Genomic DNA, 57,671 nt, shown 5'->3' on the forward strand with positions numbered 1-57,671 from the left:
ACTCCGCTCGACTTGCATGTATTAGGCACGCCGCCAGCGTTCGTCCTGAGCCAGGATCAAACTCTCCATTAAGGTGTTTGACTTGCTCAATTTGTTTCGCTTTTATCGAATCACTTCACGGGGTGAAATGATTCGATGACAGTTCTTTACTCGTTAAACGAGTTATATTTGACGTGTTCCATTTGTTCAGTTTTCAAAGAACTTTCTGTTACCATTGCGGTAACAAGATATTATGTTATCATCTTCTTCAAAGTAAGTCAAGCGCTTTTCAATTTTAGTTTTCAAAGCGTTTTTGACACGCAGTCCGAAGCGACAAGAAATAATATACCATGCGCTCCAACACATTACAACAAGTATTTTTTACTATTTCGTATTTTTTATATGGTCTTATTACTAGCTATACACAAGCAACAGTATAAGATGCTATTAATATGAATAACAATTCCCTACATCTTGATTTAATTATATTTGAATTTGTTTTGTAAAATAGCTTGTATGGTGTTGTGATGAGCTTTTATATAGAAAGAGCCAGTGAGAATAGAGCATATTATCTCCGTTCCCCACTGGCTTCCCTATTCATTATTACTCGTGACTACTACATTAACATCTCTAATACTACTGCTTCATCGTCAATAATTTGAATACCTAGATCTTGCGCCTTCGTAAGTTTACTACCCGCTTTTTCTCCAGCAATAACGATATCGGTCTTTTTGGAGACACTACCTGTCACCTTAGCACCACATGCTTCAAGACGCTTAGATAGTTCATCACGACTTAACGTTGGAAAAGCACCTGTAATGACGACCGTCTTGCCGAAGAATGGGTTATCCTCTGAAGCTACCGTAACAGATTCCTCCATCTCAGCTTTTACGCCCGCTGCAATCATGGATAGAATGCTTTGCCTTGCTGTTTCATCTTGAAAGAAGCTAACGATACTTTCAGCTACGATTGCACCGACGTCTTGCAATTGGATTAACTCATCTACAGTGGCGTTCATGACTGCTTCAAGATTGCGATAATGCTCAGCCAATGTTTTGGCAGTTGCTTTCCCTGTATTGGATATACCAAGTGCGTACAAAAATGACGCTAGCTCTCGCTCTTTCGATTTTTCAATCGCTTCAAGTAGATTATTCGCCTTCTTCTCGCCAAAACGTTCTAATGAGATAAGATCATCGAATGCTAATCGATACAGATCAGCAGGATCTTTCACATTGCAATCTATATATAACTGCTCCGCAGTCATAATACTGAGCGATTCGATATCCATTGCATCACGCGAGGCAAAATGAGTAATGCGACCGATTAATTGTGGCGGACACCCTAATTTATTATTACAAAATAGATGGGCACCGCGCTGCTCTAGCAAAGATTCACATGCAGGGCAAGCTGTTGGGAAGATGATCTCCTCACCTTGCTCCTCACCTACTTTACCTAGTATTTCAGGAATCACGTCATTAGAGCGGCGTATAGCTACAAGCGTACCTAATGCATGCTTGAGATTTTTCCGCTCGATATCGCCCATATTGTTCAATGTACAGTTTTGTACCGTTACGCCAGCCAGTTCAACTGCTTCTACTTTAGCAACGGGTGTTATTTTACCGGTACGTCCAACTTCCCATGAAACAGATAGTAGAGAGGTTTCCGCTTCCTCTGCTTCAAATTTGAAAGCTACTGCCCAGCGTGGAAATTTATCCGTATAACCAAGAGCTTCACGGGTACGCATATCCGTCAGTTTAATAACAGCACCATCAATTAAGAAATCTAGTGTGTTCCGACGCTCTGCAAGATCAACTAACTCTTGCTCTAATTCACGCAGTTCGGATGCATAGTATACATAAGGATTAACTTTGAAATGATTCTCTTGCATAAACTGCTGTAATTGACGATGGTTCTCAAAGGAAACCCCTTCTGCATAGCCAATATTATATATGTATGCATCTAGGTTACGCTCAGCCGTAACAGCCGGGTTCAAATTACGCAATGCACCCGCAGCCGCATTACGCGCATTTTTCAATGGTTCAATCGCCGTTTCATTGTATTTCTCCAAGCTTGATAATGCCATAATCCCTTCACCCTGTACTTCAATAATGCCGTTAGTGAAAGGTATCGATAGCGGAATCGAGCGAATTGTTTTCACCTGCGCAAGAATCACTTCACCTACCGCTCCATTACCACGCGTAGAAGCTTGAACAAGCATTCCTTCATCATAAGTAAGGTTCAGTGAGAGCCCATCGAATTTTAATTCCATGACATAGGATGGCTCGGGTAACTGTTGTTCCGGATTTTTGGCATTATAATCAGCAATAGCCCGCTTCATTTTCGTCTCCCATGCATGAAGTTGCTCAAGATTTTGCGCTTTATCTAAACTCCATAATTTCGCTAAATGCTTATGCTGTTCAAATCCAGACAAAATTTCTCCACCCACGCGCTGTGTCGGCGAATGCGGCAGCTTCTCTCCTGCCTGTTGCTCCAATGCAACTAATTCATCATATAGCTTATCGTACTCCGCATCACTTACTGTCGGTGCATCCAACGTATAATAACTATAATTGAGCTTATTCAATGTCTCAATTATAAGCTCCATTCGCTTCTGAGCTTGTATCATCGACATATATACCCCTCCAAATTCGCAATCAGAATGCTTCCTTATCGTAAGAAGATGGTTATCGCGCATAGGCAATACCATCTCCTTACTATATGAATATGATGCTGCTTTATACTTTCTTAATGGGCGCAAAGCTGGCTAGCAACTTCTTAATACCTACCGGTGCAGGAAAAGCGATTTGCAGCTCCATATCGTTATCTTTCCCCTTCACCGACACAACCGTACCTTCGCCCCATTTACCATGAGCAACTCGATCACCAGACTTATAGCTAACTGGACCACCCTCACTAGACTGCGATGAAGCCGCCTTTTTCGCTGCTTCTAGCCCAGACGTTACCGTTACAGTGCTTCTACCGCCAGTCGAACTACTTATACCTTGGCTACGAGAGCTACCATAACCAAAGCCCGATTGCTGTGAACCTGCGCTCGTACGAGCTCCACTATTATATCCGCCGCCAATACTACGAGTATTCCCACCATTAGGTGATACAATCTCACGTACCTCTTCGGGAATTTCCTTCAAAAATCGCGAAGGCATATTAAATGCTGTTCGACCAAACAATGTTCTCATCTTAGCTGAAGACAGGTATAACTGCTCTTCCGCACGAGTAATACCTACATAAGCAAGTCTACGTTCTTCCTCTAACTCCTCATTATCTGTTAAGGCGCGAGAATGCGGAAATACCGTTTCTTCCATACCTACAATAAATACGACAGGGAACTCCAATCCTTTGGCGCTATGCATCGTCATTAGAATAACGGTATCTTGTGACTTCTCTTTCTCTTCTTCATCATCGTTCATCGAATCAATATCTGCAATCAAAGCAAGATCGGTAAGAAACGAGACCAGTGTACGATCATCATTACGTTGTTCAAAATCCATCGTTACAGATAAGAACTCTTCAATGTTTTCGACTCGGGTCGTAGACTCAATTGTATTTTCACGTTGCAGCTCTAATTTATACTCGGACATTTCGAGAACTTTTTCCGTTAATTCCGTTACAGTGAGCTCATCAACAGCAGCACTTAGCTTAGATATCATATTATAGAAGGAAATAAGCTGTTCTCTCGTTTTCCCTTTAACATCGACAAGATCAACATTACTTAACACTTTATAAATGGATGTCCCTTGGGCAGCTGCTGCAGCGGCAAGCTTAGCAACCGTTGTATCACCAATACCACGCTTCGGTACATTAATGATACGCACAAGACTAATATCATCATCCGGATTAGAAATTAGACGGAGATATCCCAAGATGTCTTTAATTTCTTTACGATCGTAGAACTTAACGCCGCCTACGATTTCATAAGGAATTTCCGACTTAATTAATGTTTCCTCTATTAAACGCGATTGCGCATTCGTACGATAAAGAATCGCATGATCACTATATTTACGAGCGCTAGCCATATTTTTCTGAATGACTCCGGTGACGAAGTACCCTTCCTCACGATCACTTTCGGCAAAATAGACGGAGATTTTATTACCTTCACCTTGATCCGTCCATAGGTTTTTCGCTTTACGTCCACTATTGAGTGCAATAACAGCATTGGCTGCATTAAGAATATTGGCAGAAGAACGATAATTTTGCTCTAGCATAATCGTTTTAGCTTCGGGGTAATCATCTTCAAAGTTCAAAATATTCGAAATATCAGCACCGCGCCAACGATAGATCGACTGATCGCTATCACCTACAACGCAAATATTATGATGCTGATCCGCAAGCATACGACATAACATATATTGTGCGCGGTTCGTATCTTGATACTCATCGACATGAATATAGCGGAATTTATTCTGGTAGAACTTCAATGCTTCAGGCTCTTCCTTAAATAACGTAATAGTTTTCATGATAAGATCATCGAAATCTAACGAGTTATTGCTCTTTAACCGCTTCTGATACATCTTATATATTTTGGAAACGATGTTTTGGAAGTAATCTCCTGCCTTGTTTTCATAGGCTTCAGTAGAAATAAGTTCATTTTTCGCTGAGCTTATTGCCGCTTGTACAGACTTCGGCTCAACCTTCTTCACATCGATATTTTCTTCCTTCATACAGCTACGAATAACAGATAATTGATCGGCGGAATCGAGAATCGAGAAGTTCGAAGAAAATCCAATTCGATCAATATCCTTTCGCAAAATACGGACGCACATCGAGTGGAAGGTGGATACCCAAATATCACGTCCCGATGCTCCAACTAATGAGCTAACCCGCTCCTGCATTTCTCTTGCCGCTTTATTCGTAAATGTAATGGCTAATATACTCCAAGGAGCAACTCTATTCTTCTCAATGAGATAGGCGATACGATGCGTTAAAACTCTAGTCTTCCCACTACCTGCTCCTGCCATAATAAGCAATGGACCTTCTGTCGCTTTCACTGCTTCTCGTTGCGGAGCATTCAGCTTCTGCACCGCATCTTCGATACTAAACGAACTAAACATCTATCCCACTCCTTTAAACTTTTAATTTATAATAATTGCGCCGACTTTATCGATTTAACTGCTTGTACCGTTGTTAATGCTGCTTCTATATTACTATATACAATATTGCCTACAACTACAGTATGCGCATATTGGGCTGCCTTACTAGCACGCTCCGCACCATCTATCCCGCCACCATAGAACAATCGCGCTTGTTCTACTTCCGAAGCAATCCGTCTTAATAAGCTCATTTCGCCAAATGTACCGCTATATTCGATGTAAAGGAGAGGCAAACGTAACAAGCGATCAGCCATCCAAACATAAGGAAGTACCTCTTGCGTGGATAAGGATGCGTCTGCACCAGATACTTGAGCGGCAGTACTATCTTCATTGAGCACAATATATCCAGAAGCAGCTGTCATCTGCCAAGGTACAAAATGTCCGTACGTCTGCAAACCTTCCAATTGATTCAACATCAAATAGTCCGCTCGCTTCGTATTGAGCACAAACGGCACAAAATAGCCGTCAAAGCCAGGAACAGCTCCATCCATCGTCGACACTTCTAGTACGCAATCCACACTGTAACGCCGTATGCGAGATAATAAGTCTACCGTATTTTCGTAAGTAACACCACTTGAGCCACCAACAATAATCGCATCTGTGCCCGACATACAAATAAGCTCCAACTGTTCATCGCTTAATGCACGATCAGGGTCAAGCTTAAAAACATGCTCCCACTGTGAAAACCATTCAATATCCACATTTCCCCTCCTAAAACTTTTTGTCGACTTCATGTAAAGCTTCCTAGTAAAAAAGTTACTTCGTAAGCATACACCTAACTTTTCATTATCTACTTGGTACTCTACTCGTAAATGAAAAGTAGCTTCGAAAGCATTAGTATAACCTTTGTTAACTTTACGAAAAGCTGCCTAGTAGCAAACAGTTACTTTGAAAGTATAAGCTAAGCATGCTACAGAAAAGGTCAAGTCCTCACACACGACTTGACCATATCCCTAAGTTGATTATATATGTCACTACTATGAATGTTACTTCGGGATCACAAGCGATCCGTTACTTCACAAGTGAGCCACGAGTTACCCCCAGCTGATTCGTCGCCTTCAAACCTCTCCATACTTGCGTGCCCGTAATCTTGCCATCAAGTGCATCGCGATACAATTGTATTACCTCTTGCACCTTATCCGCATCTTCTTCCAAGAACTCTACGCGATATTGCTCTACGCCCAGTTCAATAAAGTTTTTCAAATATTCTGCACCAGATTGTTCAACTGCATTGTATACCGTATTACGACAGCCTTCATCCACTCGAACAGGATGACTCATACCAATACGATCTTGTAGTGATGCTCTTGATGTTTCACAAGGGCGACCACAGTTCGTAAAGTCTGTTCCTTCACTTAAGAACGTACAATATACACAGTGCTCCGTATGGAACATCGGCAAATGCTGATGGATAACGACTTCAATCTGACTCGTATTGGAACGCTCCAACAGATCAACCATTTGTTGAATATTCAAATCATACGACGGCGTTACTGCATCTAGTCCACTTTCAAGGAATAGATTAACTGCTTTATGATTGGCAATATTTAACGAGAAGTCACCGATCAATTTCGGGAAAGGTACATCTGGATTGGCCATTTTAGCGCGCAAATAATAATATAGCGCACCTGTATTACGGACAAGCACCGCATCTGGCTTTAGCTTCAATATATTCGCATGATAGCCGTTCTCGTTCGGCATATGAATACGAGGCGTTGCTAATGCGATTTTCTTGCCAGCATTGCGAGCTAACTCTATCGCTGCTGGGAACTGCTTAATAAATTCAAAATCAGCATAAATGAAATCTACATCAGCAGCAATTGCACCTTCGACCTGCTCCAATGTGCGGCATAATGCAGTTAGCTTCGCATCACGACCATTACTCATTGGTTTAGACTGATTTTTATTATCGAATGCATCATCTTGCGCATTCACTTCACGTTTAATATAGATAGGCGGCTTCGGACGTTCTCCTGCCAATTGCTCTACAGCTTCACGACGCAAACGATTCAGTTCACGCATCGGAATAATAAGATCACCTTGCAGTAACACTTCTAATTGATCGAGCTGATATACCGTACCACCTAGACGCCCTAGCTGTTCCTCTAGTAGTGCAGCATCCATCGGACGTTTCATTGCTTCCTCAAGCAATAGCTCAGAAGCAATTTCTACAGTCGTTCCTTTTTCTACATCTGTCCACCACGTGCGTAGTGGTTCGCCGACTGCCCCCGTTACTTTAACATGAAGCGGGAATACACGATAAGGCTTATCCGTTTCAAATGAAGCACGTAGCGCTCTATCAAGTGCAGGGTCATTCGTTTTCCAAACGCGATCGCCTACATGAACCTTGCGTAAATCTACATCATTACGACCAGGTACAAGCTCAATAAGAATACCTTCCGGCGCTTCTTCTTCTAACTTCACACCTTGACGACGGACATCATATACACGTCCGCCTTCTTCTTTCTGCGTCGGATCTCCAGCATCAAATACTACACCATCGCCACGCTTAAGTGGAGCTTCAAGACGAAGGGTTACTGCATCACGCATGACGCGTTCTACTTTACCAAGGTATACACCACGACTTTTCGGGAAAGTACCATCAACTAGTTCCTTATTATTCGTACCATCTAGGAAACCATGCGTAAATCCACGAGAGAAACTTTGTTGTAACTCACGAACTTCTTCTTTGGATGGTTTGGAGGAATCTCCATCGAAATATTTATCAATCGCTTTGCGATATTTACTTACTACGTTTGCTACATACTCAGGTGTTTTCAAACGACCTTCTATTTTGAAAGAAGTTACTCCTGCTTCAATTAACTCAGGGACAATTTCGATCGCTGCCAAATCTTTCGGAGATAATAGGTAAGCTACAGCTCCCATTGGTTTTTGTTCGCCATCAACGATAAGATCATAGGGCAAACGACAAGCTTGCGCACATTCACCACGATTGGCAGAACGACCGCCCCACATTTCAGATGTTAAGCATTGTCCCGAATAAGATACACATAGTGCGCCATGGACGAATACTTCCATTGGTAGCTTCGCTTGTTGACCGATTGTTTTAATTTGTTTCAAATTATTTTCGCGACCAAGTACAACACGTTCCAAATCGAATGGTTTCGTAAATTCCACTGCTTCAGGTGATGTAATGGTCATCTGTGTTGAACCATGAATTGGGAAATCAGGTGAAAGCTCACGAATGAGCTTAACAAGACCTAGATCTTGTACAATAACAGCATCTACACCTGCATCGATACACATTTCGATTAAGCTTTGAGCATCTCTTAATTCATCTTCAAATACAAGTATATTGAAAGTCAAAAAGCCCTTCACCCCGTACGTATGCAAGAAGGACATAATTTCTGGAAGTTCTTCACTTCTAAAGTTGTTGGCACGTGCACGTGCATTAAATTTCTCCACCCCGAAAAAAATCGCATCTGCGCCGTTAGCAACGGCAGCACGCATACAATCCCAATCTCCAGCAGGCGCTAATAGTTCAATATCCGATCGTGTTAAAGTCATATTTATAGTCCTCTCATTATCGTAATCTCATGGATTACGATGATCTTTGATGCGATATATGATAAAAGTGGCATTAGTCCAATCTATCTTTTTTCTAGTTAATAGTGTAACAAAGCTTAGCCATTTATTCCACAAGACATTACTGGCATATTCACTTTAATAGATAATTCAAAAAGTAAGCTTTATAACGTATTTGTCTACTTATTATGTGATTTTGTCATTACACTTGAAGTTACCTTCTATTAAAGGCATTATAGTAGTATAGTCTTTATGATTCACATCATAAAAAATTTCAACCATAATTAGTTAATACTTCCGAAGTGATTGTTCATTTACGAGAAGTACAACAAGATGCCCACGAAAAATTTTAGGAGGTTATTTTAGATGAAATTAGGCGTATTCGCGGTATTATTCTCGCAAAAACCATTTGAAGAAGCTTTAGATTATATTGCAGCAAAAGGGCTTGATGCTATTGAAATTGGTACAGGCGGTTATCCTGGCAACGCACATTGTGATCCAGATGTATTGCTTGCTGATGCTGGAAAATTGAAAGCGTTTAAACAAGCGGTGGAATCTCGCGGACTAATGATTAGTGCACTTAGCTGTCATTCCAATCCACTTCACCCGCAAAAACATCTTGCGCAAGCAGATGATGCGGTCATTCGTAAAACAATCGAGCTTGCTAATCGTCTTGAAGTTCCCGTTGTAAATACGTTCTCTGGCTGCCCTGGTGACCATGAAGATGCAAAATATCCAAACTGGCCTGTAGCTCCTTGGCCAAATGACTTCCAAGAGATATTAACATGGCAATGGGAGCAAAAGGTTATTCCTTATTGGTCTGACATTAACAATGTAGCTACTGACGCTGGTGTTAATATCGGTCTTGAATTACATGGCGGCTTCTCTGTTCATAGCCCTGCAACAATGCTTCGTCTACGTGAAGCAACTGGTAAAGCAATCGGCGCTAACCTTGATCCAAGCCATATGTGGTGGCAAGGTATTGACCCTGTTCAAGCGATTCATATTCTTGGACGTGAAGGTGCCATTCATCACTTCCATGCCAAAGATACAACTATTGATCCTGTTAACGTTAACCGTTATGGTCTAACTGATATGCAAAGCTATGCCAATATGCTAGATCGCGCTTGGCAATTCCGCAGCGTAGGTTTCGGACATGATCTGAAAACTTGGGCTGACATTATGAGTGCTCTACGTCTAGTAGGTTATGACTACGTTGTTAGTATCGAGCATGAAGATGGCTTGATGTCCGTTGAAGAAGGATTCTCAAAAGCAGTAGAAAATCTACAGCAAGTACTTATCCGCGAGCCGCTAGGCGACATGTGGTGGGTATAATTCTTACATCTATAGATCATGAAAAAAAGTTCCACCGATAACGGTGGAACTTTTTTTCATCAAACCTTAGCTATCCATTGAGAAATCATAATAACATCAATCAATAGGAATACCGCTAAAGCAACAACTGCAAAACCTAAGGCAAATTTATTCTTTTTCTTCTCTTTAAGCAAACGAATAAACCCAATTCCAATAACTATTGTAAATGCTAGCATGAACCAATCAAATGGATCAATTATCGCTACTTTTGTTACCTCTTCTGTTACTTCTGTTGCCAAAAACATGAAGAATACCCCCTTTATTCACAGCTGTCCTATTATTTATATATCGTATCTCGTATGCCGCCAACAAGCAAGTGTGAATAGTAAATGTTGGGGGCATTGTCACGTAATGTTCACAATTAGAGCTGAATTATGTAAGCTATGATGGATTAATCTTATTTAGCGCATCCCATCATAGCTGATCTTACATATCTTATCCCTGCATAGCACTTTCTATTACTTTTGACTAACAAGCCTTTGCTGTGAGCGAAGTCGGTCACGTTCAAGAATTGGTGCAAGATATTTGCCTGTGTAGGATTCTTTCACCTGCACAACTTTTTCAGGTGTGCCTGTTGCAACGATCATACCACCGCCATTACCACCCTCAGGACCAAGATCAATAATATAATCTGCCGTCTTAATGACATCAAGATTATGCTCAATAACTAGCACAGATTCTCCTGAATCAACTAGACGATGCAATACATCCAATAATCGCGCAATATCATGTGCATGTAATCCCGTTGTCGGCTCATCAAGAATATATAATGTTTTGCCTGTACTTCTACGATACAATTCAGCGGCTAGCTTCACACGCTGTGCTTCACCACCAGAAAGTGTTGTCGCAGGTTGACCAAGCTTCATATATCCCAATCCAACATCAAACAAAGTAACTAATTTACGTTGAATTCGCGGAATGTTTTCAAAGAACGCACAACCATCCTCGATCGTCATACCAAGTACTTCAGCAATACTTTTCCCTTTATACTTCACTTCAAGCGTTTCACGATTATAACGTTTACCTTTACAAATCTCGCACGGAACGTATACATCTGGCAAGAAATGCATTTCGATTTTGATAATACCATCGCCACGACAAGCTTCACAGCGACCGCCCTTCACATTGAAACTGAACCGACCCTTCTTATAGCCACGCACTTTCGCTTCATTCGTCGATGCATATAAATCCCGAATATCATCAAAAACTCCTGTATAAGTTGCAGGATTAGAGCGTGGTGTTCGCCCAATTGGCGATTGATCTATTTCAACAACTTTTTCGATATGCTCTAGACCACGAACCTCTTTATGTTCGCCTGGCCGCGTTTTCGCGCGATTCAGATCACGGGCAAGTACTTTATAAAGAATTTCATTCACAAACGTTGATTTACCTGAGCCTGATACTCCCGTAACCGCCGCAAATATTCCTAATGGAATTTTAACCGTAATATTACGCAAATTATTTTGCTTTGCTCCGACAACTTCAATCCAGCGATCACTTGTTGCTCTGCGCTCCATTGGTACTTCTATAAAATCTTTACCACTTAAATAACGGCCCGTAATAGAATTATCGTCAGCCATAATTTCAGCTGGTGTACCTTGAGCAATAATTTGCCCACCATGAATACCCGCTCCTGGACCAATATCAATAATATAATCTGCCGCCAGCATCGTATCTTCATCATGCTCAACAACGATCAACGTATTACCTAGATCTCTCATATGAATTAATGTTTCAATGAGGCGATCATTATCTCGTTGATGTAGACCAATACTTGGCTCATCGAGAATATATAATACACCCATGAGACTAGAGCCGATTTGCGTCGCCAAACGAATACGCTGTGCTTCGCCACCAGATAATGTACCTGCTGCACGGCCAAGTGAAAGATAATTAAGCCCGACATTAACGAGGAAACCTAATCTATTCGTTAACTCCTTCAATATTAGACTAGCTATTATAAATTCCTTATCTGTTAATTGTAGCTGTGCGAAGTATTGCTCCGCATCTCCAATCGATAAGCTCGTTACATGGGCGATATTGACATTATCAATCGTTACAGCTAATGTCTCCTTGCGCAGACGCTGTCCTTTACAGGAATTACACGGCTTAGCACTCATATACCCCGCAATATGTTCACGCATCATCTCCGATGCCGTATCACGATAGCGACGTTCAAGGTTATGAACGACTCCTTCAAAGGGAACAAATGCTTCTTTTCTAGCTCCGAAATCATTTTCATATAGAAAACGAACTTTTTCTCCATTCGTTCCATAAAGTAATTTCTTCATCTGTTCACTATTGAGCTCACTTACCGGTACATCCTGTGGAATATTATAATGTTCTGAAACTGACTTCAAAAATTGTGGGTAGTAATTAGAAGTACTCCCCGCCCATGCTAGAAATGCTCCTTCTGCGATTGACTTTGAAAAATCAGGTATGAGTAGCTCAGGATCCACAATCATTTTTGAGCCTAGTCCGTCACATTCAGGACAAGCTCCATAAGGACTGTTGAAGGAGAACATACGTGGAGCAAGCTCTTCAATGCTAAAGCCACATTCAGGACAAGCTAAGTTAGAACTAAATAGCAATTCCTCTTGATCCATCACATCTACTAGCACTCTACCTTCGCCAAGATTAAGTGCTGTTTCTAATGAATCAGCAAGTCTTGATTCGACATCTGCTTTGACGACAATCCGATCAATAACAACTTCGATACTATGCTTCTTATTTTTATCAAGCTCAATTGTTTCAGTAAGCTCTCTAATTTCACCATCTACTCTTACGCGTACATAACCTTGCTTTTGCATATCAGCCAGCAGCTTCGTATGCTCGCCCTTTCTACCTGAAACGATAGGCGCCAATATTTGCAAGCGAGTACGTTCCTCAAACTCCATAATACGATCGACCATTTGCTCAACCGTCTGAGCAGTAATTTCAATACCATGCGTTGGACAATGCGGTTTGCCGATGCGAGCAAATAATAGTCGCAAATAATCATAAATTTCAGTTACCGTTCCAACTGTAGAACGTGGGTTGCGACTAGTTGTCTTCTGATCGATCGAAATTGCAGGAGATAAACCTTCAATCGAGTCAACATCGGGCTTATCCATCTGTCCAAGAAATTGTCTTGCGTAGGAACTTAATGACTCAACATAGCGACGTTGGCCTTCTGCATAGATCGTATCGAATGCGAGTGAAGATTTCCCTGATCCACTTAGACCAGTCAATACTACAAACTTATCTCGAGGAATCGTTACATCAATGTTCTTCAAATTATGTGCGCGAGCACCTTTTACGACGATTTTGTCAATTGCCACATCATTTCCCCCTAAAACTTTTCATACTATATGAAAATTTGCATCGTGATCACAGTTGGATAACTAGAGTTCCCTATCCTAGTTGTTCTGCTTTTAGTTCCAACAACGCATCCCTCAGCTCTGCCGCACGTTCGAACTGCAGGTTTTTCGCTGCATCTTTCATTTCCACTTCCAGCCTTTGAATAACTGTTGCCAATTCCTTCTTCGTAAGTTTCTTATTCGCTGCATCTGTTAAATAATCCGCCTTAGATTCTGCAACTTTCGTCGCTTCAATAACACCTTGAATATCTTTTTGGATCGTCTGAGGCACTATACCATTCGCTTCATTATGTGCAATCTGTATATCGCGACGACGAGATGTCTCATTCAATGCAAGATCCATAGAATTCGTAATCTTATCTCCATACATAATAACAAAGCCCTCACTATTACGTGCTGCTCTACCAATCGTCTGAATAAGTGAGCGCTCAGAACGTAAAAATCCTTCTTTGTCAGCATCGAGAATAGCTACTAAGCTTACTTCGGGTAGATCAAGCCCTTCTCTTAGTAAGTTAATTCCAATTAACACATCGAATACGCCAAGCCGTAGATCACGAAGAATTGCGATTCTCTCTAATGTTTTGATCTCAGAATGCAGATAACGAACTTTAAGACCTATATCCTTCATATAATCCGTTAAATCCTCTGACATTTTCTTCGTTAATGTCGTAACGAGCACACGCTCATTTCTAGCAATACGCAAATGAATTTCATGAAGTAGATCATCGATCTGACCTTTTGACGGTCTCACTTCAATGACTGGATCAAGCAAACCTGTTGGACGAATAATTTGTTCAACCATTGTCGGACAATGTTCCATCTCATATGGACCAGGCGTTGCTGAAACATAAACTAATTGATTCGTTTTCCCTTCAAACTCCTCAAAGCGCAGTGGACGGTTATCCAATGCTGAAGGTAAGCGGAAGCCATGATTAATCAACATTTCTTTCCTTGCTTTATCGCCATTAAACATCGCCCTAATCTGTGGTAGCGATACATGCGATTCATCAATAACAACGAGCATATCATCTGGAAAATAATCGAATAGTGTATAGGGCGTTGCCCCCCGCTCGCGAAATGTCAGTGGACCTGAATAGTTCTCAATACCGGAGCAAAAACCCATTTCAGCCATCATTTCAAGATCATAGCGAGTTCGTTGCTCTAATCTTTGCGCTTCCAGTAATTTTCCTTGTTCTCGGAAATTAGCTAGTTGCTCTTCAAGCTCTTGCTCAATATTGACAATCGCTCGCTTCATTGTCTCTTCTTGTGTGACGAAGTGGGAAGCAGGGAATATCGCAATATGCTCACGTTCTCCTAACACTTCACCCGTAAGAACATCCATCTCACATATCCGTTCAATCTCATCACCAAACAATTCAATGCGCATTGCGCGTTCATTATTAGCAACTGGGAAAATCTCAACCACATCACCACGAACACGAAACGTACCACGAGTAAAACTGATATCATTACGTTGATATTGAATGTCAACAAGAGCACGAAGAATATCATTACGTGATTTTTCCATACCAACACGCAATGACACAACCATACTGCCATACTCTATTGGTGAACCTAAGCCGTATATACAAGAAACACTGGCTACAACAATGACATCGCGACGTTCGAATAACGAACTTGTTGCTGAATGTCGTAGCTTATCTATCTCATCATTAATGCTAGAATCTTTTTCAATAAATGTATCTGTAGATGGAATATAGGCTTCTGGTTGAAAATAATCGTAATAACTTACGAAATATTCAACCGCATTGTTAGGGAAGAAAGTTTTGAACTCACTGCATAATTGCGCAGCAAGTGTTTTATTATGGGCAATAACGAGTGTTGGACGATTGACACGTTCAATAACATTAGCCATCGTGTACGTTTTACCGGTACCTGTTGCTCCTAGTAATGTCTGATGTCGCTTACCTTCCTGCAAACCCTCAATTAATTGTTCAATTGCTCGCGGTTGATCTCCTCTAGGGCTATAGTTCGATACTATTTCAAATTGTGACATGATTTCCTCCCACCACATTTAGCGGTCGTTCAAAAAGCGGGCTTTGATAACGATGAGTATACTAACGTAGCATACTCGACATCGAATATGAAGCGAACTTGTTGAACTTTCATTTGAATAGGTCGTTCAAAATTAAGCTTGTTGAACTTATATTATTAGTATAGTCAAAATGTAAGTAGTTCAACTACTGATTAAAGTTATAATTTCTAAATTTTTCTATCATCGTTAATGATGTAGATTATGAAATAAGCGAACCATTGTGATCATAGTCGGATATTTAGAGCATCCTCTACAGGGGAATGTATGTTCCCTTTCTTATTATATCCCCCAAACAGCCACAGCCGCAAGTACTAAACCAATATTGGTTTAACACTTGCGGCTATTCGTCCAATCTTCATACCATTTCACCATTTTATCAGGTAACGGCATATCTAATTCATCCCACATTTCTTGCGCTTGTTTCTCATAATATTGCTTAAGCTTATCATACTGACCTAGTCGATGATATGCTTCAAGCACATAGACACCATATTCGAATTCATACGGACTAAACTGATTGAAACGATCTCCTAGCTTCAATACTTTTGCCCATTCGCTCTCGTTATATAAATACGGAAGTAATTGCCTCGCATGATGGACCCATAACTGCCGTAGCCGTTCACGTTCGCTTTCAGCCCATAAATAATCATAATCTTCCATATAATCACCATCATATTTCACCAGACAATATTCTAGCTTCTCATAATAGTGTGGATCCGTTTCGTCTAATTCGTTAACTAATGATTCCCATACTTCAACATCCAAATCAATATTGTCTATGCGCAAACAGTAGCCTTCCTGAATACTATCGTTATCGATTTTCACATCGATCCCCGAATCCTTCAAGCATTTTCTTATTTGATAGACAACGGTATATAGTTGCGTCATCGCGCGTTTCTTATCTAGCTCAGGAGAAAACATATTCATAATTTTATATTTAGGTACAAATTCACCACGACGGTGTAGCAAATAGGCAAATAACTCTTGTGCTTTTGCCGTTCTCCATTTGGGATAGACGATATCACCATGTGCCGCTTGAAATCGAATTTTCTTCATGCAGTAGATGCTTTGTCGATATGTTGTATTTGTAATATCCCGTTGTGGTACAGTAATTTCCTTCTTACTATATAATCGCTCCATTGTTTTCTCTAGACGTTGCATCGATAACGGCTTTAACAAATAATCCATCACATTTAATTCGAATGCTTGTACAGCATATTCATCATATGCAGTTACAAATATAATTTCAATGCTTGGTCTTATTTGTTGCAGTAAATCAGCTGCCTCAAGCCCTGACATCTCTGGCATATTAATATCAAGAAAAACAACATCAAACTTATTCGATTTGGCATATTGGATAGCTTCGCTTACTAACTGAAAGCTATGAATGACAATGTCTTGTTCATCGCGCTCAGCGAATGCCCTTTTTACCATCCGTTCTAACTGCATTAAAGCTAATTTTTCATCATCAACTAATAGTAGCTGCAAGCTAAGCACCCCCAGTTCTAATACTTTCAGAGTTATTGCATGCCCTTATGTTATAGATGGTGCTATTGATTCAGCTTTATTCATACTACTCTGTCGTTGTAGCTTCGTTCTACTTAACCAAGTGAACAGAGATGGTTCCATATATTTGGCTAAATATTTGGCTTGTTCATCTGGTGCCAAAATAATACCAAGTTGATGATGTTCATCGGCATAGCGCGTCCGATGAGCAAACTTCAAATCTCTATTGTGGTTAAGTAACGCTAATTTACAAAAGGCAGGGTTAATAGACATAGCATCATACAGTTGTTCCAAGGAATTTACATCCTGCCCATTCGCCTTAACAATAATATCGCCTATTTCAATATTCATCTGCTGGGCAGGGGAATCTTTCACGACAGCTAATACTTTCAAGCCATTGTCATCCTGAGCGTACAAAGGAGCTTGCTTCGATTCCTGCGAGCGATTATACCAACTTAATAATTCTGTAGCTAGCACGGTTAGTATTGCAGCTACCCATATAAGGGCATTGAACCACCATGCTCCAACAGCTAATAGTAATAAGATAATAGAAACTACTAAGCCTTGTCGAGACACTCGCTGTGCAAGCTGCTTGGGCGTCATCACTTTCGTTAATTGGGTTACCCCAATCATTAGTGGACAGGCAAGCAATAACCACGCTTCGCCCGACATAGCCATAAAAAATGGTTGTCCATACGCCGTATTAAATAAAAACGCTCCAGATTGTTCTGCTGATACTGGCATAAATAATAGTAATGGGACAGGCCAGTAGCCTTGCAAAACATAACCACCAATGACTTTACCGCGTTTGCCTGACATATAGACAGGACTGACCATATATTTATGTTGAATACGTACTAATATACTTTGTGCTACTCCAAGTAATGCGCTTATAACAAGTACACTGATGACGTTAATATCGAGCAACGTTTCATAGATGAATGCTATATCCTTCTGTAAAGAAAGCGGACCTATAGCTGAAGCAATAAGATGAAGTATGACCACAATTCCTGCGCTGTATGATATTGTCAAAAAGCGAACTTTGAACATCATCAGTATAATCATGGTAGACCATAGCCAATAAACGGTTGAGACAGTTAATGTAAAGCCCAATACTGCAGCAATAATAGAAACAATGATTGCAGCAATGATCCCACCTAATATCATAAAAAACATGGGAAGCTTCCATTCCTTCAATTTCACTGAAAACATCGAACGTTCCATACGTACACGATACAAGAACATCGCAAGTAATAATAAAACTGAAATATAAAAAAACGGTTGTATCAATAAGGAAACCAGGGCTTTCCCTAATACTTGAAGCCAAAGTTCTATATCGCCCACCGCTCATACACCCCTTCGAATGTTCATAGTAACAAAATAAGAAAAAGGCTAGCCTCTCACGGAAGAGAAACCAACCTTTAAATAATTCGACGAAAATCAGCTATTTCCTGCCTACATGATCTAATGCTTTTTGAAGCTGTACATCATGCTGAGCATCACGGATATATTCAATCACCTTTGTTTCTAGCTTTGTTGCCGTTTCACTGTCAACGATGCCTGTATCCAGAAGTTGTTGCTCTTTCTGGAACACTTCAACAGCCGCTTTCGTTTGCTCGCTGAAATAACCATCGGTGCGATCAACTTTGTAGCCTAACGCTTCTAGCATCACTTGCAAACTGCGAACCTGTTCGCTCCATTGGTCAGCTTTCAAATCATCGGTTAAGTTCAACCGAGCGACACTGTACACAGCTTGAGGTTCAACGACAATGTCTGGAGTGACTCCCTTTTGATTAATCCAATTCCCTTTAGGAGTCAGCCACTTGGCTATCGTTAACTTAATTAATCCTCCGTCGGATAGTGCTTCATTAAAGCTAACCTGAACTGTACCTTTTCCATAGGTTTGCTGTCCTAAAACCGTTGCGCCCGCCGCTTCTTGTAGCGCACCTGCTAATATCTCAGAGGCACTAGCACTACCGCCATTCGTTAACACAACAATTGGATAGTCCTTCTGCTTGCCACCTTGAGCATAAGTTTTCTCCTTCTTACCAGCACGGTCTTCCACTTGAACGACAACGTTGCCTTCTTTCATCATTAGCTGCGCAATTTCCACTACACCTTGTAGCACACCGCCAGGATTGTTACGAACATCGATAACTAATCCTTTCAACCCTTTTTGTTCTAGTGCAGTTAATTCTACAGCAAAGCGTTCTGCCGTGTGCATGGAGAACTGTGTAATTTCAATGGTACCAATACCTTGTTTATCGATCGTAGAATATACCGTTTCAATATCAATATCATCACGGATAAGTACAACAGTTATTGGCTCTGAATTACCTGTCCGAAGCACTTCTAGCTTAGCTTTACTTCCTTTTTCGCCACGAATTAGATTAACCGCTTCTTGTAATGTCAAGCCAGCAAGACTATCGCCATTAACAGAGATAATAATATCTTTCGCTAATAAACCACCACGCTCAGCAGGAGAACCTTTGATCGGTGACACTACGACCGTTTGACCATTCTCACTACTTACCTCTGCCCCGATTCCTGAGAAAGAACCTTCAATAGATTGTGAGAACTGACTCGCTATACTTTTTTCCATGTATACGGAGTAAGGATCATCCAAAGCATTCATAATGCCTGATATTGCGCCATTAACAAGCTCATCACGTTCTATGTCTGACACATATTTTGTTTCTACTAACTTAATCACCGTATTAATTCGTTCTAGCTCATCAGCTGTTAATTGACTCTTTGCATCAGTAGCAGCTGATACGTAAGATGTAGAAGCAACTACTGGATTTCCATCCAACTTGTCCGTAACGATCATCGTGACGAATACTGAAGCTACAATCGTCATCACAACGAATGCAAAAACTGTACGTCCCTTAAATTGCATCAACTTACACCACCTATCCTAGTTTGCTTAAGCTCGTCTACTATAGTATATGACATTTGTTGTGAAATTATTTACTTTAGAGAGGTTGTTCCAAAAATAGAACTTGAACTTAGAATAGCAATAGGCTATCTATTTTGCAATAGAGAGCCCATTGAAGATGATTATATATTATTTTAAGTAACTTGATGGATTAACTGGAACCTCATTTTTACGTACTTCGAAATGTAAATGCGGTCCTGTAGAGTTTCCGGTACTACCAACTAGCGCAATCTTATCGCCACGTTTGACAGAGTCCCCTGCACTTACAAGCAGTCCGCCATTTTTGATATGACCGTACAATGTCCAAATACCGTTACCGTGGTCAATAATGATACAGTTACCATATCCGCTCCAATATTTAGATATAAGAACAATTCCATCCTCAGCTGCATAAATAGATGTTCCTGATGCTGCAGCAAAGTCTATTCCGTTATGTGCTTTCTTCACTCCTGTAATCGGATGAATACGAACACCGAAGTTAGATGAAAGGCGATATCCCTCTGCAATTGGAATACCAAGTTTCCCGCCACTATATGGATTAGAAATACGTTTCTTCTCGGCATTCAGTTTTGAAATTTCCGAAGCTAATCCGACAAGCAATTGTTCTTGCTCTTCACTAATGACCTCTAATTCTTCAATATGCTCCTCTAACTGATTAGCCTGCGCGTTATAAGCAGCAACTAGTGTTTCCTTTTCAGCTTCCTTCTGAATGAGAGAAGCTTGCTCTGCTTCTAGCTTTGCATACAATGTTTGAAGCTCATCTAGCTGCTCTTCAACTTCTATCTTTTTCTGTTCAACTAATTCTTGATCAACCCTATACTGATCCAATGCTTCGCGATCTGATTGTAAAATGATTTGCAACGCATCGAAACGATCCAAGAAATCTGTAAAGCTTGTTGAGCTTAATAGCACATCAAGATAAGATACTGCACCATTGGAGTACATAAGTCTAGTGCGCTTCTGCAGCAATTCATCACGTTTTTCTACTTGGGCAATTGCAGCATCAAGCTCCTGGCCCGTCACATAGACTTCTTCTTCTTTATCACTTTTTTCTTGCTCTGTTTTATGTTTATCCTGTGCAACTTTTTCGATTTCGGACATTAGGTTTTGAAGTTCTAATTCAAGGTTTACAACTTTATTCGAAATCGTAGCTTTTTCTTCCTCAGCCTGCTGTGCTTCAACAGCAGCCGCAGCTGCTATTTTCTCAGCCGCTCTAATTTGCTCATTGGCAGCCTTAATATCTTGCTCAATTTTAGAAAGCTTTGAAGCACTACTGCTACTAGAACCGACACCAACAATGATCGTTGCCAGTAAAGCAAATGAAGTTAGATATAATACCATTCTTTTCATTACAGCACTCACCTACACTTTCAAATACTTACGTACCGACATGACACTACCCCAAATACCAATAAGTGAGCCTAGCGTTATCATTATCGTCGCAGTTAAAGTAATTACCTGTTCCAGTGGCAATAATTGGATCAACATAAGAGAAAGATCATACTGGAAAATATGAATAACTTGATCATAACCAATTAATATGATTACCGTTGTTACGATTGAACTTATAATACCAATTAATGCACCTTCAATAAAGAAAGGCCATCTAATAAATGCATTGGTCGCACCTACTAGCTTCATAATGCCAATTTCTCTTTTTCTTGCTACAATTGTCATTTTGATAGTATTAGAAATAAGCAACATTGCTGTCACAGCTAATGCTATAACGATGGCAAAACCAGCATTACGAATAGCATTCGTAATTTTGAATAACATTTCCACCGTCTCATTACCATACTTCACTTCTTTTATTGGCTTAGGATCAATTTTGCTATTAATGATATCGATTTGCTGCGCTACAGAATCTACTAGCTTTGTATTAAATAATTCTATCGTAAAGGAGATTGGCAGCGGATTGTTTTCATTATCATAGCCTTCTAGCCAATCGCTATTGTCTTCCCCCATTTTATCTCGCAAAAATGTAAGTCCATCTTCCTTGGATACATATGTAAGCTTGCTAACTTCGCTAATATTTCCAATTTTATTTTGCACATCTGTAATAATTTCATCAGTTGCATCCGTTTCAAAGTATACGCGAATCTGTACCTGGCTCTCCATTTGAGAAGCCATATAGTTCATGTTCAAAGCTAATAAAATAAATACACCTAATATAAATAAAGAAATAAAAATAGAACTAATAGACGCGAAAGACATCCAGCCATTACGAATAATGCTTTTGAATCCTTCACGGATATGTCGAGCCATTGTACTAAATTTCATAACCGTACTCCCCTCTTTGCTCATCACGTACAATACTGCCATTTTCAATAGCAATGACGCGTTTTCGCATAGAGTTCACAATATCTTTATTGTGAGTTGCCATAACAATTGTCGTACCACGGAAATTAATTTCTTCGAGCAAATTCATAATATCTAGTGATGTATCTGGATCTAAGTTTCCTGTGGGCTCATCTGCTATAATAACCGACGGATTATTCACTATTGCCCGGGCAATCGACACCCTTTGCTGTTCTCCTCCCGACAGTTGAGACGGAAAGTTTTTATACTTATGCTTCAATCCGACAAGTTCTAACACTTCCATCGTACGTTTCTTAATCACTTTACGCGGTGCTTCAATGGCTTCCATCGCAAAGGCAATATTTTCGAATACCGTTAGCTTGGGAAGCAATCTAAAGTCTTGAAAAATAACCCCAATATTACGACGCACATACGGAATTTTACGTTGCTTTAACTTACCAATATTAAAGCCATTTACAAAAATCTCGCCTGTTGTAGGGATTTCTTCGCGATATATCAGCTTCATAAATGTAGATTTACCCGCTCCTGATGGACCAACCAAATAGACAAATTCATTGCGATCTATTTTTACGGATACGCTATCGAGCGCTATAGTGCCATCGGCATACGTTTTTCTTATCTTTTCCATTTCAATCACGTTATCACATCCTGTAGAAAGTTCAATATTACAAATTCGACAGTTTACAGCTAATTCCTTCAATGTATCGCTATTATGAGTCAATTTTCACTTTTCTCATTTTTCAATAACGTTGTATGCTGTCGGATGCTGCCATAATAGTTTAGCTGCTTTACTATATTCTCTCATCATATTCTCCAGCATAAATGGACACGATGCTTGACTGAAGATAATGCTACATATAAAAAAACGCCTCTCTAAAGCAAGATGTGCAGCAGCACATCTTGCTTTAGAGAGGCGAAATAGCCATATTTCACAGCCGATATGCATTACGACTGTCATTCACTGATTTATCGCAAGCAGCAAATGATTGCAAGAAATTATTGGCTACGCTCCATATATTCAGCAACCCACACAGATGTCGTTGACATCGCTTCTTCAGCACGGCCGATGGCAGCTTCAACCTGTGGCTTAGCTGTTCCGCCATATACATTACGTGCATTAACAACCTGTTCAGGCTGAAGCACTTCATATATACGTTCGTCGAACAAATCTGAGAATCGGATAAATTCTTCCATACTAAGATCAAGCAAATATTTATTGTTTTCGATACAATATAATACGGTTTTACCGATAACTTCATGTGCTTGACGGAATGGTAGACCTTTATTAACTAAGAAGTCAGCAATATCCGTAGCATTAGAAAAGTCTTGATTAACCGCTTGACGCATACGAGCTTTATTAACTGTCATCGTCGCGATCATCGGTGTAAACAATTGAAGTGCGCCCTGCATCGTTGTTACCGTATCAAACATACCTTCTTTATCCTCTTGCATATCTTTGTTATACGCTAGCGGTAAAGATTTCAATACAGTTAGCAAGCCCATCAAATTACCGTAGACACGTCCTGTTTTACCACGAACAAGTTCTGGTACGTCAGGATTTTTCTTCTGCGGCATAATACTGCTGCCTGTGCAGAAAGCATCATCAAGCTCGACAAAGTTAAATTCTGTGCTAGACCACAAAATTAATTCTTCACTTAGACGGGATAAATGCATCATAATGATTGATGCATCTGCTAGAAACTCAAGAATAAAGTCGCGATCGCTTACTGCATCAAGACTATTCTCATATACACGATCAAAATTCAATTGACTAGCCACGAAATGACGATCAATCGGGAATGTCGTACCTGCAAGTGCACCAGCGCCAAGCGGAAGGACATTAATACGTTTGTAGCTATCTTGTAGACGCTCAATATCGCGACCGAACATCGATACATAAGCCATCATATGATGTGCAAATAGAATCGGTTGCGCACGCTGCAAATGCGTATAGCCTGGCACGATTGTATCAATATTGGCTTTAGCTTGTCCGATCAATGCTTCTTGTAGCTTGCGAAGCAGTTCAACGAACTCTACGACACGTTTACGAAGCCATAGATGCATATCTGTAGCCACTTGGTCATTACGACTACGACCCGTATGCAGCTTACCACCAACAGCGCCAACGTCATCAATTAATGCTTTTTCAATATTCATATGAATATCTTCATCACCAATAGTAAACTGTTGCTCACCATTTTTAATACGTTCTAATACTCGTAATAGACCCGCTTTGATCGTATCAACATCTTCTTGCGGCACGATGTTTTGCTTACCAAGCATCGTTATATGCGCTAAACTACCTTGAATATCCTCTTCAGCAAGCGCCTTATCAAATGTAATAGACGCTGTATATTCTTCAACTAATTGATCCGTTTTTTTCGTGAAACGGCCACCCCAAAGCTTACTCACTTCTTCAGCACTCCCTACTTATTCTGAGTTACGCCAGCAGAAACTTTCAAACGCAATGCATTCAAATTGATAAATCCAGTTGCATCACCTTGATCATATGCTTGTGATGGATCAGCTTCCATTGTAGCAATATCAGGATTGTATAAGCTTACTGGGCTTTGTACGCCAGCGCCGATTACATTACCTTTATACAATTTCAGACGAACGACACCAGATACATTTTTCTGAGACTCTGTTACTAGTGCTTGCAATGCAAGACGTTCAGGAGCGAACCAGAAACCATTGTATACTAGCTCACTATATTTTGAGATCAGAGAGTCACGCAGATGCATAACTTCACGATCCATTGTTAATGATTCCATTTTACGATGTGCTACAAATAGAATTGTTCCACCTGGTGTCTCATATACGCCTCGACTCTTCATGCCTACGAAGCGGTTTTCGACCATATCAACACGACCGATACCATGTTTGCCACCCAGCTCATTCAATTTCTCCATAATAAGAAGTGGAGACATTGCTTCACCATTAATAGCCGTACAGTTACCTTGCTCGAATGATAGTTCAACGTATTCAGCTTGGTCTGGAGCGCGCTCAGGAGACACACTTAGTACATACATTGGTTCATTCTCCTCGGAGCTTGGATCGAACCAAGGATCTTCCAACACACCGCTCTCAAAGCTAATATGTAGCAAGTTACGGTCTGTAGAATAAGGTTTTGCCGCAGATGCTGATACAGGAATATCATGTTTCTCTGCAAAAGCGATCATCTCAGCACGGCCTGGGAAATCGTTACGGAATTGCTCAGAACGCCAAGGAGCAATAATTTCGATTTCTGGTGCTAATGCAGCTACGCCTAGTTCAAAACGAACTTGGTCGTTACCTTTACCTGTTGCGCCGTGAGCAATATACTTCGCGCCTTCAGCACGAGCGATTTCTACCATACGTTTTGCTATTAGCGGACGTGCAATAGAAGTACCTAGTAAGTATTGACCTTCATACATTGTTCCAGCTTGGAACATTGGGAAGATGAAATCTTGGGCAAATTCTTCAGTAAGATCATCGATGTATACTTTAGAAGCGCCTGTTTTCAAAGCTTTTTCTTCTAATCCATCTAATTCTTCCTTTTGACCGATATCCGCAGTAAATGCGATGATTTCCGCGTCATATGTTTCTTTAAGCCATTTCAAGATGATTGAAGTATCCAAACCACCTGAGTAAGCCAATACAATTTTATCTTTAGCCATGTTATTGATTCCCTTCATCGTTCATTTATTAGGACATGATTGCAGCCATAATCGCCTTTTGAGCATGTAGACGATTTTCAGCCTGATCAAAAATAATAGAGTGTTCGCCATCAATTACGCTCTCTGTTACTTCCTCACCGCGATGTGCCGGTAGGCAGTGCATGAACTTAAATTCTGGCTTAGCAAATTGAACAAGATTATCATCGATCTGATAATTAGCAAATGCAAGTTCACGTTCTTTTTGCTCTTGTTCCTGGCCCATACTCGCCCATACATCAGTATACACGAAGTCTGCGCCTTCCATTGCTTCTTTGGGATCATGACAAACAATAATTTTTGCGCCTGTATCTTCTGCGACAGCCATCGTTTGTGCAACAATATCTGCATCTGGTTCATAGCCTTCTGGTGTTGCGATTGACATATGAACACCTAGCTTGGCAGCACCCATCATTAGAGAGTGTACCATATTGTTACCATCACCGATATATGCAAGTTTCACATTTTCAAACGTACCTTTTTGCTCATAAATCGTTTGGAAGTCTGCAAGTGCTTGGCAAGGGTGCGATAGGTCGGTCAAGCCGTTAATAACAGGAATCGTTGCGCCACGAGCTAACTCAACTACTTTACGATGCTCGAATGTACGGATCATAATTCCATCTAAGTAGCGAGATAATGTTTGAGCGGTATCGAGAATCGTCTCGCCGCGACCGATCTGTAGATCATTGCCGCTTAAGAACAGACCTTGACCACCTAGTTGATAAATACCCACTTCAAAAGAAACACGCGTACGCGTAGAAGATTTTTCAAAAATCAAACCTATCGTTTTTCCTTGCAACACTTTATGTTCAATGCCAGCTTTTTGTTTTTGCTTCAAATCAATAGCTAGATCGATCAAATACATAATTTCTTCCTGTGAAAAATCAACCATCATTAGAAAATCGCGGCCCTTCATACTTTGCGCGATTTCTTCCTTTGTTCTTACTAACATATATTCAAACCTCCTACAAACTTTTCGTTAACTTCCTGATGTAACTTCCTATAAATGAAAAGTTACATCGAGAGCATTATAACTTGAACTTTAGCTCGAATAGAACGGTTGTAGTGCCTTTTTGCTTTATTAAGTTGGTGAATGACCTAAGTAGTAACCGTTTTTCACTCTTTGGCCATACAATAACTTTTTCTAGCGTTTACTAATCAGCTTTACCAGTATTTGTACCGCCTGATCTATCTCCGCTGTTGTAACCAGCAAATTCGGAAGTAGACGAATGACGTTCGGTCCTGCTGAAATGACAAGCAAGCCTTCGCTTTGTGCTTCCGTAACTAGACTAGCTATCGACTCCTTACATTCAATCCCTACAATTAAGCCTAAGCCACGCACTTCATTGACGAAAGAACAAGCACTTAGCTGCTCACGCAGCTGTTCCATTAAGTATTGACCTTGTTTGGCTGCATGCTCAACTGCCTTCTCTTCAACGATCGTTTCAATTGTTGCTTTCACTGCAGCTGTTGCAATAGGTGTGCCGCCGAATGTAGAGCCATGACTACCAGCTGTGAAGCCTTCTCTTAATGCTTCCTTCGCTACCATAGCACCAACAGGGAAGCCACTACCTAGACCTTTAGCAAGTGTGAAAATATCAGGCTCAATGCCAAAATGCTCATACGCGAACATTTTACCCGTTCTGCCCATACCCGTCTGAATCTCATCTACAATTAACAAAATACCTTCTGCCTTACACAGCTCAGCAACTTGTTTGATATATGTTGGATCAACCAGGAGGATACCGCCCTCAGCTTGCACCATTTCTAGCATCACTGCCGCTGTTTTATCACTGATAGTCGCCTTCAACGAATCAAAATCATTAAGTTCAATATGAGTAAAGCCACCAGGTAGTGGTAAAAAGCCTTCCTTCACCTTATCCTGTCCCGTTGCTGTTAATGTTGCCAGCGTTCGCCCGTGGAACGATTGCTTGAACGTAATAATTTCAAAGCGCCCATTGCATGCGACAAGCTGCTGATAACGACGAGCTAACTTAATCGCCGCTTCATTCGCCTCAGCGCCTGAATTACAGAAGAATACAGCATCACCACAGCTATTGTCTGTAATTAGCTTAGCCGCCTCTGCTTGGTTAGGAATGTGGAACAAATTTGAAATATGCCATAGCTGATCTAGTTGCGCTACCAATGCTTCCTTCACACGCTGTGGTACATGACCCAAATTAGTTACAGCAATACCACTCATGAAATCTAAATATTTATTGCCTTCACTGTCCCATAGCCAGCTGCCTTCGCCCTTCACAATCGTTTGTGGAAATCTTGCATAGGTCGGAAATAAAGATTCACCCGCTACCTCTACCGTACTTTGACTCATATTCAACACTCCTAAAAATTTTTATTAACTACATGGAATACTTCGCTGCTATAAAAAGTAGCATCGAAAGCATCCCCTATTGCTTAATAACGGTCCCTACTCCACCAACGGTAACCGCCTGAGTAAGTACGCCTTCAATTTGTCCACTTACGATAACAACTTCCTGTACTTTACCTTGAATACATTGAATTGCCGCACGCACTTTAGGAATCATACCACCATAAATTTCACCAGTAGCAATCATTTCTTCTATTTCTGCTACCGTTGCAGACGGAAGTGTAACCTTCTGTCCATCAACGGTTTTCATAATACCAGGCACATCAGTAACAACGATCATTCGTTCTACCCCTAGATGGGAAGCAACTGCTCCTGCTACCGTATCTGCATTAATGTTGTAGCGTTGACCACTTCGATCAATACCAATTGGAGCAATAACAGGAATATAGCCCATAGCCATCACGCCCTCGATAAGAGCAGCATTAACTTCGCTTACATCACCAACAAATCCAACTTCGGCGCTATTGGCAACAGGTTTCGCTTGAATTAGCATACCATCCACACCAGAAAGTCCTAATGTTCTTGCACCGTTCATTTCCATCTTACGTACAATTTCTTTGTTGATACGACCTGCAAGCACCATCTCAACGACATCAAGCACTTCATCACTTGTTTTGCGCAATCCTTGGACAAACTCCGTCTCAATCCCTAGCTTTTCAAGCGTTTCAGAAATTGCTGGGCCGCCGCCATGAACAATAACAGGTGCTACTCCAGAAGCTTGTAGTTCACGCAATTCTTCGAAAAAACTGTTTGGTAGAGCCGCTAACGTACTACCACCGCATTTCATTACAAAACGTTGCTTAGTCATCCGATTAGCCTCCAACACTATTATGTGCGGTAAGCAGCATTAATACGTACATAATCGTACGTTAAGTCACAACCCCATGCTACTGCTGTACCGTTATCCATATTCAAATTAATAGAGATCACCACAGTGTCTCCTTTAAGATATTGCAGGGCAGCATCCTCATCGAATGCTACCGGACGTGATTGTTCTAATGTAACGATAGAACCAAGTGCAATATCTACTGTCGCAGGATCAACGGGCTGACCTGCACGACCTACCGCTGCAATAATACGTCCCCAGTTCGCATCTGCGCCAAATACGGCAGATTTCACTAAAGAGGAACCAATGACTGTTTTCGCAATCGCTTGTGCTGCAAAATCATTCACAGCGCCTTCGACGCGAACTTCAACTAGCTTTGTAGCCCCTTCACCATCGCGTGCAATAGCTTTCGCTAGTACAACACATACATGCGTAAGTGCTGCCTTGAACGCTGCCCATGCAGGGTGAGCTTCCGTAAGTTCATCATGCGCTGCAAGACCACTTGCCATTGCAACTAACATATCATTCGTAGATGTATCGCCATCAACCGTAATCATATTGAAGCTCAAATCAGTAGCCGCACCTAACAATTGATGTAGCGCTGCTGCACTAATATTCGCATCTGTCGTTACAAAACCAAGCATCGTTGCCATATTCGGATGAATCATACCAGATCCTTTGGCTGCTCCCGCGATTTTCACTAGCTTGCCATCAATTTCAAGCTCGACGCAAATCGTTTTCTTCACAAGATCAGTTGTAAGAATAGCTTGGCTGAAATCTTCTGCGCCTTTTTCACTTTTCTCTAGTAGCGCTGGAAGCTGCTCAATGCCAGAAAGCACTTTATCCATTTTCAATAGCTCACCGATAACACCAGTAGAAGCTACCGCAACTTGATCTGCTTCTACACCAATTTGCTGGGCAAAACGATTTCGCATCGCATAAGCATCTGCTTCGCCTTGATCCCCCGTACACGCATTAGCGTTGCCGCTGTTCACGATCATCGCACGAAGTGTACCTTTACTAGCAATACTTTCACGCGTTACTTTAATAGGTGCTGCTTGAAATACATTCGTTGTATACACTGCCGCTGCCGTTGCTGGAACTTCACAAACAATAGCACCTAGATCATGACGATTAGTTTTTTTCAAACCACAGTGTAGGCCACCTGCTACAAAACCTTGTGGCGATGTTACCGAGCCTTCTTGAACAATTGTAAATAAAGCTGCTTGCTGATCTTCTGCCATCTCGCTCTAATCCTCCTAAATTAGGGATACACAGGGACGAATTGTAAGCCTAATTGCTCATCCCACCCCATCATTAAATTCATATTTTGAATCGCTTGACCTGCCGCACCTTTAACCAAGTTATCGATAACAGATATAATCGTTAAGCGGTTCGTACGTCTATCAATAGAGAAGCCAATATCGCAATAGTTAGATCCCCATACTTCTTTCGTTGCTGGCCAGTTACCTTCCGGACGAATACGTACGAATGGACGACCTTCATAATATTGTTCATATAGATCGACAAGATCTTGCTCTGTAACATCACTTTTCAACTTCGCATACATCGTTGTCATAATACCACGAGTCATCGGTACAAGATGCGTCGTAAATGTAACCGTCACAAGCTCATCCGCGATTTGACTAAGTACCATCTCAACCTCTGGAATATGCTGATGTTTATTTACTTTATAAGCTTTAAAGTTCTCATTCTGTTCTGCATAATGATTAGTTAAGGACGTACCACGACCAGCACCAGAGACACCTGTTTTGGCATCAATGATAATAGTAGAATGATCAATTAAGTTTGCTTGTAGCGCTGGAATAAGACCTAATAATGTTGCAGTTGGGAAACAGCCTGGATTCGAGATAAACGGCGCATCTTTAACTTGTTCGCCATATATTTCACAAAGTCCAAATACTGCCTGATCAAGATGCTCTTGCTCTGCTGCAGGCTTCTGATACCACTGCTCGTATACAGCCCGATCTTTCAGACGGAAATCTCCGGATAGATCAATTACTTTCAAACCTGCCTCCAAATATTGCGGAGCTAGCTTGGAAGCTACTCCAGCTGGTGTTGCCAAAAATACAATATCAGCCTTTTGCTTAACTAGCTCCGGGTTAACATCATCAAGCAATTCTTCACGAATACCTTGCAAATGAGGATATCCTTCCGTCACTTTCGTACCTGCACTGGACGAAGAAATGACAGATGTTACCTCAGCATTGGGATGAGATTGTAGTAGGCGCATTAATTCAACGCCCCCATATCCTGTAGAACCAACAATTGCAATACCTAGCTTCTTACTCATATTAACGCGTCCCTTCTAGTTCTTTTTTTTCGCCAAGAGGACTCCCTCTTCTTTAATGGCCGGAGTATTCATTTATGTAAGCCTCATCTATAAGGCTAGCTTATTTGTCCTATTACTTCATTTTACAATATATAGGTATGAAAGAGAATATGCATATTATTGTATTATTATACATCTATACTTATAAAAATACAATGTGCATTGATGAGTATAAACCGTGAATTTTATGCCCTTATTGATATGATTTGAACCCTTTACCAAGCACTTCACCAGTATTACTAATAATTATAAATGCTTTGGGATCAAGCTTAGCGACCGTTCTCTTCAGCTTCGACACTTCATTCTGAGAAACGACAACCATTAGTACATTACGGGGATTACCAGTATAACCACCAGTTCCTTCTAGCTTCGTTAAACCACGATCAAGATCATGCAATATCGCTTGTTCTAACGCTTCCGTTTGCTCGCTTATAATAAAAGCTACTTTAGAGAGCTGAAGTCCATTTTGTACAAAGTCGATACTCTTACTCGTTACAAATAATGAAATCAGAGCATAGAGGGATAGCTCAGGAGAAATGATAATAGCCGCTCCGATAATAACTGCCCCGTCAAAACAAACAACAGCCAGATTGTACGGAATCCCCGTTAATCGATGTAGCATTTGAGCAGCAAGATCTAACCCTCCTGTGGAACCTCCGCCTCGATAGACGATCGCAAGTCCAACTCCTACGCCAATACCACCATATATAGCGGCAAGTAATGGATTATTCGTCGGTATAGGGAAATGTGAGGTTAGCAGTACAAACAATGGGAACACAATCGAACCTAATATCGATTTTGCGCCGAATTTCTTGCCAATCAGCCAAATCGCAGCAATGAATAGTGGTATGTTCAATGACCATTGCGTAACTGCAGGCGGTATTTGTAGTTGTCTCTCGACAAGTATAGAAATACCAGATACACCTCCTGAAGCTATACCATGTGGTAGCAAAAACAAATTAAAGCTTAGCGCCAAGATGCAAGAGCCAATCAAAACTTGCACAATGTTCCAAGCGATTTGGATAGATGGTGATAGTGAATCTTTCGTTACACGTCTTAATCGTTGCTTCATAATATGTGGACCAACCTTTCTGATGTAAAAAAAGGAGAGTCTCTACACATTTGTGTAAAAACTCTCCACGCAAATAAACTTCTTACTTTTGACGAATTTGATTGCGTAAGTAGCCATCTACAAACATATCAATATCGCCGTCCATTACTGCATTAACATTCCCAGTTTCTACAGATGTACGATGATCTTTGACCATACTATAGGGATGGAATACATAGGAACGAATTTGGCTTCCCCAGGCGATTTCGGATTGCTCGCCGCGAATTTCTGCAAGCTCCTTCAGCTGTTCTTCAATTTTACGCTCATATAATTTGGAACGTAATGTTTTCATCGCACGATCACGGTTCGCAATTTGCGAGCGTTCCTGTTGACAAGCTACAATAATTCCAGAAGGAATATGCGTAATACGAACAGCTGATTCAACCTTATTGACATGCTGACCGCCCGCACCACTCGCACGATACGTATCAACCTTCAAATCATCAGAACGAATTTCTATTTCGATCGTATCGTCAATTTCTGGAACAACATCACAAGATGCAAATGACGTATGTCGACGACCAGCAGAATCGAATGGTGAGATTCGCACTAAGCGATGCACACCCTTCTCCGCCTTCAAATAACCGTAAGCATTAAATCCTTTAACCAGTATACTTACACTTTTAATACCAGCCTCATCACCTGGAAGATAGTCTAGCAGTTCAACTTTGAAACCACGTTTCTCAGCCCAACGAGTGTACATACGGTAAAGCATTAGCCCCCAGTCCTGTGACTCTGTGCCACCAGCACCTGGATGCAATTCAAGAATAGCGTTCAATCGATCATAAGGCTGGTTCAACAATAACTGTAGCTCATAGTCGGACAGCTTACTCTGCAAGGCAGCTAATCCTTTTGTAAGTTCAGCAACCATATCCTCATCTTCGTCTTCCTCAACAAGCTCCAATATCATCATTAACTCTTGATGACTCGTTTCAAAGCTATTGTAGTCGTCAACGACCGATTTGACAGCATTTAGCTCAGCGATTACGCCTTGAGCGCGCATATTGTCATCCCAGAAATCTGGCATGGACATCTTTTCCTCAAAGTTAGCAATAATATCATGCTTAATCTCTAAGTCAAAGAGACCCCCTAAGCGTCTGTAATCGATTAGCTATTTCGCGCAAATCTTGTTTTAATGTAATATCTAACATAGAAACACCTTCATCTCAAAATATCGTCTTATACGTATGATATTAATTCATACCATGACATTGCTTATATTTCTTACCACTACCACAAGGACAAATATCGTTACGACCTACACGATCATCGCGGCGGACTGGTTTTTTGACAGTATCTTCACCGCCACCATTTGTTGAAGACGTTTGACCTTTAACAACTTCTTGACGCTCAAGATTACTTTCTACGCGAGCCTTCATAATATACTTGGAAACTTCCTCTTGAATGCTTTCAACCATTCCATGGAACATCTCAAAGCCTTCGAATTGATACTCACGAAGTGGATCAGTACCGCCATATGCTCGTAAATGAATACCTTGACGCAATTGATCCATCGCATCAATATGATCCATCCATTTGGAATCAACTGCGCGAAGTACAACTACCTTTTCGAATTCGCGCATCGTCACTTCACCCAATTGCTCCTCACGCACATCATATGCTGCGGCAACTTTATTGTAGATAATATCAACAATATCTGATTTTTCCTTGCCCCAAATATCATCACGCGTTAGAACACCTTCATCAAGCAAGTTCGCTTGCACGAACTCAATAACGGATTGTAGATCCCAATCCTCTGGAATATCTTCTAAGCAATGAGCATCAACCGTACGTTCAATGACTGGTTTGATCATATTCATAACTTCTTCACGAATATTTTCAGATTCTAGAATGTCACGGCGTTGCTTGTAGATCACTTCACGCTGTTGGTTCATCACATCATCGTATTGCAGGACAACTTTACGAGTATCAAAGTTATTACCCTCTACACGTTTCTGTGCGGATTCAACCGCTTTTGAAATCATCCGACTTTCAATCGGCTGATCTTCATCAAGACCAAGACGATCCATCATCGTCATAATATTTTCAGCACCGAAACGACGCATCAACTCATCTTCAAGCGATAGATAGAATTGAGAAGAACCTGGATCACCTTGACGACCAGCACGACCACGCAGCTGATTGTCAATACGACGGCTCTCATGACGCTCTGTACCAATAATGTGTAGACCGCCAATATTAGGAACACTGTCACCTAGCAAAATATCGGTACCACGACCAGCCATATTCGTTGCAATCGTAACTGAACCTGGTTGTCCTGCGCGAGTAATGATTTCCGCTTCCTCAGCATGGAATTTCGCGTTCAATACTTTATGTTGTACACCGCGGCGCTTCAGCATTTCTGCAAGCACTTCGGAGTTTTCGATAGAAATCGTACCTACTAGTACAGGCTGATTCGTTTTGTGACGTTCAACAATTTCATCAACAACCGCTTTGAACTTACCTTTGATCGTTTTGTAGACAACATCGGGAAGATCTGTACGAATCATCGAACGGTTCGTTGGCACTTGAATAACGTCTAATCCATAGATTTTCAGGAATTCTTCTTCCTCTGTTTTCGCTGTACCTGTCATACCACCTAATTTACGATACATCCGGAAGTAGTTCTGGAACGTAATGGTAGCAAGCGTCATACTTTCGTTCTGAACCTTCAAGCCTTCTTTCGCTTCAATAGCTTGATGTAGACCTTCGCTATAGCGACGACCAGCCATTAGACGACCTGTAAATTCATCGACGATAACAACTTCTTCATTCTCAACAACGTAATCAACATCACGTCTCATAATATTGTTAGCTTTCAAAGCTTGTTGAATATGATGGTTGATCGTTACGTTCGCATGATCGAATAGGTTATCGATCCCGAAAGCACGTTCACCCTTCGTAACACCAGCTTCAGTAAGCATGACACTTCTTAATTTAACATCGATGGTGAAATCTTCTTCAGGTACCATACGAGTCACCAGTCGTTGTGCCAAATCATATAATTCTGTAGACTTCGCAGCTTGTCCGGAAATAATAAGCGGCGTACGCGCTTCATCGACTAGAATGGAATCCACCTCATCAATGATCGCGAAGAACAATGGACGTTGTACCATCTGTTCTTTGTACAACACCATATTATCACGCAAATAATCGAAACCAAACTCATTGTTCGTTCCGTAAGTAATATCACAAGCATAAGCTTCTTGCTTCTGAGCATGCGTCAGACCATGCAAGTTACAACCAACCGTTAAGCCAAGGAAATTATATAACTCTCCCATAAGAAGACTATCACGCTCAGCTAAATAACCATTGACCGTAATAACATGTACACCTTTACCAGCAAGAGCATTCAAATAAACAGGTAAAGTAGCAACTAAAGTTTTACCTTCACCTGTTTTCATCTCTGCGATTTTGCCTTCGTGAAGAACCATACCACCCAATAATTGGACGTCAAAATGGCGCATATTCAATACGCGTTTGGACGCTTCCCGTACTGTTGCAAAAGCCTCAGGTAATATAGCAGTTAGTTCCTCGCCTTTCGCAACTCTATCTTGGAATTCGCCGGTCTTCGCTTGAAGTTGTTCATCGGACAATGCCACATACTGCGGCTCCATCTCGTTTATTTGCTCAACGATCTTCGTTAATCGTTTTACTTCTTTCTCATTAAAATCTCCAAATATCTTTTTTACAAATCCGAGCATGACTTTCCCCTTCCGATTGTACGTCTTTATGTTAAAGATTGTAACAGTTTGTTGCTGTAATCGCAATGTATCCCCCTTTGGTGATAACCATTTAAAAGGGAATGCTAAAACAGGTATCTCAGTCGTTGCTACCTATGTAGCACGCCGAGATACCTGTATCATTTATTAAGAATGAATTCAAAAAGCCTGCTTTTGAACCTAAAGTTAAATTTAGCTTTGCTCTATTAATCCGTATTTCCCATCGTTACGCTTGTAAACAACGCTAACTGACTTACTGTCAGAATTAGAAAATACGAAGAATGTATGACCCAACATATTCATCTGAAGTATCGCTTCCTCTATGTCCATTGGCTTAAATGTAAAGCTCTTTGTACGGACAAGTTCGAAATCTTCCTCCTCATCCTCCAATGTAGATACTGAAGTAGAATTTTCACGGAAAAGTGCTTTTGATCCGCTAGCTTGACGGAATTTGCGATTCAATTTAGTTTTGTGTTTACGAATTTGACGCTCTAATTTGTCAATAACAAGATCTATAGAAGCGTACATATCTTCGCTTTGTTCTTCTGCTCGAAGGATTAATCCAGATGCTGGTATCGTAACCTCCACCGTATGTTGTCCCTTTGTAACAGAAAGTGTAACGTTTACTTCGGAGGTGATCGAAGGATCGAAATATTTCTCCAATCTGCTGAGTTTCTTCTCAGTGTAGTCCCTTAGTGCATCGGTAACTGGAACGCGTTGTCCTCGGATATTGTAGTTCATGTGGCACTCCTCCTTTAACATATTCTTATTATATCATATGCAATTACGTTTAGTAAAATAGATTTTTGTTTATTGTGAATATTCTGACAATATTATTGATTTCTAATTATAACATAATAAGTCATAGAAAAAGAGACTTCCACGTAGGAAGTCCCTTCTCACTTTTATAACTATAAAAAAGGGCTATGCAGCCGTATAATTACAGTTTGTTGACGTTAGCAGCTTGTGGACCACGAGCGCCATCAACGATATCGAATTCTACTTCTTGGCCTTCTTCAAGCGTTTTGAAGCCTTCTGTTTGAATAGCGGAGAAATGTACGAATACATCGCCACCTTGATCTGATTCGATGAAACCGTAACCTTTTTCTGCATTAAACCATTTAACTTTTCCTTGCATGTGCAAACATTCCCTTCGTATTCAAATACTGTCCAGGCTCATTAATGAGCCACAATTTGAATATACAATAGGTTGGTTTAAGTTGTCAATGGATTTTTGAAAACGGATACATAATTGGTGTGTAAGCACATTCTCCGTACAGTACTTATCTTATCATTCTACCATATGTGCTAGCTGCTACTGCTATTTTCAATAATTGGGAGATTGCTATGAGAACCAATCACCGTTTCAGTATGACGATATCAGACTTCGTAGTAAAAAAATTAATACTGAGTTACAAAAAATCAACCAAACCTACTACTTGAGTAAGTTTAGTTGATTTCCCTTATTATTTAATAGCAGAAAAAAATCATCAAATAATTCATTCAGCTGTATTCACCTAGTCTAATAATACCATGCGTAATCTATGAACAACATCATGTACATCCTCATCGGTCATCTTCGGATAAAGAGGTAATGTTAACGCCTGTCCATACCATTGCTCAGCGATTGGACATAGCCCTTTCTCGTATCCTAGCTGTTCATAATAGGGAAACCAATATACAGGAATATAATGCACATGTACTCCGATATTAGCAGCACGCATCTCTTCAAATATTTGCTTGCGACTTTTACCAATCACTTCTCTATCTATCTGAATCGAATAGAGATGCCAGCCAGAGTTCGTATGTGCAAGTTGAGATGGCGTATGCACACCTGGAATTTCCATTAGTAATTCTGTATAGATAGCCGCTAACTGCCGACGGCGCTTCATAAATGAATCTAGCTTTTTCATTTGCGAGATACCGAGTGCCGCCTGCAAATCAGTCATACGATAATTGTATCCAAGATCAACCATTTCATAGTACCATTCGCCTTGTTCCTCTGCGTAAGGCGTGCGAGTAATACCATGACTGCGGAATAACTTCAGCTGTTCATAATATTGCTCGCTATTCGTAACGATTACGCCACCCTCTGCTGTAGTCACAGGCTTGACTGGATGGAAACTGAACATCGTCATATCAGCCTGTGAGCCGATCTTTTTTCCTTTATACTCAGCGCCAAGCGAATGAGCACCATCTTGAATAACGACGAGCTGATGTTCTCTTGCGATATCCATAATGACGTCAATCTCGCATGGTTGTCCCGTAAAATCTACAGGGATAATCGCTTTTGTCCGACTTGTAATTTTACTTACAATATCTGAAGGATCAATATTGTAAGTATTCTTATCAATATCTGCGAACACAACATCTGCTCCCATATATCTAGCACAATTGCTACTAGCCGCGAAGGTTATTGGTGTAGTTATTACTTCATCGCCCGCTGTTATGCCTGCAGCATAGCAGGCTCCATGTAGCGCAGCCGTTCCATTGGCAAAGGCTACCGCATACTTCGCACCTACGTAAGCGGCTACTACTTCTTCAAATTGCCGAATATTCGGTCCTGTTGTTAAATATGGAGAGCGTAATGTTGTAATAACAGCTTCAATATCTTCATCATCAATCCATTGTTGACCGTAGGGTAGCATCGACCCTCGAATATGCTCGTTACTCATTTAGAGAGGCACCCTTTCCGCTTACTAGATTAATGTCGTAGAAGATATCCATGTCCTTGTCCTTGCAATACCCTCTTCTAGTGTTACTTGCGGTTCCCAACCTAGTAGTTGTTTTGCTTTTGTAGAATTACATAATAGTTTCTGGATTTCACTTTGCGGATGAATATGCTCTATATGCTCTATCCATGCAACATTGCCTGAAATTAATTCAGCAAGTTCATTGATACTAATATCTCTTCCTAAGCCTGCGTTAACAATATGACCATCAACAGCATCTGAATAACCTGCCTCAACAACAAAACGGGCACAATCCTCTACATATAATAGGTCACGTGTTTGAGTACCTTCCCCATATATGTTAAGTGTAGAACCATTCAATGCCTGCTTAATGAAGATAGCAACAACTCCACCTTCTCCACCTGTTTTTTGGAATGGTCCATACGTATTGAAAGGACGAATAACAACCGTCGGTAAGCCATATGCATGATAATAGGACAGCACCATGTTCTCAGCCGCGATCTTTGCACCAGCATATGGAGAAGCTGGCTTGATTGGATGTGCTTCTGTAATTCCGGTCTCATCTGTACAGCGATCATAGACCATGCAAGTACTCATAAAGACAACCTTGACACTATGTTTACGACATTGTTCCATAACATTAAATGTACCCACTGTATCATTATTAAACGTTGTTCTAGGATCATCAATGGAATCTTGTACATTAATAGAAGCGCCTAAATGATAGCAAATATCATATTTAGTTTCAGAAAAAAGATTTTTTAGCAAATCTTCGTCCATAATAGAGCCGATCACTACTTGATCTAGTCCTTCATGTTCACGAAACTCTTCAATATTTTCATGTCTACCATTGGAAAGATCATCAATAATAGTTAATCTATGACCATCATTTAATAAACGTAGTGCTACCCAACGACCAATAAAACCTGCTCCACCTGTAAGTAAAATATTCATATAGAGGTACTCCTTTTTTTGATAGATGTTTACATCTCGTAGTTATCATATATTATTGAACATACTATTTATCTCAAAAAATACTAACTTATGTTTAGCGGAAAATATCCCAAGTAACAGGGGTTCCTTTTTTCACAGCAGTTTGCACACGTCTGCCTTCAATATGATCTAAATACTTCGTTGGCAATCCAAGACCTGGACGAATTGCTTTTACATGCTCTCTTGTTATTAACTCTCCAGCTTCAAGGTCCGCTGAAATATATAGTGAGCGACGATGTTTCATAGAAGCTTTTTCTGCATCTGTAGCCCCATAATAAATGCGTCCAACTGCTTGCCACGCTTGCTCAGTCTCATGACAAAGTATCGCAAGCTCTGCAGGCTCCATCGAAAAAGCTGAATCTACTCCACCATCAGCACGAGCTAGTGTAAAATGCTTCTCAACAATAACCGCACCGAGTGCAACAGCAGCTACAGAAACTCCCGTCCCCATTGTATGATCTGACAAACCAATATGACATTGGAACAGATCTTTCATATGTGGCAAAGTTGTTAGATTAGTATTACTTGGTGATGCTGGATACGTGCTTGTACATTTAAGTAACACAATGTTTTCGGCACCTGCTTGGCGAGCTTCTCTAACCGTTTCATCTAATTCCGCGATAGACGCCATTCCAGTAGAAATAATAAGTGGTTTTCCCGTTTTTGCTACCTTTCGAATGAGTTGTATATCCGTATTTTCGAATGAAGCAATTTTATATGCGGGCACATTTAAAGATTCAAGAAAGTCTACGGCCGACTCATCGAAAGGTGTGCTGAAAGCTACCATCCCAAGCTCTTCAGCACGCTTAAAAATCGCTGCATGCCATTCCCATGGTGTATATGCTTCTTGATATAAATTATAAAGAGACTCACCTTTCCACAGACTGCTCGGATCTTCGATAAAAAAATCACCCTCATGTATATCAAGCGTCATCGTTTCGGCTGTATAAGTTTGTAGTTTTAGTGCATCTGCGCCCGCCGCCGCTGCTGCTTCAACAATAGCTAACGCTCGTTCCAAAGAATGATTGTGGTTACCTGACATTTCTGCAATAATGAAGGGTTTATGATCAGACCCTACCCATTTATCCCCTATTTTAAATGAATTCATTAGTGATCACCTCTACGATATAATTGTTATTCATTCGATACAGTTTTTGACATGCCTTATACATAGCATATCTCCTATCAAAATCACGTATAAATCTTCGAATACTATTAGTTACTTCCTCAACTGAAACCTCTTCATAATACCCTGCATATTGACAAATACCTAGTCGATCGGCTTCTTCAACAGATTCAATTTGATTATCAGCTACTGCAATTACGATACTGGGTATACTAATCATCATTCTTTCCATCAAAGATATACCTCCTGCACCAATAGCGATATCTCCTTCTGATAATAATTTAGCCATTTCATTGCTTTCAGATAAAATAGTTACTTGATCTAGGTACTTGCAATTCTCTTTAAGTATTTCGAAATTAGTATTTGCTGGTCCAGCTATTATAGTGTAATGAACATTTCCCGTTTCATTTCCAATCAATTCTATTGCCTTGATAATTTTGAAGCATTCTCCTGTTGGATCACTACCTCCAAAGCTTACAACAACTTCACAACGTTCTCTAGTGAAATATTGAGTCTTTCTATATTCATTAAATTCATTTCTCAATAATGCATATTGAGGGCCTAATAACTGAATCGCTCGTTCAGGGATTAATCCCTTATACTTACTTTCTAATCCAGAAGCAAGATTTTGATCTAATAAAATATCACAATCATGAGCTCGATTACCTAAATCATCAATAACCATTATTTTTGTCACATACAGTCGCAACATACTTTCCCATTCGCTATCAAGACCGTAATGATCAACGATAAGAAGATCATAACTTCCATGCAACCCCAAAAACCTTTGACATGTTGTAGCATCTGAATGTATTGATGATTGTTCTTCATCATTTAATAATTGATAATTGTAATTCTGCTCATCTATTAATTGTATAAAGCTCTCTGGAACATCCTCATTTAATAGCCACAATATATGACTATTTTCTAATTGACCTGCTAATGTTAAGCATCTCATACAATGGCCTAAGCCAATTTTAGATGAGCCATTTACTCGAATTACAATTTTCATAGGCATTACCTTCAATTCTAAATTATAACTATCTATTCATTGACTTGAAAATAATCTTTCGAGTAAATGCCACATATATTGAGATTCTACCTCTCTCTCATATATGTGGCATTGACTTGAATATCTACCCAATAAGTTGAGCACTTCATAATAATCACTTACACATCGCATATATCAATAATTTCAACTAAACTTTTTATTTTATAATCCGCATGATATTCCTCTGATCGTTCTAAGTCTGTATAGCTGCCTCGCATAATCTGAATTGTTTTATAACCTAAGGGCTTAATACCAACAAAATCTTTTGCAATATTATCACCCACATATACGATGTCGGCTGGTTCCACGTTCTCTAACGTAGAAATTTTTGTGAAACAATAAGGAGAAGGTTTCGCATGCTTTCTACCATATCGATGAGTAATAAAACATTTTTTGAATAACGATTCTATTCCTAGCGCTTGTAGCTTTTGTTGTTGGACTAACTTATTCCCATCAGTAACAATATAGCATGGAAAATCTATACTTTGTAAATATTGAAGCACTTCTATTGCATCTTGGTGTAGCTGTAATTGCGGGGAATGTAATCGATAAATAGTTATACACCGCTTCACATTTAGTTTACTCCATTGATTAATAGATTTTAGAGCAAGATCAAATACTTTACCTCTACCTTCATTACATAATGTGTCCCACATAAATAACGCAAGCTTATTGGCATCTGCTTGATATTGTATCGCCAATTCTTCGGCAACCGCCTGAAATCCACTCTTTACATAGGTTAATTCATCATATAATGTATCATCTAAATCAAATACAATTACTTTCATATTATCATATCCTCTGCATATCGAATAAGCCGTTTTTCTTCTATTGACCTTTCAAAAATTAATTGATCCGATGAGATTCCATTACTCTCCTGCAAAAACCAATATATACTCTGCAGTCCCGCAGCAAAGGAAAGTGTTGAAGCACCACCGATTCGACAATTACATTCAACAATATGAATTTGATTGTGATTATCTACCAATACTTGAAATAAGATATGACCTCTAAATGGAAACTTATTAACTATTTTCACCATCGCATCCTCTAACACAGGCATACGAATAGTAGTTGTCACTTGTGACTCACCATGCACGACTACTTCTCTTACTCTTACAATAACTCCAGTTACACCCAGCATACTATTATAGATATCAACGCTATACTCCGTTCCAGTAATGTAAGGTTGATATATCGGATGCTCAAGAGTAGTTCCATGCTGTATAGCCTGCTCTTTAGTTAGATTGACACCAATCGCTTTAGATCCGGAGCCAAATCTTTCCTTAACTACATATGCTACGTATTCCTCTGGACAAGTTGAATAACTTGGTATAACCGGAAACTGATGAGAGATTAAAGTTTCACTAAACAATAGCTTGTCAAGACACATCTGAACCGCACTTTCCTCTGAAATCATTACAAATATTCCTTGTTCAGCTAATTGCCGTTTATATTTTGTGAAATAGAGCAATTCGCCATCACGAGTTGGTAGCACTAATGTAATTGTATTTGCTTTACAGAACTCGATAAAGTCTTCTATATCTAATTGATCCAGCTTAGGACAGTTCCAAAAATAGTCAACAAAGTGTTGCCCAATACATTTCTCGTTATTGTCGGCACCATAAATTTTTATATCTTGTGAATAGGAGATTGCTTCTTTTGTTATTGCTTTTAGCAAAGGAACTTTGCTAGAGATACTCATAACAATAATATTCATACACGATCCCCCCATTCATTATGTAATCTTTAGACGTTGTAATGCTTCTGTTCCACATCGGCATTAATCAAAGACAGTTCCGGATTCTCTTGTAATAAATCTTTCACTTGTAGCCAACTGAAAATATCCCCATGATAGAGTTTTTGATACAATGTTTCAATGAGTTGCCAATCCTCAATTGTATCCAGCGTTAATCGATATTTAGAACAATCTTCTCCTGTTCTAAATACTTCGAAATTGAATTGCTCTCTATTACTTTGTATATATGTTGTGACATGTTCACGATCAAAGTCAGAATCAGCATGTAAGTATGCGGCCTCAAGTGCTGGCAATGAAAAGATTTCTGCATCCAACCCGCGTGGAAACACATCCAATCCAATCCGTGCATAGTCACATTTTTTATTAAAATAAAACTCTATTAATTGCTCTAACAAAGTCGGATCGAGTAACGGACAATCCGATGTTACTCGAATAATATGGTCGGCTTCCATTGCAATTGCAGCATCATAGTATCTGTTAAGAACATCCATTTCGCTGCCTCGTACACAGGAAACTCCATATTTAATAGCTTCATCGAATATAACATTATCTTGCTCTAATTCCGTCGTTGCTACAACGACCTTTGTAACTGAAGGAACTGCTTGACATCTTGTAATAACATGACCTAATACAGTTCGATCACCCAACATACGTAACACCTTGCCCGCAAGTCGAGTTGATCCCATTCTAGCTTGAATAATAATAACAAGATTCATATGAATTACTCCTGACATTCATTCTAGTACTCTCTTCACTCTATGAAGTCAACGTTATCTTGCCTTACTTTAATTGAAAATAGCCAGTAATTTGTCTTCCCATACCTAAATCAGCCAACGCTTCGTACAATTTATTTGTTTTTTCTATTGATATTTGATGCATCAACGTATCAATTTGCATTCTTGCTTGATGGCAAGAAGGTCCACTAGACGAATTATTCACGTAATTTGTGCTGCTATTAAACAAATTCCAATCTATCGGGAAATCACTTATCACTTTTTTACATGCCCAATCGTTAATTTCACATAAAGCCGTTAATCCCGCTCGATTGAAATAGGAGATATGATCCGGAACAGCAATCCAATAGGGCCTATCCACGATTTGCTTTGTTTTTAGATAGGTTTGAACGTCGGAGAAATCATTTGGAACCTCGATTAATAGCACCCCATTAGGAGCAATTAACTCTTTGCATTTCTGGAGTAAACTACTTGGTTCAAGAACATGCTCTAAAACATTATCCAACCATAACACATCAAATTTATGGGAATCTCCTATTAAGAAATCTATACTATCCATAATATCCCCAATAATTATGTTGTTGACTACGTGTGGGTTATGAACCTTGCAGCCTTCTTCACTGTAATCAATCCCCAATACATTCCAATTCAAACGTTCAAAATAACTCAATGTCCAACCTTCGCCACAGCCTATATCAAGTATTTTTTTAGTTTGTGTTGGCAATAAAAGTTGTTCCAATATCTCATGCTTTTGAGCGATTTTATTATTTGTATACGTAATTTCTTCATCTGAATACTGTTTTAAGTACAAAGATTTATTTTCCTGATAATATTTATTTGCGTAATATTCTTGAAGATCTTTAGAGCTAGGTTTTTCTGTTAACTCATAGTATCCTAAGTCATTTAATGTGATCATTGATTGCATTATTATTATCTCCATTCAAAGCAGCTTATTCCACTATTCAATAACAATATAAGAACATAACGGTGCTAGAGGACTTCTTCGAATACGATATTTATCTAGACCAAACACTTCTTTCAAAGCAATAGTTTCACCAGGGAATCCTTCAAAGTTTAATTCATCAAAAGCGATAATACTTCCCTTAGTTAATCTATCTTTTATTGCCTCTAAACATTTTCTTGTCGGTGTATAAATATCAAAATCAAAATATGCTAAAGCAACAATCGTTTCAGGATGCTTTTCAAGATAATCATCAATTGTAATACTTGCATCACCTTTGACTAGTTCATACTTTTTTATTTGAGGTATTGGACTATTTGCTCCATGGAAAGATAGTACATCATCCAAATAATCTTCATAGTTTTCAGTAACAGCATAATCTCCTGCTTTTGATCTATTACCATCGTTTTCATGGATCTCTGTGAATCCAGAAAATGTGTCAAACCCAATTATTTTTCTATTGTAGTTATACGGCTCATATATGCCACGAAATGCCTCAAATAGCGCCATATTTTGTCCCCACCGCACGCCAAACTCCATGACAACTCCATGGACCTCTACAATTTGTGAGTATAGGTACTGCATATATAAAATTCTGGATAATGTTTGTCTTTGTAAAAAGAGCCCCATATTATCAAGCAACTCATTATTAGGAATAGGGGTATCCTTAACCATTTGTACAAACGCTTTTTTTCTATCTATTTCTTCTGCACCTGATTGACCCTGCACATTAATTTTCACCATATTAATCCACTCTCCAAACGTTTTTTTCATTCAATTTCATTGAATGCTTTATCATTAATTCTCAGTTCGAATATTCTCTATCAGCTTTTCAACATCGCTGTAGGAAAGTGCTTTTGAATCGTCAAATTCATAATTTGCTTTTGAACGATGTGTATCTACATTCTCATAAAAATGCTGGGGTAAGAAATCGTTTGGAATAATATACATATCATCTAATTCCAATGCTCTTACACTTTCCTCTTCTGTCATCAATTCCTCATACATCTTTTCACCTGGGCGTAATCCAATTTCCTTTATATTAATAACTGGATGATCCAAAGAGAGTTCCTTAGTTACCTTATTAATAACAGCATCCGCCAAATCCTTTAATTTCACTATAGGCATCTTGAGAACAAACACTTCCCCACCCTTTGCAATGTCCATTGCTTTAATTAGTAGTGTTGTTGCTTGCTCTAAAGTCATCATATATCTCAGCATTGATTTACTCGTTATCGTTATTTCTTGATTATTAATGATCTGTTTACGGAATAGAGGTATCACCGATCCCCTTGATCCCATCACATTGCCAAAACGAACGGATGCAAAGACAGTGTCGCTAGCACCCGCCTGATATTGTGCGGCAGATACTAGACGCTCCGCCATTAATTTTGAAGCACCATATGTGTTGGTAGGGGCTATAGCTTTATCTGTGCTTGTAAAGATTGTTTTCTTGACCTTCATTTCCAATGATGCCAATATAATGTTTTGAGTACCTATTATATTCGTTTGCACTGCCTCAAACGGATTATATTCACACGCAGGTACATGCTTCAATGCTGCACAGTTAAACACATAGTCAACATCTTTCATTGCTCGTTTCAGTCGATCTAAGTCACGTACATCCCCGATAAAATAACGCACATTACTATGTTCAGCTAATTCTTGTTGAAGTATAAATTGCTTGTATTCATCCCTACTAAATATTCTGACTACTTTAGGGGATTGCTGTAAAATATATTTCAACAAACTTTGACCTATCGTTCCTGTCCCACCGATAATAAGAACACTTTTATTACTGAAAATTCCCATGTGTATACCTACTTCACTATATTATTCTCTGATTCTTTTTGCTGTAGTAATGTTTCTTTTAAGCTTTCGAATTCTACCTTCATCTCATTAAATGATTGAATAATCATATGATTAAAAGGTAATACGATTTGATTAAGCAATTTTGACTTTTCAATTATAGTTGGTGCTGTTTCGATCTCAATAACCTTTTGATCGTATCGCTTTAATGCATTCCTATTCCATTTCGGTATAATTGTTTTAAATAATAAATGTTCAGTTACTTGTGAGAAATTATTTTCTAGCTTAACAAGCATAGACATTGATTTATTTGGATTTCTACGACTATACTCCTCTACCTTTTTCAAATCTTTTATTGAGCATTCGGATTGAGTAATTAGAAAATCACATTGTACAATAAAATCATCAATCCTCACTAATATATCTTCCCTATTAAATTCACTCATTGTAGCTTTTCTATCTGATATTTCAATAATTTCATCAAAAGAGTAAGCTGAACGATTTACTGATTTGATGACCTCTTCGAAGGGGATATAATCTGCCCCCTTAATTTTAGCACCTAATGAAGACGTATTAATAAATGTTGTGCCTTCCATGCTCTTAATTAAATTTTCAATATCTTCAAGGGTTACTTTCATTGAAAGATTGGTATCATTCAATTGGCCTTTTACATTTTCAACTTTTAGCGTCAAACTATTTGTTTGACTCTTCAGTTGATCTACAGAAGCATGTTTTGCCCCGGGCGAATATATTTCTTTGTTTGGATATGATAAATCTTGCCCTGCATATAAGATGGTTTTAGCACCTAAGTATTTTGCTATTTGGGTAGCAGTACCCGATACCGAATTAGTTGGTCTGAATTTAGGCTCAATTAATTGGTCAGAAAACAAATAATCAATAATACAATCCTCTTCAAAAAATGCATGCAAGTTTTTGGTTGAATGCGTACTTAGAATTGACGAATAAATTTGCGGAATAAATACTAACGGAATTGAGGATGTATCAACATTCTCAAACACTCTACCATTGGTTTCACCCGGGTCCATAGAGACGACTAAGTGTGGCTCTATACCATAATACAATAAGGACTGTACACTAGAACCAGCTGCAATAATTAATAGTTCATCGCGATATTGCTTAATCATTTCAATATCTCGCTTTAATGAAGGACCTCCACCGACCACGAGGGACGTACACCCCTTGAATTTATCCTTTAGTAGTTTAAGTGAGTTTGATTGGCATAGATCACTAATATTTCTAATACTATTCTGATAAGGTAATATACCAAATATTTGTTCAAAACCAATATCAGCTAGATGTCCCTTACTAATTAAATATTCTTGCTCATAGAAGTTTTTTATTGTTTCTAAATCAATAGTGGAGTAAAATGGAATCGCGATATTCACTTTATCTTCTAATACATACACACTAGTATATCCTTGAAATGAACGTAAGTCTTGATCTAGATTTCCTATATTAAATAACTTAATTTGTGGATGGTTAAGTAACTCTTCGATATTCAGTAGTTTTAATGCTTCAATAAAAATATCGATTTCGGGTTCAAGAATATAAAAACTAAGCTTATCATTAAGTTCGATTAGACTCGTCAAATGATAACTTAATCCTAGACCATACATAATAATATGATATTCTCCCTCTTGTAAATATCGATATTCATTAAGCCATTGTTCCAAATCTTGATTTCCCTCTAAATACAACAACTCAATTCCTTGTTCAAATGTATACGACAAATTTGGCATATTATGTTTGTCAAAGGTTAACTTACAGTTTTTCTCGATACCTTTAGCACTTAAATATTGCTGTACTTTATCAAATAACTCTGATTTATATTTAAATAGAAACAATAAGTTTTCCTCTAATAAATCTGTCATTATCTTCCTCCGACGGTCTGTAATAATCTTATATCATGTAAGTCGATATACTATATATATCGACAAATTTCAAATAACTATTAACAAAAAAAGCTGCCATATGGCAGCTTTTTTTGTTAATAGTTATTATCCTAGTAATTTTAGTACGTTTTGAGGTACAGAGTTTGCTTGTGCAAGCATAGAAGTACCAGCTTGTACTAGAATTTGGTTTTTCGTGAAGTTTGTCATTTCAGCAGCCATATCAGCGTCACGGATACGAGAATGTGCAGCAGATAGGTTTTCTTTGTTAACACCTAGGTTGTTAACAGTGTGTTCAAGACGGTTTTGAACCGCACCGAATGTAGCACGTTGTGTAGATACATTTTCAATTGCCTTAGAAACAGCAGCAATTGCAGCACTTGCTCCAGCACTTGTAGCAATTGTAATACCTGGAATACTAATTGCAGTAGCGCCCATATTTTTAGTTCCTACAGAAATTACATCAGTGTTATTAACACCTGTTTGGAATGTAATTGTTGCAGAAGCATTCAATAAGCTAATACCATTGAATTTTGTTCCTGTAGCAATGTTATCAATTTCTTTAACAAGTTCAGCTACTTCTAACTGAAGCTTTGAACGGTCCTCAGTAGAATACGTACCGTTTTTAGATTGGTTAGCTAGTGTATTGATACGTTGTAACATAGCGTGAGTTTCAGTAAGTGCACCCTCAGCTGTTTGGATCAAAGAGATACCATCTTGAGCATTACGTTGTGCTTGATTCATTCCGTTGATTTGGTAGCGCATTTTTTCAGAGATCGCAAGACCTGCAGCATCGTCAGCAGCACGGTTAATACGGTATCCAGAAGAAAGTTTCTCCATTGTTTTGTTCATTGCGCCGTTGTTTGAAGTTAAGTTACGGTGTGCGTTCATCGCACCAACGTTTGTGTTAATAAACATAATTATCATCCTCCATGATTGGGTTTTCATGCCACATCCTTGTGGTCACAATATCTATATCGGAATAACCCTCTTAATAGTTAATAGATAAGAGATAAAAACAAAAAAAGTTACCCAAAGGTAACTTTTTTGTTCAAATATTATCCTAATAGTTTAAGAACGTTTTGTGGTACAGAGTTAGCTTGAGCCAACATAGAAGTACCCGCTTGAACTAGAATTTGGTTTTTCGTGAAGTTTGTCATTTCAGCTGCCATATCAGCATCACGGATACGAGAATGTGCAGCAGATAGGTTTTCTTTGTTAACACCAAGGTTATTAACAGTATGCTCAAGACGGTTTTGAACCGCACCAAATGTAGCACGTTGTGTAGATACATTTTCAATTGCAGTAGAAACAGCAGAAATCATAGCACTTGCACCAGCAGATGTGGCAATTGTAGCTGCTGCAAGAATACCAATGGCAGAAGCTCCCATATTTTTAGTCGCTACAGTAATCACATCAGTGTTATTAACACCTGTTTGGAATGAAATAGTTTTAGCAGAAGCTAACAAAGTAATACCATTGAACTTTGTTCCTGTAGCAATATTGCCGATTTCTTTAACTAGTTCAGTCACTTCTAATTGAAGCTTTGCACGGTCCTCAGTAGAATACGTACCGTTTTTAGATTGGTTAGCAAGTGTATTGATACGTTGTAGCATAGCATGAGTTTCAGTCAATGCACCCTCAGCTGTTTGGATCAAAGAGATACCATCTTGAGCGTTACGTTGTGCTTGATTCATACCATTGATTTGGTAGCGCATTTTTTCAGAGATCGCAAGACCTGCAGCATCATCAGCAGCACGGTTAATACGGTATCCAGAAGAAAGTTTTTCCATTGTTTTGTTCATTGCGCCGTTGTTTGAAGTTAAGTTACGGTGTGCGTTCATCGCACCAACGTTTGTGTTAATAAACATAATTATCATCCTCCATGATTGGTTTAGTAGTGCCACGTCCTTGTGGTCACAATATATATATCGGAAGCCTTGTAGAGAAAGTTAATAGATTTCAAAACTAATTTTTAAAATCTATATAATAGGAAACAACCTCTCCTGGAGCAACTCCCCCATATGTTTGGAGCGTCTTACGTTGATCTTTAATATTTTTCATCTCAATTGAGTTACCATCAGACCAAATGATAATATTACGCTGAATCTCTTCATTCATCGAATTCAATAGTTGCACGGTATTAGCAGTAGAGCTAGTATCTATTGAAAGTTGAGATACTAGCTCTATACTTTCACTAACAGCAGCCTGTAATTCTGTTTTGCTAGATTCTAATCTTTCCAAAGATTCCAAAACTTCTTCTGATTGTTCACCGCTCGTTAACGATAGCTGCTGTCTTAAAACTTCTTTAAGCTGTAATAATTGCTGCTCTAGATTAGCTAATTCATTAGCCATTCATCTGCACTTCCTTGCCTATAGCCTGCCACGCTTCACGAATATCCTTAATAATAGATATCGCTTCATGTATTGGTTCAACAGACTTCTTAATATTTGCCTGAATAAGCAAGTCGATGACATAGCGATAAAGGTTATTAAGATTTACCGCTATATCATCACCTTGATCAAAATTAAGACAAGCGATTAGTTCGTTAACAATTTCTTGAGCTTTGGATAATGATAGATTAGTAGCTTCAATATCTAGAGCCTGAACATTCGCGATAGATTGGTTCATAAATCTAATTGCCCCATCGTAGAGCATCGTAATTAGACGGTGAGGAGAAGCAGTCTCGTATTTATTTTTCTGATAAACCTGATATCCATTAAAGTTAGAGATCACTAATTCTTCATCCCCTTATTGTACTTTATTTCTTAGTGTTAAGTAGAGATTCAAATTGACTTGATAACCAATCCTGTTCACTCTTCAGTGATGATAGCATAACTTCCATTCTACTGTACTGTAATTTCATACGATCTTCTTTCACTTGCAGTCTCAGTTCCATTGCGCTTAAGCGTTCATCTACCATTTTAATTTCACTATCATAGCCAGTAACTTTCATAGCCAGCGTGCCATTAATAGTACCCGTATAATTTTTCACAAGAGCGTTTTGCAAAGTATCCATACGATCTGAAAAAATAGATGTAACTTTATCAGGATTTTCTTTAAGAGCTGTGCCAAATACCGTTTTGTCAAACGTAATTTTACCTGTCATTAAGCTACCATTGGTAACGCCTTTATCTATACTAATTCCAATGTCCTCCATAAATCCAGCAAAAGCACCATCCTTTGAAACCATACCTGTAAATATACTATACATCTCATTTTGAATAGCTTTCAGTGTAGAATCACCTTGCAAGGGATTAACAACTACTTTATCATCTGGGTTAGTTAGGTTTGTTGTCGGTGAATTTTCTGGTTTAGATAGATTTTTTTTCAATAGATCAACGATATCGTTATATGCCTTTACGAATTCTTCGACTTGCTTAGTGACTGCTTCTACGTCTTTACCAATAGTAAGTGTTGAAGTCCCTACGGCTTGCAGGTTCAATGTTACGCCATTAATTGCATCAGAAATTGTATTAGAAGGACGTGTTACTGTCACTCCATCAACAGTAAATATTGCATTCTGACCAGCTTGTAATTCCGTACTTGAATCCGTAATTGAACCTGTAGTAAGTGTGAAGTTAACACTAGATGCTCCTGTAGAAGTAACACTTAATGTCAAATCTCCTGATCCCGTAGGATCAACTATGGATGCTTTCCCGCCATATTCAGTGCTACTATTAATTTTATTTACTAATGCATCTAGCGCTTCTTTATTGTTGGTGATAGGTTTTTCGGTAGTCGCCAACGTAGCAATATTAATATCTTTACCATTAATTGTGAAAGTTGCAGTCGTTAGATTAGTTCCAGCCTTGTCAATACCAGATAATCCTGTAATTTGACTCTGAGCGAGTTGCGTAACATTGATGGTATAACTACCAGCTACAGCGTTATCTGCCGCAGTAGCACTTCCGACACCAGTATTGGAAAATGTGCCCATATTTTTGTTGAATGATGTACTGTATTGCATATCGCTCGCTTGTCTTTGAAGAGCACTTAGCTTCGTATTCAATTGACGGAATACGGCTTGCTCCGTTTGCAAATTAGACTTTTTCGACTGTAGATTAGTATACGGTAAACGCTCAATAGACATAAGATCTTTAATAATTTGAGCAGTATCCAATCCCGATGATAGACCATTAATACTGAATGCCATAATATTCACTCCTCAATAATAATTTGTATTTAACGTTTTTCATCAATGAAAAATCCGATCATGTCCTTTAACTTGGCCGCTAACTCGATAATATGCTTACCAGGAATACTTTCAATAACCTCTTGCGTACGAGAATCGAATACTTCCACATAATACTGTTCGGCCTTTTCACTAAACTTGATACGCATGGATTTACTTTCCATTTTTAGTGTTGCGTTGACTTTCTCCACTTCCTTGTAGAGTCTGTCTCTGTCTTGCTCTGTGAATTTAGAATCTGCGTTGTTAATAGCATGTGCAGAAGAGCCGATTTTCTGAATTTCCTGTGAAGCCTCTACTTGCTTCTTCACTCCAGGTAATTGACTCCAATCAACTGAGGATCCATCCATACGATTGATTGAACTAAACACAATAATTCCTCCCTTAACTGTTATCGTTATGGAGAGATCTCTTCTTAAGCTGCTTCAATATTTCCTTAGTGTCATGATCACTCGACATTACTGACTTCACATTTTCTGCTTCGATAGCGTCATACACTTCAGATCGTAAAATCTGAATATGCTTGGGAGCTTCGAATCCCAACTTGATCGTATCGCCCTCAACTGCTAATACATGAACTTCTATATCATTGGCAATCCGAACAACCTCGCCTACTTTGCGCTTCAATACTAGCATTCAACCTCACCTTTAATTACCAATGGCGCTCGTAGGCTTAGTGAATCATCTGAAACGACATATTGGCAACCTTTCTGTGTAGTCGATACGACAAGAATAGGTGCCCGTAAATTAATAAAAGGACTGTTATCAATAAATCGCAATACATAAAATATTGCTAATTCATCTTCATCTTGAACGCCCAGTTGTTCCACAGTTGATTCATCTATGTGAAAGCTAATGTTATTCTCACTGTAAGCAGCTGGAACTAATAATAAGCTGATTTCTTCACTAAATGACTGCAAAATAAATAGTTCAGTATCTTCATAAGGCAGTAATGCAAATTGCTTTAGATGAGAAAAGCCCACAATACCTTGTGCAAAATGAAAGATTTGATGATCTTCTACGATGATTTCGCCATAAAGATTGCTCTTTATCACTTGATTAGAAACGGTGTTCTCACCCATGTATACTGCACTCCCTCAACTTACTAACGAATATAATCCAGTAATGACATCTGCATCACTTTTGCTCCAACAGATAGGGAAGCTTGCAGAACGTTCTGCTGTAGCTGTAATTGAATAATCGCATCAGCCATATCTACATCAGCAACACTTGATCTCAATGTTGTTAAGCTTACCTTCTCATCCGCGATACGGCTTTGAATCAATTCAAATCGATTCATACGCGCGCCAACCTCAGCAAGACTTAACGAGATTTGTCCGATTGCACCATCGATATCAGTTAAGCTAGCGGATAAAGCGGTTTGGTCTGCTGGCTGACCACCATTTAGATGACCAATAATATCATCAAACATTTGGAAGATATTATTTCCAGGAACTGCTGGAACTACTGGCGGACCTGGTTGCTCTGGTGTTCCTGCTTTACCAAATATCGTTTCTCCCGAAAGACTCACTTCTACAGTAACAGATGAGCTCACATTCAAGTAATATACGCCACTATCCGTAGTATTATATGCTGCATTCGCTGATGAATAGGGTTGTACGTCTGTTTTCTGACCGTTGAATATATGTCGACCGTCATACGTACTATTACCGATCGAAACCATCTGTTCACGAAGCTGTGACACTTCAAGACCGATTTGTTCTCTAACTTCAGGGGTTACTGTACCATTTGCCGCCTGATTCACAAGTGTGTTCACACGTTGTAAAATAGCATTCGCTTGTTGCAACACAGAATCCGTCTGACTTAACCAACCATATCCTGTATTCGCATTGGCAAGATATTGTTCATTACGACTAAGCTCTGTCGTATAGCGCATCTGATAGCCAATTCCAACAGGATCATCACTTGGCTTACTAATCTTCTGGCCAGTAGCTAGCTTGTTCTGCCAACCCAATATATTATTACTATTGTTACCGATATTACGTAACAACTGCGTATTTTGCATCATACTAGTAATTCGCATAATCTACCTCCTCCAATTTTTTCATTGCTGACTCAATAGCTTCCAATAATGAAAAAATACATCGGAAGCATTATCTATTTTTGTATATTATCTTCCTACAAGCCCCATGCCGTTAATAATCTTATCAAGCATCTCATCTACCGCTGTCATATTACGAGCAGCAGCATTGTACGCATGCTGGAAGCGAAGCATATCCGTTAATTCTTCATCCATTTGCACGCCGCTTACTGATTGCCTGCGGATCTCCACATTATCAGTCAAATCGCTGCTTTTCTTGTAATTAGTATCTGCAATACTTGAACGTGTTCCCAGATCACTAACAAATGCTCGGAAATAATCATCCGCTGTACCTGTAGATAGTGAAGTCATATCAGCAGGGAATTCAAACTTCAAATTACGTAAGCTCGTTAATGCTAACGCAATATCACTATTACCTTTAATCGCTGACATACCTGTAAGAGGCCCCTCGAATTGACCAGATGCTGCAACTTTGTTCGTATCCTTCTGAATTTCAGGATTAACTTCAATATTATCGATAGAGAATGGTAATGTTGTATCCTTCAATGTGAAGAAATCTAATCCAGTCTCAGCAGGTGAGTTCAGTGTGTAACCTAACTTATGAACACCATTGAAACCCTCTACCGTAAACTTTGCACTAGTCGTTATTTTCGAGTTCGCTGGAATTGTTGTTCCTGCCGCATAGGTTGTTGTTACTCCGAATTCATCGACCGCTGTTACTTCGTTATCAGCAATCATCGGGGTTGATGTTTTGTAGCCATTAGGCATTGTAATTTGAATTTCACCGTTGATAAGCGTATCAACCAATGCATCCAATTGACTACGTGTTTGGATAATATCCGTTTGTGATTTTTTGTAACCTGCAATTTCACCACTTGTAATACCAGAAACATCAGCACCAGTTAAAGCTGTTTGCAATTGGCCATTAACAACCTGAATGCCAGCGCTATAGACGTTAAGCATACCGTTCGCATCTTCTGTATATTGTACATCTACAATTTTAGATAATTTATCGACAAGGACATCTCGTTGGTCACGATAATCATTCGCATGATCGCCAAGCATTTCAATTTTACGAATCGTTTCATTCAATTCAGCAATGCCATCAATAAGTTGGTTTGCTTCCTGAAGCTTAATATCAATATTGCTATTAATATCACCTTCAAGTGTTGTTAATGAAGTTCCTATTTTATTAAATGTATCCGCCATGTTTTTCGCATTACCAATAAAATCAACACGTGCACTTAGTAGGTTCGGGTCGCGATTCATAACTTCAAGTGAGTTCCAAAACTTATCCATTACAGCACTTACACCATTATTAGAAGGTTCATTAATAATCGTCTGAATGGCTTCCATTGTGGCATTATATACTCCATTCAAGCCTTTATCTTGATTTTCACGACGGTACTGCATATCTAAGTAGCTGTCACGTACACGTGTAATACTCGTATATTCTACGCCTGATCCAATCTGACCCGGTGTGAAAATACGGTTAAATCCAGGAGCAGATAATGGTGAAGCGTTAATAAGATTAACTCGTTGGCGAGAATAACCCTCTGTTGCTGCGTTGGAAATATTGTGCCCTATTGTATTCAAAGCAACCTGTTGCGTTAATAGTGCACGCTTGCTCGTCTCTAAACCGTGAAATGATGATACCATTATAAACCTCCTAAAACTTTTATTGACTCCCTGAGCTGCTTCCTGCAAATAAAAGTAGCATCGGAAGCATGAACCTAACTTTTTATTGCTTCGTGATGTAACTTCTTGCATACAAAAAGTTACATCGGAAGCATTAACCATACTTTTTATTAACTTCTCGTTGTACTTCTAGTAAATAAAAAGTAGCATCGGAAGCATAAGCGAATTCACGCTCTTGTGTCATATATTCCTGATCGTTTTTGTATATCTGTATTGACTGTAGGACGCTTATACGTCACTTCATCATCGGGCGGTCCGCATAGAACATCCAGCGAGAAATGTACATACTCTAATGATTGCTGGATCAATTGCTGGTTAAGCTCATTCGCTTTACTAAGCTTTATTGATACATCTCCAAGGGCAGCCTGAATCTCTGTTAACTCCTGCTTTTCTTCAGGTAC

At 39.4% G+C, this 57,671-nt stretch carries 48 protein-coding genes and 1 rRNA gene (1 of these 49 running past the window's edge); 1 reads left to right on the top strand and 48 read right to left on the bottom strand.

Annotated elements, in window-relative coordinates; translation table 11 throughout:
• From AC1TO5_RS17900 to AC1TO5_RS17920, 5 genes are all read right to left on the bottom strand, one after another.
• A 16S ribosomal RNA gene (locus AC1TO5_RS17900) occupies nt 1-72 on the bottom strand; the annotation flags it as partial.
• 523 nt (nt 73-595) lie between these two features.
• Nucleotides 596-2,602: an NAD-dependent DNA ligase LigA gene (ligA, locus tag AC1TO5_RS17905; RefSeq protein WP_482064325.1), complete on the bottom strand. Its 2,007-nt coding sequence runs from the start codon at nt 2,600-2,602 to the stop codon at nt 596-598.
• A gap of 112 nt (nt 2,603-2,714) precedes the next feature.
• On the bottom strand, nt 2,715-5,048 hold the full coding sequence (gene pcrA, locus AC1TO5_RS17910) for a DNA helicase PcrA (protein ID WP_482064206.1): 2,334 nt from the start codon (nt 5,046-5,048) through the stop codon (nt 2,715-2,717).
• Nucleotides 5,049-5,074: 26 nt separating this feature from the next.
• Nucleotides 5,075-5,788 carry a heptaprenylglyceryl phosphate synthase gene (pcrB, locus tag AC1TO5_RS17915; RefSeq protein ID WP_482064207.1) on the bottom strand — a complete coding sequence of 238 codons (714 nt, stop codon included), beginning with the start codon at nt 5,786-5,788 and terminating at the stop codon, nt 5,075-5,077.
• A gap of 310 nt (nt 5,789-6,098) precedes the next feature.
• The gene (locus AC1TO5_RS17920; protein ID WP_482064208.1) at nt 6,099-8,615 is read right to left on the bottom strand and encodes a U32 family peptidase; all 2,517 of its coding nucleotides are present in this window, start codon (nt 8,613-8,615) and stop codon (nt 6,099-6,101) included.
• A 384-nt stretch (nt 8,616-8,999) separates the two neighbouring features.
• Here AC1TO5_RS17920 and AC1TO5_RS17925 point away from each other — a divergent pair, with 384 nt between their 5' ends.
• Nucleotides 9,000-9,968: a sugar phosphate isomerase/epimerase family protein gene (locus AC1TO5_RS17925; RefSeq protein WP_482064209.1), complete on the top strand. Its 969-nt coding sequence runs from the start codon at nt 9,000-9,002 to the stop codon at nt 9,966-9,968.
• A gap of 59 nt (nt 9,969-10,027) precedes the next feature.
• On the opposite strand, the gene AC1TO5_RS17930 is transcribed toward AC1TO5_RS17925, so the two are convergent.
• The 43 genes from AC1TO5_RS17930 to AC1TO5_RS18140 form a co-directional block, all read right to left on the bottom strand.
• Nucleotides 10,028-10,252, bottom strand: a complete 225-nt coding sequence (locus AC1TO5_RS17930) for a hypothetical protein (RefSeq protein ID WP_482064210.1) — start codon at nt 10,250-10,252, stop codon at nt 10,028-10,030.
• A gap of 213 nt (nt 10,253-10,465) precedes the next feature.
• Nucleotides 10,466-13,327 (bottom strand): excinuclease ABC subunit UvrA, encoded by a 2,862-nt coding sequence (gene uvrA / locus AC1TO5_RS17935; protein ID WP_482064211.1) that lies wholly within the window; start codon nt 13,325-13,327, stop codon nt 10,466-10,468.
• Between the two features lie 73 nt (nt 13,328-13,400).
• Nucleotides 13,401-15,383, bottom strand: a complete 1,983-nt coding sequence (uvrB, locus tag AC1TO5_RS17940) for an excinuclease ABC subunit UvrB (protein ID WP_482064212.1) — start codon at nt 15,381-15,383, stop codon at nt 13,401-13,403.
• A 366-nt stretch (nt 15,384-15,749) separates the two neighbouring features.
• Nucleotides 15,750-16,910, bottom strand: coding sequence for a response regulator (locus AC1TO5_RS17945; protein WP_482064213.1), 1,161 nt, complete (start codon nt 16,908-16,910; stop codon nt 15,750-15,752).
• A gap of 45 nt (nt 16,911-16,955) precedes the next feature.
• A complete protein-coding gene (locus AC1TO5_RS17950) occupies nt 16,956-18,272 on the bottom strand; it encodes a PDZ domain-containing protein (RefSeq protein WP_482064214.1) in 1,317 nt (438 codons plus the stop codon).
• A 100-nt stretch (nt 18,273-18,372) separates the two neighbouring features.
• Nucleotides 18,373-19,827 (bottom strand): S41 family peptidase, encoded by a 1,455-nt coding sequence (locus AC1TO5_RS17955; protein WP_482064326.1) that lies wholly within the window; start codon nt 19,825-19,827, stop codon nt 18,373-18,375.
• Nucleotides 19,828-19,995: 168 nt separating this feature from the next.
• Complete coding sequence (locus AC1TO5_RS17960; protein WP_482064215.1) at nt 19,996-21,216, bottom strand: murein hydrolase activator EnvC family protein; 1,221 nt, start codon at nt 21,214-21,216, stop codon at nt 19,996-19,998.
• A 12-nt stretch (nt 21,217-21,228) separates the two neighbouring features.
• A complete protein-coding gene (gene ftsX / locus AC1TO5_RS17965) occupies nt 21,229-22,146 on the bottom strand; it encodes a permease-like cell division protein FtsX (RefSeq protein WP_482064216.1) in 918 nt (305 codons plus the stop codon).
• Nucleotides 22,136-22,822, bottom strand: a complete 687-nt coding sequence (ftsE, locus tag AC1TO5_RS17970) for a cell division ATP-binding protein FtsE (protein WP_482064217.1) — start codon at nt 22,820-22,822, stop codon at nt 22,136-22,138. Before ftsE ends, ftsX begins: the two co-directional genes overlap by 11 nt.
• Before the next feature lie 359 nt (nt 22,823-23,181).
• The gene (argH, locus tag AC1TO5_RS17975; protein ID WP_482064218.1) at nt 23,182-24,597 is read right to left on the bottom strand and encodes an argininosuccinate lyase; all 1,416 of its coding nucleotides are present in this window, start codon (nt 24,595-24,597) and stop codon (nt 23,182-23,184) included.
• Nucleotides 24,598-24,611: 14 nt separating this feature from the next.
• Complete coding sequence (locus tag AC1TO5_RS17980) at nt 24,612-25,844, bottom strand: argininosuccinate synthase (protein ID WP_482064219.1); 1,233 nt, start codon at nt 25,842-25,844, stop codon at nt 24,612-24,614.
• A gap of 28 nt (nt 25,845-25,872) precedes the next feature.
• On the bottom strand, nt 25,873-26,832 hold the full coding sequence (argF, locus tag AC1TO5_RS17985; protein ID WP_482064220.1) for an ornithine carbamoyltransferase: 960 nt from the start codon (nt 26,830-26,832) through the stop codon (nt 25,873-25,875).
• Between the two features lie 192 nt (nt 26,833-27,024).
• On the bottom strand, nt 27,025-28,212 hold the full coding sequence (locus AC1TO5_RS17990; RefSeq protein ID WP_482064221.1) for an acetylornithine transaminase: 1,188 nt from the start codon (nt 28,210-28,212) through the stop codon (nt 27,025-27,027).
• 76 nt (nt 28,213-28,288) lie between these two features.
• On the bottom strand, nt 28,289-29,077 hold the full coding sequence (gene argB, locus AC1TO5_RS17995) for an acetylglutamate kinase (protein WP_482064222.1): 789 nt from the start codon (nt 29,075-29,077) through the stop codon (nt 28,289-28,291).
• Nucleotides 29,078-29,097: 20 nt separating this feature from the next.
• Complete coding sequence (argJ, locus tag AC1TO5_RS18000; protein WP_482064223.1) at nt 29,098-30,339, bottom strand: bifunctional ornithine acetyltransferase/N-acetylglutamate synthase; 1,242 nt, start codon at nt 30,337-30,339, stop codon at nt 29,098-29,100.
• Between the two features lie 20 nt (nt 30,340-30,359).
• Nucleotides 30,360-31,409 (bottom strand): N-acetyl-gamma-glutamyl-phosphate reductase, encoded by a 1,050-nt coding sequence (gene argC / locus AC1TO5_RS18005; protein ID WP_482064224.1) that lies wholly within the window; start codon nt 31,407-31,409, stop codon nt 30,360-30,362.
• 232 nt (nt 31,410-31,641) lie between these two features.
• Nucleotides 31,642-32,520 carry a YitT family protein gene (locus AC1TO5_RS18010; protein ID WP_482064225.1) on the bottom strand — a complete coding sequence of 293 codons (879 nt, stop codon included), beginning with the start codon at nt 32,518-32,520 and terminating at the stop codon, nt 31,642-31,644.
• Nucleotides 32,521-32,602: 82 nt separating this feature from the next.
• Nucleotides 32,603-33,710 (bottom strand): peptide chain release factor 2 gene (gene prfB / locus AC1TO5_RS18015; RefSeq protein ID WP_482064226.1). Its coding sequence is split into 2 segments (ribosomal slippage): nt 32,603-33,637 and nt 33,639-33,710, totalling 1,107 coding nucleotides; the frame shifts between segments, so codons are not numbered across the junction.
• A 42-nt stretch (nt 33,711-33,752) separates the two neighbouring features.
• Nucleotides 33,753-36,263 (bottom strand): preprotein translocase subunit SecA, encoded by a 2,511-nt coding sequence (gene secA, locus AC1TO5_RS18020; protein WP_482064327.1) that lies wholly within the window; start codon nt 36,261-36,263, stop codon nt 33,753-33,755.
• A 210-nt stretch (nt 36,264-36,473) separates the two neighbouring features.
• Nucleotides 36,474-37,022, bottom strand: coding sequence for a ribosome hibernation-promoting factor, HPF/YfiA family (gene hpf / locus AC1TO5_RS18025; RefSeq protein ID WP_482064227.1), 549 nt, complete (start codon nt 37,020-37,022; stop codon nt 36,474-36,476).
• A 199-nt stretch (nt 37,023-37,221) separates the two neighbouring features.
• Nucleotides 37,222-37,419 (bottom strand): cold-shock protein, encoded by a 198-nt coding sequence (locus AC1TO5_RS18030; RefSeq protein WP_482064228.1) that lies wholly within the window; start codon nt 37,417-37,419, stop codon nt 37,222-37,224.
• 379 nt (nt 37,420-37,798) lie between these two features.
• Nucleotides 37,799-38,956 (bottom strand): UDP-4-amino-4,6-dideoxy-N-acetyl-beta-L-altrosamine transaminase, encoded by a 1,158-nt coding sequence (gene pseC / locus AC1TO5_RS18035; protein WP_482064229.1) that lies wholly within the window; start codon nt 38,954-38,956, stop codon nt 37,799-37,801.
• Nucleotides 38,957-38,980: 24 nt separating this feature from the next.
• Entirely contained in the window at nt 38,981-39,928 is a 948-nt protein-coding gene (locus tag AC1TO5_RS18040; protein WP_482064230.1) for an NAD-dependent epimerase/dehydratase family protein, read from the bottom strand.
• 94 nt (nt 39,929-40,022) lie between these two features.
• Nucleotides 40,023-41,075 (bottom strand): pseudaminic acid synthase, encoded by a 1,053-nt coding sequence (pseI, locus tag AC1TO5_RS18045; protein ID WP_482064231.1) that lies wholly within the window; start codon nt 41,073-41,075, stop codon nt 40,023-40,025.
• On the bottom strand, nt 41,062-42,105 hold the full coding sequence (pseG, locus tag AC1TO5_RS18050) for a UDP-2,4-diacetamido-2,4,6-trideoxy-beta-L-altropyranose hydrolase (protein WP_482064232.1): 1,044 nt from the start codon (nt 42,103-42,105) through the stop codon (nt 41,062-41,064). Before pseG ends, pseI begins: the two co-directional genes overlap by 14 nt.
• Before the next feature lie 158 nt (nt 42,106-42,263).
• Nucleotides 42,264-42,932, bottom strand: a complete 669-nt coding sequence (locus AC1TO5_RS18055; protein ID WP_482064233.1) for an HAD family hydrolase — start codon at nt 42,930-42,932, stop codon at nt 42,264-42,266.
• Entirely contained in the window at nt 42,929-43,864 is a 936-nt protein-coding gene (locus AC1TO5_RS18060) for an ATP-grasp domain-containing protein (protein WP_482064234.1), read from the bottom strand. The genes AC1TO5_RS18055 and AC1TO5_RS18060 overlap by 4 nt, the downstream gene beginning before the upstream one ends.
• A gap of 29 nt (nt 43,865-43,893) precedes the next feature.
• The gene (locus AC1TO5_RS18065) at nt 43,894-44,619 is read right to left on the bottom strand and encodes a cytidylyltransferase domain-containing protein (protein WP_482064235.1); all 726 of its coding nucleotides are present in this window, start codon (nt 44,617-44,619) and stop codon (nt 43,894-43,896) included.
• A gap of 64 nt (nt 44,620-44,683) precedes the next feature.
• On the bottom strand, nt 44,684-45,562 hold the full coding sequence (locus tag AC1TO5_RS18070) for a class I SAM-dependent methyltransferase (RefSeq protein WP_482064236.1): 879 nt from the start codon (nt 45,560-45,562) through the stop codon (nt 44,684-44,686).
• Between the two features lie 33 nt (nt 45,563-45,595).
• Nucleotides 45,596-46,342: a crotonobetainyl-CoA--carnitine CoA-transferase gene (locus AC1TO5_RS18075; RefSeq protein ID WP_482064237.1), complete on the bottom strand. Its 747-nt coding sequence runs from the start codon at nt 46,340-46,342 to the stop codon at nt 45,596-45,598.
• Nucleotides 46,343-46,396: 54 nt separating this feature from the next.
• Nucleotides 46,397-47,410 carry a UDP-N-acetylglucosamine 4,6-dehydratase family protein gene (locus tag AC1TO5_RS18080; protein WP_482064238.1) on the bottom strand — a complete coding sequence of 338 codons (1,014 nt, stop codon included), beginning with the start codon at nt 47,408-47,410 and terminating at the stop codon, nt 46,397-46,399.
• Between the two features lie 8 nt (nt 47,411-47,418).
• The gene (locus AC1TO5_RS18085; RefSeq protein WP_482064239.1) at nt 47,419-49,299 is read right to left on the bottom strand and encodes a motility associated factor glycosyltransferase family protein; all 1,881 of its coding nucleotides are present in this window, start codon (nt 49,297-49,299) and stop codon (nt 47,419-47,421) included.
• A 126-nt stretch (nt 49,300-49,425) separates the two neighbouring features.
• Nucleotides 49,426-50,241, bottom strand: coding sequence for a flagellin N-terminal helical domain-containing protein (locus AC1TO5_RS18090; RefSeq protein WP_482064328.1), 816 nt, complete (start codon nt 50,239-50,241; stop codon nt 49,426-49,428).
• A 134-nt stretch (nt 50,242-50,375) separates the two neighbouring features.
• The gene (locus tag AC1TO5_RS18095) at nt 50,376-51,194 is read right to left on the bottom strand and encodes a flagellin N-terminal helical domain-containing protein (protein WP_482064329.1); all 819 of its coding nucleotides are present in this window, start codon (nt 51,192-51,194) and stop codon (nt 50,376-50,378) included.
• A gap of 91 nt (nt 51,195-51,285) precedes the next feature.
• Nucleotides 51,286-51,672, bottom strand: a complete 387-nt coding sequence (locus AC1TO5_RS18100; protein ID WP_482064240.1) for a hypothetical protein — start codon at nt 51,670-51,672, stop codon at nt 51,286-51,288.
• A complete protein-coding gene (fliS, locus tag AC1TO5_RS18105; protein ID WP_482064241.1) occupies nt 51,665-52,054 on the bottom strand; it encodes a flagellar export chaperone FliS in 390 nt (129 codons plus the stop codon). The genes AC1TO5_RS18100 and fliS overlap by 8 nt, the downstream gene beginning before the upstream one ends.
• Before the next feature lie 25 nt (nt 52,055-52,079).
• The gene (gene fliD, locus AC1TO5_RS18110; protein WP_482064242.1) at nt 52,080-53,474 is read right to left on the bottom strand and encodes a flagellar filament capping protein FliD; all 1,395 of its coding nucleotides are present in this window, start codon (nt 53,472-53,474) and stop codon (nt 52,080-52,082) included.
• Between the two features lie 29 nt (nt 53,475-53,503).
• Entirely contained in the window at nt 53,504-53,881 is a 378-nt protein-coding gene (locus AC1TO5_RS18115) for a flagellar protein FlaG (RefSeq protein ID WP_482064243.1), read from the bottom strand.
• A 13-nt stretch (nt 53,882-53,894) separates the two neighbouring features.
• Nucleotides 53,895-54,146: a carbon storage regulator CsrA gene (gene csrA, locus AC1TO5_RS18120; RefSeq protein ID WP_482064244.1), complete on the bottom strand. Its 252-nt coding sequence runs from the start codon at nt 54,144-54,146 to the stop codon at nt 53,895-53,897.
• Entirely contained in the window at nt 54,140-54,592 is a 453-nt protein-coding gene (gene fliW / locus AC1TO5_RS18125; protein ID WP_482064245.1) for a flagellar assembly protein FliW, read from the bottom strand. Before fliW ends, csrA begins: the two co-directional genes overlap by 7 nt.
• Before the next feature lie 23 nt (nt 54,593-54,615).
• Nucleotides 54,616-55,554 carry a flagellar hook-associated protein FlgL gene (flgL, locus tag AC1TO5_RS18130; RefSeq protein WP_482064246.1) on the bottom strand — a complete coding sequence of 313 codons (939 nt, stop codon included), beginning with the start codon at nt 55,552-55,554 and terminating at the stop codon, nt 54,616-54,618.
• A gap of 87 nt (nt 55,555-55,641) precedes the next feature.
• The gene (gene flgK, locus AC1TO5_RS18135; RefSeq protein ID WP_482064247.1) at nt 55,642-57,231 is read right to left on the bottom strand and encodes a flagellar hook-associated protein FlgK; all 1,590 of its coding nucleotides are present in this window, start codon (nt 57,229-57,231) and stop codon (nt 55,642-55,644) included.
• Between the two features lie 206 nt (nt 57,232-57,437).
• A protein-coding gene (locus AC1TO5_RS18140) for a flagellar protein FlgN (RefSeq protein WP_482064248.1) crosses the window boundary here: on the bottom strand, nt 57,438-57,671 show its 3' end. 276 nt of this gene lie beyond the right edge of the window; 234 of the gene's 510 nt are visible here — the last part of the coding sequence; its start codon lies off the right edge, out of view — the gene reads right to left on this strand; the stop codon is at nt 57,438-57,440.

Source organism: Paenibacillus sp. Y930 (assembly GCF_056786375.1).

Bases quoted from the DNA above. Each gene is read 5' to 3' on its own strand.
- pcrA (WP_482064206.1), bottom strand. From the start codon at position 5,048: ATGTTTAGTTCGTTTAGTATCGAAGATGCGGTGCAGAAGCTGAATGCT.
- AC1TO5_RS17920 (WP_482064208.1), bottom strand. From the start codon at position 8,615: ATGACTTTAACACGATCGGATATTGAACTATTAGCGCCTGCTGGAGAT.
- AC1TO5_RS17925 (WP_482064209.1), top strand. From the start codon at position 9,000: ATGAAATTAGGCGTATTCGCGGTATTATTCTCGCAAAAACCATTTGAA.
- AC1TO5_RS17930 (WP_482064210.1), bottom strand. From the start codon at position 10,252: ATGTTTTTGGCAACAGAAGTAACAGAAGAGGTAACAAAAGTAGCGATA.
- uvrB (WP_482064212.1), bottom strand. From the start codon at position 15,383: ATGTCACAATTTGAAATAGTATCGAACTATAGCCCTAGAGGAGATCAA.
- AC1TO5_RS17955 (WP_482064326.1), bottom strand. From the start codon at position 19,827: ATGCAATTTAAGGGACGTACAGTTTTTGCATTCGTTGTGATGACGATT.
- AC1TO5_RS17960 (WP_482064215.1), bottom strand. From the start codon at position 21,216: ATGAAAAGAATGGTATTATATCTAACTTCATTTGCTTTACTGGCAACG.
- ftsX (WP_482064216.1), bottom strand. From the start codon at position 22,146: ATGAAATTTAGTACAATGGCTCGACATATCCGTGAAGGATTCAAAAGC.
- AC1TO5_RS17980 (WP_482064219.1), bottom strand. From the start codon at position 25,844: ATGGCTAAAGATAAAATTGTATTGGCTTACTCAGGTGGTTTGGATACT.
- argF (WP_482064220.1), bottom strand. From the start codon at position 26,832: ATGTTAGTAAGAACAAAGGAAGAAATCGCGCAAAGTATGAAGGGCCGC.
- AC1TO5_RS17990 (WP_482064221.1), bottom strand. From the start codon at position 28,212: ATGAGTCAAAGTACGGTAGAGGTAGCGGGTGAATCTTTATTTCCGACC.
- argB (WP_482064222.1), bottom strand. From the start codon at position 29,077: ATGACTAAGCAACGTTTTGTAATGAAATGCGGTGGTAGTACGTTAGCG.
- argJ (WP_482064223.1), bottom strand. From the start codon at position 30,339: ATGGCAGAAGATCAGCAAGCAGCTTTATTTACAATTGTTCAAGAAGGC.
- argC (WP_482064224.1), bottom strand. From the start codon at position 31,409: ATGAGTAAGAAGCTAGGTATTGCAATTGTTGGTTCTACAGGATATGGG.
- AC1TO5_RS18010 (WP_482064225.1), bottom strand. From the start codon at position 32,520: ATGAAGCAACGATTAAGACGTGTAACGAAAGATTCACTATCACCATCT.
- secA (WP_482064327.1), bottom strand. From the start codon at position 36,263: ATGCTCGGATTTGTAAAAAAGATATTTGGAGATTTTAATGAGAAAGAA.
- hpf (WP_482064227.1), bottom strand. From the start codon at position 37,022: ATGAACTACAATATCCGAGGACAACGCGTTCCAGTTACCGATGCACTA.
- AC1TO5_RS18030 (WP_482064228.1), bottom strand. From the start codon at position 37,419: ATGCAAGGAAAAGTTAAATGGTTTAATGCAGAAAAAGGTTACGGTTTC.
- pseC (WP_482064229.1), bottom strand. From the start codon at position 38,956: ATGAGTAACGAGCATATTCGAGGGTCGATGCTACCCTACGGTCAACAA.
- AC1TO5_RS18040 (WP_482064230.1), bottom strand. From the start codon at position 39,928: ATGAATATTTTACTTACAGGTGGAGCAGGTTTTATTGGTCGTTGGGTA.
- pseI (WP_482064231.1), bottom strand. From the start codon at position 41,075: ATGAATTCATTTAAAATAGGGGATAAATGGGTAGGGTCTGATCATAAA.
- pseG (WP_482064232.1), bottom strand. From the start codon at position 42,105: ATGAAAATTGTAATTCGAGTAAATGGCTCATCTAAAATTGGCTTAGGC.
- AC1TO5_RS18055 (WP_482064233.1), bottom strand. From the start codon at position 42,932: ATGAAAGTAATTGTATTTGATTTAGATGATACATTATATGATGAATTA.
- AC1TO5_RS18060 (WP_482064234.1), bottom strand. From the start codon at position 43,864: ATGAATATTATTGTTATGAGTATCTCTAGCAAAGTTCCTTTGCTAAAA.
- AC1TO5_RS18065 (WP_482064235.1), bottom strand. From the start codon at position 44,619: ATGAATCTTGTTATTATTATTCAAGCTAGAATGGGATCAACTCGACTT.
- AC1TO5_RS18070 (WP_482064236.1), bottom strand. From the start codon at position 45,562: ATGCAATCAATGATCACATTAAATGACTTAGGATACTATGAGTTAACA.
- AC1TO5_RS18075 (WP_482064237.1), bottom strand. From the start codon at position 46,342: ATGGTGAAAATTAATGTGCAGGGTCAATCAGGTGCAGAAGAAATAGAT.
- AC1TO5_RS18080 (WP_482064238.1), bottom strand. From the start codon at position 47,410: ATGGGAATTTTCAGTAATAAAAGTGTTCTTATTATCGGTGGGACAGGA.
- AC1TO5_RS18085 (WP_482064239.1), bottom strand. From the start codon at position 49,299: ATGACAGATTTATTAGAGGAAAACTTATTGTTTCTATTTAAATATAAA.
- AC1TO5_RS18100 (WP_482064240.1), bottom strand. From the start codon at position 51,672: ATGGCTAATGAATTAGCTAATCTAGAGCAGCAATTATTACAGCTTAAA.
- fliD (WP_482064242.1), bottom strand. From the start codon at position 53,474: ATGGCATTCAGTATTAATGGTCTATCATCGGGATTGGATACTGCTCAA.
- csrA (WP_482064244.1), bottom strand. From the start codon at position 54,146: ATGCTAGTATTGAAGCGCAAAGTAGGCGAGGTTGTTCGGATTGCCAAT.
- fliW (WP_482064245.1), bottom strand. From the start codon at position 54,592: ATGGGTGAGAACACCGTTTCTAATCAAGTGATAAAGAGCAATCTTTAT.
- flgL (WP_482064246.1), bottom strand. From the start codon at position 55,554: ATGCGAATTACTAGTATGATGCAAAATACGCAGTTGTTACGTAATATC.
- flgK (WP_482064247.1), bottom strand. From the start codon at position 57,231: ATGGTATCATCATTTCACGGTTTAGAGACGAGCAAGCGTGCACTATTA.